Origin of the sequence: Bacteroides sp. MSK.20.12 (assembly GCF_019052435.1) — a bacterium.
GTDB lineage: Bacteria > Bacteroidota > Bacteroidia > Bacteroidales > Bacteroidaceae > Bacteroides > Bacteroides xylanisolvens.
Window position 1 is genome coordinate 1 of the sequence record NZ_JAHQVH010000055.1, and the last position, 42,513, is coordinate 42,513.

59 protein-coding genes and 2 tRNA genes are annotated in these 42,513 nt (G+C 48.8%); 20 read left to right on the forward strand and 41 right to left on the reverse strand.

Annotated features, from left to right (window positions below; translation table 11 throughout):
- Nucleotides 1-116: 116 nt before the first annotated feature.
- The 4 genes from KTR06_RS21400 to KTR06_RS21415 all read right to left on the reverse strand — a co-directional run bounded on the left by KTR06_RS21400 (nt 117) and on the right by KTR06_RS21415 (nt 2,658).
- Nucleotides 117-189, reverse strand: a tRNA-Lys gene (locus tag KTR06_RS21400).
- A 32-nt stretch (nt 190-221) separates the two neighbouring features.
- Nucleotides 222-294 (reverse strand) — tRNA-Lys (locus tag KTR06_RS21405).
- A gap of 89 nt (nt 295-383) precedes the next feature.
- Complete coding sequence (locus tag KTR06_RS21410) at nt 384-1,187, reverse strand: MBL fold metallo-hydrolase (protein WP_004316193.1); 804 nt, start codon at nt 1,185-1,187, stop codon at nt 384-386.
- Between the two features lie 82 nt (nt 1,188-1,269).
- The gene (locus KTR06_RS21415; protein ID WP_217290789.1) at nt 1,270-2,658 is read right to left on the reverse strand and encodes a peptide MFS transporter; all 1,389 of its coding nucleotides are present in this window, start codon (nt 2,656-2,658) and stop codon (nt 1,270-1,272) included.
- A 96-nt stretch (nt 2,659-2,754) separates the two neighbouring features.
- On the opposite strand from KTR06_RS21415, the gene KTR06_RS21420 reads away from it, so the two are divergent.
- Complete coding sequence (locus tag KTR06_RS21420) at nt 2,755-3,177, forward strand: BT0820 family HAD-type phosphatase (RefSeq protein WP_004316432.1); 423 nt, start codon at nt 2,755-2,757, stop codon at nt 3,175-3,177.
- 124 nt (nt 3,178-3,301) lie between these two features.
- Here KTR06_RS21420 and KTR06_RS21425 read toward each other — a convergent pair whose 3' ends face one another.
- Entirely contained in the window at nt 3,302-3,550 is a 249-nt protein-coding gene (locus tag KTR06_RS21425; RefSeq protein WP_015531160.1) for a hypothetical protein, read from the reverse strand.
- A gap of 409 nt (nt 3,551-3,959) precedes the next feature.
- On the opposite strand from KTR06_RS21425, the gene KTR06_RS21430 reads away from it, so the two are divergent.
- Genes KTR06_RS21430 through KTR06_RS21440 form a run of 3 tightly spaced genes read left to right on the forward strand, consistent with a single transcriptional unit; the run spans nt 3,960 to nt 6,898 of the window.
- Nucleotides 3,960-5,183, forward strand: coding sequence for a site-specific integrase (locus KTR06_RS21430; protein ID WP_004303751.1), 1,224 nt, complete (start codon nt 3,960-3,962; stop codon nt 5,181-5,183).
- 31 nt (nt 5,184-5,214) lie between these two features.
- Nucleotides 5,215-6,504, forward strand: a complete 1,290-nt coding sequence (locus KTR06_RS21435) for a site-specific integrase (protein ID WP_004295428.1) — start codon at nt 5,215-5,217, stop codon at nt 6,502-6,504.
- A 28-nt stretch (nt 6,505-6,532) separates the two neighbouring features.
- Entirely contained in the window at nt 6,533-6,898 is a 366-nt protein-coding gene (locus tag KTR06_RS21440) for a hypothetical protein (protein WP_004289443.1), read from the forward strand.
- 36 nt (nt 6,899-6,934) lie between these two features.
- On the opposite strand, the gene KTR06_RS21445 is transcribed toward KTR06_RS21440, so the two are convergent.
- Together KTR06_RS21445 and KTR06_RS21450 are read right to left on the reverse strand one after the other, a co-directional pair.
- Entirely contained in the window at nt 6,935-7,246 is a 312-nt protein-coding gene (locus KTR06_RS21445; protein ID WP_004295430.1) for a helix-turn-helix domain-containing protein, read from the reverse strand.
- A complete protein-coding gene (locus KTR06_RS21450; protein ID WP_004319131.1) occupies nt 7,243-7,536 on the reverse strand; it encodes a helix-turn-helix domain-containing protein in 294 nt (97 codons plus the stop codon). Before KTR06_RS21450 ends, KTR06_RS21445 begins: the two co-directional genes overlap by 4 nt.
- 543 nt (nt 7,537-8,079) lie before the next feature.
- Here KTR06_RS21450 and KTR06_RS21455 point away from each other — a divergent pair.
- From KTR06_RS21455 to KTR06_RS21495, 9 genes are read left to right on the forward strand one after another with little or no spacing between them, the layout of a single operon-like run.
- On the forward strand, nt 8,080-8,331 hold the full coding sequence (locus KTR06_RS21455; protein WP_017141503.1) for a hypothetical protein: 252 nt from the start codon (nt 8,080-8,082) through the stop codon (nt 8,329-8,331).
- A 12-nt stretch (nt 8,332-8,343) separates the two neighbouring features.
- Nucleotides 8,344-9,336, forward strand: coding sequence for a hypothetical protein (locus tag KTR06_RS21460; RefSeq protein ID WP_004295433.1), 993 nt, complete (start codon nt 8,344-8,346; stop codon nt 9,334-9,336).
- Between the two features lie 45 nt (nt 9,337-9,381).
- Nucleotides 9,382-9,792, forward strand: coding sequence for a PcfK-like family protein (locus KTR06_RS21465; protein WP_009132163.1), 411 nt, complete (start codon nt 9,382-9,384; stop codon nt 9,790-9,792).
- A 2-nt stretch (nt 9,793-9,794) separates the two neighbouring features.
- Nucleotides 9,795-11,078 (forward strand): PcfJ domain-containing protein, encoded by a 1,284-nt coding sequence (locus tag KTR06_RS21470; RefSeq protein WP_004303775.1) that lies wholly within the window; start codon nt 9,795-9,797, stop codon nt 11,076-11,078.
- Between the two features lie 40 nt (nt 11,079-11,118).
- The gene (locus KTR06_RS21475; protein WP_004295437.1) at nt 11,119-11,445 is read left to right on the forward strand and encodes a hypothetical protein; all 327 of its coding nucleotides are present in this window, start codon (nt 11,119-11,121) and stop codon (nt 11,443-11,445) included.
- A 41-nt stretch (nt 11,446-11,486) separates the two neighbouring features.
- Nucleotides 11,487-11,804: a hypothetical protein gene (locus KTR06_RS21480; protein ID WP_004295436.1), complete on the forward strand. Its 318-nt coding sequence runs from the start codon at nt 11,487-11,489 to the stop codon at nt 11,802-11,804.
- Between the two features lie 46 nt (nt 11,805-11,850).
- Nucleotides 11,851-12,117 (forward strand): hypothetical protein, encoded by a 267-nt coding sequence (locus KTR06_RS21485; protein WP_004295438.1) that lies wholly within the window; start codon nt 11,851-11,853, stop codon nt 12,115-12,117.
- A gap of 4 nt (nt 12,118-12,121) precedes the next feature.
- Nucleotides 12,122-12,301 (forward strand): hypothetical protein, encoded by a 180-nt coding sequence (locus KTR06_RS21490; protein ID WP_004295439.1) that lies wholly within the window; start codon nt 12,122-12,124, stop codon nt 12,299-12,301.
- Entirely contained in the window at nt 12,285-12,488 is a 204-nt protein-coding gene (locus KTR06_RS21495) for a hypothetical protein (RefSeq protein ID WP_004295440.1), read from the forward strand. The genes KTR06_RS21490 and KTR06_RS21495 overlap by 17 nt, the downstream gene beginning before the upstream one ends.
- 56 nt (nt 12,489-12,544) lie before the next feature.
- On the opposite strand, the gene KTR06_RS21500 is transcribed toward KTR06_RS21495, so the two are convergent.
- The 19 genes from KTR06_RS21500 to KTR06_RS21590 form a co-directional block, all read right to left on the reverse strand.
- On the reverse strand, nt 12,545-12,931 hold the full coding sequence (locus KTR06_RS21500; RefSeq protein ID WP_004295441.1) for a hypothetical protein: 387 nt from the start codon (nt 12,929-12,931) through the stop codon (nt 12,545-12,547).
- A complete protein-coding gene (locus KTR06_RS21505) occupies nt 12,909-13,106 on the reverse strand; it encodes a hypothetical protein (RefSeq protein WP_004295442.1) in 198 nt (65 codons plus the stop codon). Before KTR06_RS21505 ends, KTR06_RS21500 begins: the two co-directional genes overlap by 23 nt.
- A gap of 186 nt (nt 13,107-13,292) precedes the next feature.
- Complete coding sequence (locus KTR06_RS21510) at nt 13,293-15,245, reverse strand: DUF4116 domain-containing protein (protein WP_005681342.1); 1,953 nt, start codon at nt 15,243-15,245, stop codon at nt 13,293-13,295.
- 63 nt (nt 15,246-15,308) lie between these two features.
- Nucleotides 15,309-15,752 carry a DUF3872 domain-containing protein gene (locus tag KTR06_RS21515; RefSeq protein ID WP_004295445.1) on the reverse strand — a complete coding sequence of 148 codons (444 nt, stop codon included), beginning with the start codon at nt 15,750-15,752 and terminating at the stop codon, nt 15,309-15,311.
- A 13-nt stretch (nt 15,753-15,765) separates the two neighbouring features.
- Complete coding sequence (locus KTR06_RS21520) at nt 15,766-16,350, reverse strand: conjugal transfer protein TraO (protein ID WP_004319140.1); 585 nt, start codon at nt 16,348-16,350, stop codon at nt 15,766-15,768.
- Between the two features lies 1 nt (nt 16,351).
- Nucleotides 16,352-17,272, reverse strand: a complete 921-nt coding sequence (traN, locus tag KTR06_RS21525; RefSeq protein ID WP_004303795.1) for a conjugative transposon protein TraN — start codon at nt 17,270-17,272, stop codon at nt 16,352-16,354.
- 72 nt (nt 17,273-17,344) lie between these two features.
- A complete protein-coding gene (gene traM / locus KTR06_RS21530) occupies nt 17,345-18,625 on the reverse strand; it encodes a conjugative transposon protein TraM (protein WP_005681343.1) in 1,281 nt (426 codons plus the stop codon).
- The gene (locus KTR06_RS21535; RefSeq protein ID WP_004295449.1) at nt 18,600-18,899 is read right to left on the reverse strand and encodes a TraL conjugative transposon family protein; all 300 of its coding nucleotides are present in this window, start codon (nt 18,897-18,899) and stop codon (nt 18,600-18,602) included. The genes traM and KTR06_RS21535 overlap by 26 nt, the downstream gene beginning before the upstream one ends.
- Nucleotides 18,900-18,903: 4 nt before the next feature.
- On the reverse strand, nt 18,904-19,527 hold the full coding sequence (gene traK, locus KTR06_RS21540) for a conjugative transposon protein TraK (protein ID WP_004295450.1): 624 nt from the start codon (nt 19,525-19,527) through the stop codon (nt 18,904-18,906).
- Nucleotides 19,528-19,538: 11 nt separating this feature from the next.
- Entirely contained in the window at nt 19,539-20,618 is a 1,080-nt protein-coding gene (gene traJ, locus KTR06_RS21545; RefSeq protein WP_005681344.1) for a conjugative transposon protein TraJ, read from the reverse strand.
- A gap of 19 nt (nt 20,619-20,637) precedes the next feature.
- Nucleotides 20,638-21,258, reverse strand: coding sequence for a DUF4141 domain-containing protein (locus KTR06_RS21550; protein ID WP_004295452.1), 621 nt, complete (start codon nt 21,256-21,258; stop codon nt 20,638-20,640).
- Between the two features lie 35 nt (nt 21,259-21,293).
- Complete coding sequence (locus KTR06_RS21555; RefSeq protein WP_004295453.1) at nt 21,294-21,608, reverse strand: hypothetical protein; 315 nt, start codon at nt 21,606-21,608, stop codon at nt 21,294-21,296.
- Between the two features lie 14 nt (nt 21,609-21,622).
- The gene (locus tag KTR06_RS21560) at nt 21,623-24,118 is read right to left on the reverse strand and encodes a TraG family conjugative transposon ATPase (protein WP_032568655.1); all 2,496 of its coding nucleotides are present in this window, start codon (nt 24,116-24,118) and stop codon (nt 21,623-21,625) included.
- Complete coding sequence (locus KTR06_RS21565; protein WP_029427933.1) at nt 24,115-24,441, reverse strand: DUF4133 domain-containing protein; 327 nt, start codon at nt 24,439-24,441, stop codon at nt 24,115-24,117. Before KTR06_RS21565 ends, KTR06_RS21560 begins: the two co-directional genes overlap by 4 nt.
- A gap of 20 nt (nt 24,442-24,461) precedes the next feature.
- Nucleotides 24,462-24,764 carry a DUF4134 domain-containing protein gene (locus tag KTR06_RS21570; protein WP_004303800.1) on the reverse strand — a complete coding sequence of 101 codons (303 nt, stop codon included), beginning with the start codon at nt 24,762-24,764 and terminating at the stop codon, nt 24,462-24,464.
- A gap of 145 nt (nt 24,765-24,909) precedes the next feature.
- Nucleotides 24,910-25,650: a hypothetical protein gene (locus KTR06_RS21575; protein ID WP_004303801.1), complete on the reverse strand. Its 741-nt coding sequence runs from the start codon at nt 25,648-25,650 to the stop codon at nt 24,910-24,912.
- Complete coding sequence (locus tag KTR06_RS21580) at nt 25,647-26,066, reverse strand: DUF3408 domain-containing protein (protein ID WP_004295458.1); 420 nt, start codon at nt 26,064-26,066, stop codon at nt 25,647-25,649. Before KTR06_RS21580 ends, KTR06_RS21575 begins: the two co-directional genes overlap by 4 nt.
- 41 nt (nt 26,067-26,107) lie before the next feature.
- Nucleotides 26,108-26,530 (reverse strand): DUF3408 domain-containing protein, encoded by a 423-nt coding sequence (locus tag KTR06_RS21585; protein WP_004319163.1) that lies wholly within the window; start codon nt 26,528-26,530, stop codon nt 26,108-26,110.
- A gap of 6 nt (nt 26,531-26,536) precedes the next feature.
- On the reverse strand, nt 26,537-27,289 hold the full coding sequence (locus tag KTR06_RS21590) for a ParA family protein (RefSeq protein WP_004295460.1): 753 nt from the start codon (nt 27,287-27,289) through the stop codon (nt 26,537-26,539).
- Between the two features lie 70 nt (nt 27,290-27,359).
- Between KTR06_RS21590 and KTR06_RS21595 the strand changes: the two genes are divergently transcribed.
- From KTR06_RS21595 to KTR06_RS21625, 7 genes are all read left to right on the forward strand, one after another.
- Entirely contained in the window at nt 27,360-27,602 is a 243-nt protein-coding gene (locus KTR06_RS21595) for a hypothetical protein (RefSeq protein WP_004295461.1), read from the forward strand.
- Nucleotides 27,603-27,992: 390 nt separating this feature from the next.
- Nucleotides 27,993-28,415 carry a conjugal transfer protein MobA gene (mobA, locus tag KTR06_RS21600; RefSeq protein WP_004295462.1) on the forward strand — a complete coding sequence of 141 codons (423 nt, stop codon included), beginning with the start codon at nt 27,993-27,995 and terminating at the stop codon, nt 28,413-28,415.
- Nucleotides 28,409-29,554: a conjugal transfer protein MobB gene (gene mobB, locus KTR06_RS21605; RefSeq protein WP_004295463.1), complete on the forward strand. Its 1,146-nt coding sequence runs from the start codon at nt 28,409-28,411 to the stop codon at nt 29,552-29,554. Before mobA ends, mobB begins: the two co-directional genes overlap by 7 nt.
- Nucleotides 29,555-29,591: 37 nt before the next feature.
- The gene (gene mobC, locus KTR06_RS21610) at nt 29,592-31,601 is read left to right on the forward strand and encodes a conjugal transfer protein MobC (RefSeq protein WP_005681351.1); all 2,010 of its coding nucleotides are present in this window, start codon (nt 29,592-29,594) and stop codon (nt 31,599-31,601) included.
- 154 nt (nt 31,602-31,755) lie between these two features.
- On the forward strand, nt 31,756-32,037 hold the full coding sequence (locus KTR06_RS21615) for an Imm17 family immunity protein (RefSeq protein WP_004295465.1): 282 nt from the start codon (nt 31,756-31,758) through the stop codon (nt 32,035-32,037).
- Nucleotides 32,038-32,041: 4 nt separating this feature from the next.
- The gene (locus KTR06_RS21620; RefSeq protein ID WP_004295466.1) at nt 32,042-32,437 is read left to right on the forward strand and encodes a hypothetical protein; all 396 of its coding nucleotides are present in this window, start codon (nt 32,042-32,044) and stop codon (nt 32,435-32,437) included.
- Entirely contained in the window at nt 32,434-32,820 is a 387-nt protein-coding gene (locus KTR06_RS21625; protein ID WP_004295467.1) for a hypothetical protein, read from the forward strand. Before KTR06_RS21620 ends, KTR06_RS21625 begins: the two co-directional genes overlap by 4 nt.
- A 28-nt stretch (nt 32,821-32,848) precedes the next feature.
- On the opposite strand, the gene KTR06_RS21630 is transcribed toward KTR06_RS21625, so the two are convergent.
- The 15 genes from KTR06_RS21630 to KTR06_RS21700 form a co-directional block, all read right to left on the reverse strand.
- Nucleotides 32,849-33,439 carry a DUF4948 family protein gene (locus KTR06_RS21630; protein ID WP_004295468.1) on the reverse strand — a complete coding sequence of 197 codons (591 nt, stop codon included), beginning with the start codon at nt 33,437-33,439 and terminating at the stop codon, nt 32,849-32,851.
- A gap of 92 nt (nt 33,440-33,531) precedes the next feature.
- Nucleotides 33,532-34,077, reverse strand: a complete 546-nt coding sequence (locus tag KTR06_RS21635; protein ID WP_004295469.1) for an imm11 family protein — start codon at nt 34,075-34,077, stop codon at nt 33,532-33,534.
- Nucleotides 34,078-34,152: 75 nt separating this feature from the next.
- Complete coding sequence (locus tag KTR06_RS21640; RefSeq protein WP_004295470.1) at nt 34,153-34,758, reverse strand: hypothetical protein; 606 nt, start codon at nt 34,756-34,758, stop codon at nt 34,153-34,155.
- Between the two features lie 65 nt (nt 34,759-34,823).
- On the reverse strand, nt 34,824-35,444 hold the full coding sequence (locus KTR06_RS21645; RefSeq protein ID WP_004295471.1) for a hypothetical protein: 621 nt from the start codon (nt 35,442-35,444) through the stop codon (nt 34,824-34,826).
- A gap of 58 nt (nt 35,445-35,502) precedes the next feature.
- Entirely contained in the window at nt 35,503-36,258 is a 756-nt protein-coding gene (locus KTR06_RS21650) for a hypothetical protein (RefSeq protein WP_004295472.1), read from the reverse strand.
- 70 nt (nt 36,259-36,328) lie between these two features.
- A complete protein-coding gene (locus tag KTR06_RS21655) occupies nt 36,329-36,682 on the reverse strand; it encodes a hypothetical protein (RefSeq protein WP_008763881.1) in 354 nt (117 codons plus the stop codon).
- 319 nt (nt 36,683-37,001) lie between these two features.
- Nucleotides 37,002-37,343: a hypothetical protein gene (locus KTR06_RS21660; RefSeq protein ID WP_004295473.1), complete on the reverse strand. Its 342-nt coding sequence runs from the start codon at nt 37,341-37,343 to the stop codon at nt 37,002-37,004.
- 47 nt (nt 37,344-37,390) lie between these two features.
- Nucleotides 37,391-37,741, reverse strand: a complete 351-nt coding sequence (locus tag KTR06_RS21665; RefSeq protein ID WP_017141493.1) for a hypothetical protein — start codon at nt 37,739-37,741, stop codon at nt 37,391-37,393.
- Nucleotides 37,742-37,819: 78 nt separating this feature from the next.
- A complete protein-coding gene (locus KTR06_RS21670; protein WP_005681356.1) occupies nt 37,820-38,713 on the reverse strand; it encodes an immunity 22 family protein in 894 nt (297 codons plus the stop codon).
- A gap of 58 nt (nt 38,714-38,771) precedes the next feature.
- On the reverse strand, nt 38,772-39,383 hold the full coding sequence (locus KTR06_RS21675) for a hypothetical protein (protein WP_004319185.1): 612 nt from the start codon (nt 39,381-39,383) through the stop codon (nt 38,772-38,774).
- A 77-nt stretch (nt 39,384-39,460) separates the two neighbouring features.
- Entirely contained in the window at nt 39,461-40,060 is a 600-nt protein-coding gene (locus KTR06_RS21680; protein ID WP_146293867.1) for a DUF6707 family protein, read from the reverse strand.
- Between the two features lie 78 nt (nt 40,061-40,138).
- Entirely contained in the window at nt 40,139-40,690 is a 552-nt protein-coding gene (locus KTR06_RS21685; protein ID WP_044299313.1) for a hypothetical protein, read from the reverse strand.
- 73 nt (nt 40,691-40,763) lie between these two features.
- Nucleotides 40,764-41,189 carry a hypothetical protein gene (locus tag KTR06_RS21690; protein ID WP_005681360.1) on the reverse strand — a complete coding sequence of 142 codons (426 nt, stop codon included), beginning with the start codon at nt 41,187-41,189 and terminating at the stop codon, nt 40,764-40,766.
- Nucleotides 41,190-41,259: 70 nt separating this feature from the next.
- On the reverse strand, nt 41,260-41,847 hold the full coding sequence (locus tag KTR06_RS21695; protein ID WP_044192934.1) for a hypothetical protein: 588 nt from the start codon (nt 41,845-41,847) through the stop codon (nt 41,260-41,262).
- 81 nt (nt 41,848-41,928) lie between these two features.
- A partial coding sequence (locus KTR06_RS21700) for a hypothetical protein (protein ID WP_254306453.1) occupies nt 41,929-42,513 on the reverse strand: 585 nt, incomplete at its 5' end.

Genomic DNA, 42,513 nt, shown 5'->3' on the forward strand with positions numbered 1-42,513 from the left:
TCATGATGCAAAAATAAGAATTTTAACGCAATCCCCCAAGGTTTCAGACTGAGCCCTTATTATCATTCAAGTATTGATATACAAAAAAAGAGGCAACCTTAGTTACCTCTTTTTAGTACACCCTCAGGGACTCGAACCCTGGACCCATTGATTAAGAGTCAATTGCTCTACCAGCTGAGCTAAGAGTGCAACATATTATTTTTATTGCAACCTTGAATTTGTACACCCTCAGGGATTCGAACCCTGGACCCACTGATTAAGAGTCAGTTGCTCTACCAACTGAGCTAAGAGTGCTTAATTCCTCGTTTGCGGTTGCAAAAGTAGGTCTTTTATTTTATTTGACCAAACAATCATGCAGCTTTTTTACTATCTTTTTTTCGTCTTTATTCGAACACATAAAGCTCGGAAGGCGTATTTCGCTTTAAAGCAAGTAGTTGCACATCTTTACCTACAAGAATACCTTTGTTCTTTAATTTCCATTCCACCGTTTTATAAGCTAGCTCCGGATGATTATTGTCTTTACTCAAATGACACAACCAGATATAGCGCAAATGTTCAGTGATATTTTCCGCTAAAAACTCCGCAGTATCAGAGTTACTCATGTGTCCAGTCTTACTTGCAATCCGCTCCTTCAAATATTGAGGATAAGGCCCCATTTTGAGCATTTCCTCATCATAGTTAGCTTCAAGTATCAGATAATGGGCCTTACTGATATAATGGGCAGCTGTAGGAGTAATTTCTCCAAGGTCCGTTAAGAAAGAAAAGACTTTGCCGTCGATTTCAATGCAGTACCCCACATTGTCCGTTCCATCATGCGGCACTTCAAAAGATTCGATATGGAAATCCTCCAAAGTCATCGGCTCTTGCTTTTCCAGGTAACGAACTGACGAACTCAATTTCTCCGTCATACAATAGCTACGATTAATTCCAGCATGAATACGTGCGGTTGTATAAACAGGAATATTCAATTTTTCTCCCAGATTACCCACAGCTTTGATATGGTCAGCATGATCGTGCGTTATAAATACCGCACGAATACTATCCATCAAGATATTATAATCTTTCAGTGTTTTTTTGATAGTACGTATGCCGATTCCGGCATCTATCAGTATTCCATAGGTTTCAGTGCCCAGATAATAACAGTTCCCACTACTGCCACTCGCCAGGCTTATAAATTTTACTTTCATGTTTTATCCTCTTTATTAAAATGCAAAATGCCGTCAACTTTTACAGCAAAGTGACGGCAAATATACATAAAAAAGAATAGAATTACCGAGAAGATTCCTTCTTTTTGTCGATGGATTCGGTGATTTTCGCAAATAATAGTAGCGCTACAGCGGCAATCAGGCCAATAGCAGCAAAGTAATACCATATATAATGGGCATTTGCGCTAGCTGCCTCCCATGCTGCCCGTGTCTCGAACAAAGTAGGATCCGGACAGTATTTGGTGAGCAGAATTCCCGCCAGACCAAAACCAAAGATGGAAGAAAGAAAGGAATGTAAATGACTGAATCCTAAATACATTCCTTCTTCGCCTTTAGGAGCCTGCAAAGAGAAATACTCCAGATAACGCAGCGAAATAAAACATTCGGCAAGTGCCTGTACCACTATACCTGCAATCATCATCAGGGTAATATTGCTCATGCCTGTAATAAGATCATTACCCAGCAAATTTCCACATGCCATCAGCAACGCCGAAAAAGGAATCAAAAACATTCCCACATTCATCGAAGTAATCGCACTGCGTTTTGCCATCAATCGCGTGATAAAGCTAACGCAACAAACCACCACAAAGGGATTCACATTAGCAATCCAGCCCGGTTTCGCCGTCTCGCCGGCCAACCGGATCACATATTTAGGCATAGTGGCGTAAAGTTGCTGTTGCACCATCCAGAACCCTGTAACAATCAGAATAAGAATCAATAAACGCCAGTTGGTGATGATGCGCATAAATCCTTGCCCAATCTCACGGAGACTTTTTCCTTCACCAGCCGTGTGCGTTGATTTATAAAGGAGAATAACAGCAAGCAAAGCAATAATTGTCATCGCACCGGAGAAATAATTAATATAGATATACGCCTGCTCACCAATGACATTACGCAAAGGATCGATAATTGTTTTACCGGTAAAAGCGCCCACATTTACCATCATATAAAAGATGGAATAACCACGCGCACGCGTTGCCTCCGTTGTTTCTTTGGCCACAGATGCAGAAATGATGGACTTAATAAAAGACCCTCCCACCATAAGTACAAACAAGACCGGCACAATAATCCACCGGGTATAGCTATCGGGCAAACCATTAAATTGAGTAGTGACGCCATAACTAACCAGGCCGGCAGCTTCCAGCAAAGTGGGCAATACTCCCAATCCTAAATATCCAATGGATAATAAGGAAAATGCTATAATCATTGACTTCCGGAAACCGATCTTATCAGCATAAGCACCAGAAAAAATAGGAAGCAGATATAACCCGCCGGAAAAAAGCCCGGAAATCATACTTGCTTCAAAATCATTAAAACCTAAAATGGAAGATAGATAAATAGTGAGAACGATGAAAACGGCATAGTATGCCATACGCTCAAACAGTTCGACTGTGTTGCTGACCCAAAATGCTCTCGTAAAGCCTTTAGCAGCACGCTGAGGGGAATTGTTCATGTATTTATTAATTTATTAAAATGTTAATTTGAGACAAAGATACGTTTTTTTGGCTTACTGTCCGTATCTTTGTTCAAAATTAGGTAATTAAAAACTATGATTATAGCTGTTGATTTTGACGGAACGATTGTAGAACATCGTTATCCACGCATTGGTGAAGAAATTCCATTCGCTGTTGACACATTGAAGTTATTGCAACAAGAAAAGCATCGTTTAATACTATGGAGTGTGCGTGAAGGGGCACTTTTGGACGAAGCTGTCGAATGGTGCAAAGCCAGAGGTTTAGAATTTTATGCCGTTAATAAGGATTATCCTGAAGAGCAAAAAGGTCATCAGGGATTTTCACGAAAGTTGAAAGCTGATATGTTCATTGACGACCGGAACTTAGGCGGTTTGCCGGATTGGGGAGTCATTTATGCAATGATTAAAGAGAAAAAGACGTTTGCAGATGTCTATGGCCAAAACGGAGAAGAGGAAAAAACGCCATCAAAAAAGAAAAAAAGATGGCTGCCTTTCTAATAAATAGATAAATAGCAAGCCGACAGATATACAAAAAATAGATGATGCACTCTTATCCGACATGATTAAGAGTGCATTTCTATATGATGAAATAACTTATCTCCCAACATGGAACGGCCATTTACTACGATTCTTTGTTTTCCCACTTTTCCCTGAACTCCCATAATTGCTCAATAGTAGGATAAAAAGTCGGATTTTCCCAGTTTTTGGAAATCATAGCAATCAACGATTCCAAATACGATTTACCATCAATAATTGTAGTACATTGATTGACCTGATATCTTTCAGTTGGATAATTCTTTGTTTCGATCATCTTTTTTGCCCAGTTCAATAACTCCTGAACAGCTTCATTGTCATAAGTATGTTGCGCCATATCTTTAGAATTTTCTACAAAGATAACAAGAACTCGCAAAAAAACGGCAAAATTTGGATAAATAAAGTAAGTGTTTGGTATTGAGGAGAGTTAAGCCAAATTCTTCTATACCTTTCCAAATCGCTAAAATGCAGGATAATGAAAGGTTAAGAGAAAGATTTGCTACTTATCCGTTGCCTTTTTTAGCCCCGGATAATCCGGCAAAATAACGCTTAACCACCTGCGGTTTTACCGTTCACCATGCAAAGAACCCTATATTTTGCCCGTAAAGATAACCGTTTTTTTCCGTTTTTCATGGAAATACAGGTTATGTTACCGGCATCCGGGGTTTTATTCTTTGTTCCGCTATAATTTTCATAACTGTAAATAACTCTATATCAAGTAATTTTGCAACATAAAAAATAGAGTTATGAAACAGACGGATGTAACGGTTACGTTCTACCTCAAAAAGAGCGAAATGAATGACGAGGGACATTGCCCGGTCATGGCGAAACTTGTTGTCGGCAAATTTTCAGAAGCGGCTTTTAGTGCGAAAATGTCCGTACCCGCTGCACTGTGGGCATCCGGACGTGCCACGGGTAAAAGTAACGCCGCGCGGGAAATCAACCGGCAACTGGACGATTTGCGAGCTTCAGCCATTTCCATTTATGACGAACTGTCAGCCACCCGTGAGAATGTAACGGCTGAAGAAATAAGGAATCTGTTGTTGGGGACGGCTTTCGGGCAGGAAACCCTGTTGGGTTATTTCCGGACGTTCATCGAACATTTCGAAAAACGTGTCGGCGTGAACCGGGAAAAGGGAACAGCGCAATCTTACCGCTATGCTTGTAACTGTGTGGCCGCTTTCATCCAGGAGAAATACAAGTTGTCGGATGTTCCTTTCACGGCCCTGAACCGTTCATTCATCGACAACTATGACCTCTACCTACGCACGGAGCGCCGCTTTGCCCTGGGAACTATCGTGTTGCTTGTCACACGGTTGAACACGATTGTCGGGGAAGCCATCGCGGAAGGGATTATCACTGCCGACCCGTTCGCGGGTTATGAAGCCGAACATCCCGAGCGGGAACAGAAATACCTTACCGCAGCGGAGTTACAACGGCTGATGACCACACCCCTGCACGACCCGAAACTCTACCATATCCGCGACCTGTTCCTCTTCTCCTGCTACACGGGTATCCCTTACGGGGACATGTGCCGCCTGACGACGGAGGATCTGGAAGTGGCCGAGGACGGTGAGGTATGGATCAAGACCGCCCGCAAGAAGACGAAAATCGACTATGAAGTGCCATTGCTCGACATACCGTTGCTCATCCTCGACAAGTACCGGGATATGGCCCCGGAAGGAAAACTGCTGCCGATGTACAGCAACAACGAACTCAACCGGACACTGAAACGTATTGCCGCCATTTGCGGAATTGAACGGAAGCTCGTCTTTCACTGCGGACGCCATACCTACGCCACCGAGATCACGCTTTCGCATGGTGTCCCGCTTGAAACCGTCAGTAAAATGCTGGGGCATAGCCGCATTTCCACGACGCAGATTTACGCCAAAGTGACCGATGACAAGATCGACATGGATACCCGGTCTTTAGAGGAAAAGATTGCCGGCCGCTTCTCCGTAGCTATTTAATCTATCATTGACAATCAAATTCACAACGATTATGGAAACGAATAATAAAGAGATAAAACGTCGCAGCACGTTCTCCCTGCTGTTCTACATCAACCGCACGAAAGTCCGCAAGGACGGAACATGTAAATTGTTATGCAAGGTAAGCATCGACGCCAAGTCGGCCCCGATCAATATCAACGCGTTTGTCGATCCATCGCTTTGGAATCCGGAAACCAAAAGGGCGAACGGACGAAGCGAGAACGCCCGAACGGTAAACCTGGCAATAGAGAAACTGACCGAAAAAATCACCGGGCATTACCGTCATATTCGTAAAAGCCTCGGTTTCGTGACGGCCGAGCTGGTCAAAAACGCCGTGGAAGGAATCGGGCAGAAACCGTTCACCCTCCTTGCCTTGTTCCGCGAGCATAACGAGGAGTTCCGCAAGCGTGTCGGCGTGGATCGCAAGGAAGAAACCTATGAAAGTTACGAGAACTCCTATAATATTTTAGCCTCCTTCGTGAAAAAAAGGAAGGAAAAGGAGGATGTAGCGTTGCGGAGCCTTGACCGGGAGTTCTACGATGATTTTGAAATATTCCTACGTACAGATCGTGAAATGAAACCCAAGACAGTACACGAGCATCTTTACCGGTTGAAGAAAATGACCAAGCGGGCTGTCAGTCAGGGTACACTCCGGCGCGACCCTTACGGGAAGCTGCACCCGGAACTGCCCCGGCGCAAGAGCCGCCATTTGAAACTCGAAGACCTCAAAAAGCTGATGGAAACTCCCGTCGATAAACCCAACCTCCAGCGGGTGCGGGACTGGTTTCTCTTCGCTACCTTCACGGGGTTGTCCTACGCCGACCTGAAACGCTTGTCCGAAAAAGACATCACGCAGTCGGACGACGGAACGTACTGGATACACATCCGGCGCCAGAAGACCGAAACGCCCTCGGCCATCCGCCTGCTGAACGTGCCGTTGCAGATCATCGAGAAATACCGCCACGAGCGTAAAAGCGACAGGATTTTCAACCTCTATTGCCGGGGGTATCTCATCAAGCTCACCAGAGAACTGGGACGGACATACGGCTTCGACATGACCTTTCACAAGGCGAGGCACAATTTCGGGACACATATCACGCTCTCGTTGGGTGTGCCTATCGAAACTGTCAGCCGCATGATGGGACACAAGAGCATTTCCACCACGCAGATTTACGCCAAAGTGACCGACCGCAAGGTGGACGAGGACATGAAACGGCTGAAAGAACAGACCAAAGGCCGGAAAATAAATCTCTACGAGGAGGACGAACCGGAAACGGCAGATATTATAACGGTAAACGGTTGAACAGTATAACAAAAATTGATAAATTTGTATGACTATGACGACAAGAGAACCTATCAGCATTGAAAACGGGCGGGTGGAAATCCACGCGCCGGAGAACCGTGTATGGCTCACGCGCCACCAGATTGCCGACCTGTTCGGAGTCTTCGTTCCTGCCGTGGGGAGCAACATCCGCTCCATACTCAAAAGCGGCATACTCTGTGAGGAGAGGGTTTACCGCCGGGAGCGCAACCGTGACGGCGGTATTGTCGAGCTGTATTCGCTCGAAATGATCGCCGCGCTGGCTTTCCGCTTAAAATCCGGGAATGCCGAAGCCTTCCGACGGTGGCTTGTCCGAAGGGCCACGACGACCGCTGTCGTCTGGCAGCTCCCCGGCATGAACACGATATTGAACTGAAAAAGAAGAACGGCCAACGTTTTGGCCGTTCTTCTTTTATACCCATTCCTGTCCCCCGATACATTTCTTCCGGGAATCTTCCAGGAATTTCTGTATCTCGGATTCCATGTATAGTACCTTGCCCTGAATCAAATAATAGGGAATGATCCGCGCCGTGCGGTATTCCTGCAATGTACGCCTGCTGATTTTCAGCAGCCGGGACAATTCCTCGTCGGTGACGAACCGCTCTCCCTTGAGTGTCCGGCCTCCGGAGGATTCCAGTTTATCCAGTGCCTTGCCGGCCTTTTCCAAGCGCCGGAAGAGATCCGCCACACGCGGATCGTGCTTGTCGATGAAATAATGGCTCATAACGCGGCGGTATTAGGATAGTGCGACGATTGCAGCAGTTTCCCGACATCTTCCGGTTTGTAGAAGATTTTGTGACGGATGCGGCTGAAAGGCAGCAACCCTTTCTCCCGGTAGGTTTGCAGGGTACGTTTCGATATACCCAGCACGTCACAGACATCCTGGTTGTCCAGCCATTTTTTCAAACTCACGTCCTCTTGCCTGCGGCATAACGCCTCGGCTTTTCTTTCAATGGCTTCCACGTGCCCTGCCAGCGCGTCGAAAGCCTTCACGTCCATACTTATTATTTCCATGTTCTGTTTCATTTTTTGTTTCCCGGATGCCCAAAAGTACACAAATGAACAGTATCTTGTTATCAGCCAGTGGTATATGGACGTATCCGTCTTAAAAGTGGCAGCGAGTGGCGCCACGTCCGGCGGAAACGATCCTCCGCCGATACGGGATCGGCACGTTCCGATACGCCAATCGCCCGTGAAAGGAAATGTTCGCGGGCGATTTATCATTCCATGCAGGGTGAGCCGTGAACCGACTTTCGCGAGCGTTCACGGCATATCGTTTTCTCCCCGTTTCTCCCCCATAACCTTTTCCTCTCTTTTTTTTCATGCCGCGGAGCGCGGTATGGAAATCTGTTGTCAGTAGCAAAGGTAGTTACGGGGCTCACGCTGCTGCAAGATCGGGCCGCGGGGCGGTTTGCCGCAAAATCTTCCTCTTTCCCTGCGGGCGAGCGTATTTTCCGACAAAATCTTGCAGCAGCTATCCCCGACACCTTTTGATGCTACCGAAACAGATTCCATCCATACCGGCTCCGCTACGGCATAAAAAAAAAGTCAAAGGTTATGAGAAACGAAGAGAAAAATAAATGGAAACAGAAATCCTCCAACCTTCCACTTGGCATAAAGGCAAAGGTCGGGTTGGCGGTAAAGGTCGGGGCGGTGACTTTGGGCTTCCACGTGTGGGGTATCGACTTTATTTGGGTCGTTTTGGGCTTCACGTTCTGTTATGACATCCTGCGGGGCATTTTCTCCTGCCTTGTTTCTCTCGTGGCTCTAACCGGCTTTTTCTATTTCCTATTCACTCACATCTTCTAAATTTTTACAGGTATGACAAAGTACATTTCATTATTCGGAGCGACTACCACGGACACGCAGGTGCAGGTAGTCAAGGAAAACCAGGTAATCATCGGTATCGGTGCGGGTGCGAGCAGAAAGCGTTACGTCGTTTACAAGGTGGAACACACCGCCCGTGGCTACGTGTACCACATGGTCGATACCGAAACAAAGGAAATCAGCCAAACGGACATTTTGCGACCCCTCTCGCAAACATTCGGTATCGGCAGGTACTACGACGACGTGAACCCCGAGTTCATGGACGCTTTCGAGGTGGCTTTGCTCGTGAGGCAGGCGGAAGAGCAAGCCACGGCGCAGGCCATCGCCGCCGCCAAAGAGAAAGCCGAGCATGACCGCATAGCGGAAATAGGAGCGCAGAGGTTACGCCGCATCATGCCCGAAGGGGTGCAGGGCGTAATCATCGCCGAACTCAACGAAACGGAATACACTGACCCCTCTTACGAGTGTTCGACCACCCGAAGCGTGCGTACCGTCATTCTCGGCTTTTCGGCCACCTCCCGCAACGGCTTCGGGGAGTTGAGAAAGGCGGCGGCCAATTTCCCGCAAACGGCGCACCTCTCCGAATACGACCCCAAGAACGAACACCGCTATCCCGTTTTCACGCTCGGCAAAAGTCCGAAATACGGGTGGAGTGTCTGCAAACTGACCCACTACACCCGTGAAGGGTACATCGACAGGCTGGCATATATCGCAGGAAACGAGGAGAATATATGTCTGCCCGAGCCGAAAGACGAAAAACGGGCGGAACGCACTGAAACGAGCGTGCAAGGCGGGTTTATCATCGTGGACTATTCCGAGAAGGCGATAGCCGTATTCGGGGACACCAAGCCCGTCAAGGACGCCCTTCACGCACTCGGGGGACGCTTCAACGCACGGCTGACGCATGACGGGCAGAAGAAAGCGGGATGGATTTTCCAAAAGACCAAAGAGGACGAGGTGCGACGGCTTCTCGGAAAGGACGAATAAATGTTGAACACGGGGTGGCTCGCCGCCCCACAATACCAAAAAATCATGGCACAAGGAACAGATTATTTCAAACTGACGATACAGAACTATCTCGACGCACGGGCACGGGAGGACGAACTTTTCGCACCCCGATACGCCAACCCGAAAAAGAACATTGACGATTGCTGCACTTTCATCATCAACCAAGTACGGCAGAGCGGTTGCAACGGGTTTGCCGACGAGGAAATATACTCTATGGCACTCCACTATTACGACGAGGAGGACATCGACATCGGCAAACCCGTCAGTTGCAAGGTAGTGGTCAATCACACCGTCGAACTGACCGAGGAGGAAAAAGCCGAGGCACGGCGGAACGCCATACGGAAGGCCGAGAGCGAAGCCTACGCCAAGTTGGCGAAAGCCAAGTCCAAACCCAAGAAAATCGAAGATAACAAACTAATGCCCAGTCTATTTTAGTTATGAAACCGAGAACAAAATTCCAACAGAACGTCGTGGCGGCAAGCAAACACCTGCCGCCGCTTACCCCCGCACAAATCGAATGGGGGTACAAGAACTGCATCGAGCATATCGGACGCCGCACGCCGAAAGGACTTATCACCTGCACCGAGTGCGGCCACACGTGGCAGAGCGAAAACGGAGAACTCACGGACAATCTGTTAGGGTGCGAGTGTCCGCACTGCCACACCACGCTGAAAGTGGAAACCACCCTGCGCCGCAAGTTCAACGATTACGAGTATTTGTGCATCGTAACCCGCTGCAAGGGTTTTCAAGTCCTGCGCTTCGTCTATATCGAGTGTTGGGCGAAAGTGGGACAGACGCCCGTTTACACCCATATCGAAGCCGTACAGCGGTGGATTGCCCCCGACGGACGCTCCGCAACCTTCGCACGGCTGCGCCCGATGGGCTTCTTCGTTCACGGGTGGAGTTGGTCGAGCGCATTGGAACTGCGGGCGGAGAACGACGGGAAATACAACATCACGCCCACACGCATCTATCCCCGGCAACGGCTTATCCCCGAACTGCGCCGAAGCGGTTACGGCAAACAACTCCCCGATGTAACCCCTTTCGACCTTATCCACCTGCTGCTCTCGGAGAACAAGGCCGAAACGCTGCTTAAAGCGGGACAAACGGCACTCGTGCGATTTTTCGCCCGTTCCTCCCGCAATATCGCAGACTATTGGCCGGCCATCCGTATCGCCATCCGTAACGGGTACGCTATCGGGAAACCGACGGAATGGTGCGACTACATCGACCTGCTGCGATTTTTCGGGAAAGACCTGCATAACGCCCATTTCGTGTGTCCCGCAGACCTGCCCGCAGCGCATGACCTCTACATGGCTAAAAAACGGCGGCACATGCAAATGGAACGGCGGCAGGAGGAACGGCGCAAGGCGTTGGAACAGGAAGCCTCGTTTGTCAAAGCCAAAGGACGGTTTTTCGGAGTGGAGTTTTCCGACGGGGAAATCCGCATCAAGGTATTGGACAGCGTTGAAGCCATACGGCAGGAGGGCGAGGCCATGCACCACTGCGTGTTTACCAACGAATACTATCTGAAAGCCGACTCGCTCATACTCTCGGCTACAATCGACGGCAAACGTATCGAAACGATAGAGGTGTCCCTAAAACGCATGGAGGTCGTGCAGAGCCGTGGCGTGTGTAACAAGAATACCCCATACCACGGGCAAATACTGAAACTGATGAAGGGGAACATGTCCCTTATACGGAAACGAATGACAGCATAAAAATCGGGGCGGCGAAAGCCGCCCGCAAAAACAAAATAGAATGAACCAAATAGCATATAAATTCGTGTCGTGGGACGTTCCCGCACTCGAAAGCCTTGCAGGCTCAAAAGCGTACATATTACGCAAACGGCTCAATGACGGGGGAACGCTCACCCGTGAGGAGAAAGACTGGATTACCCGTGAGGTAAACCATAACACCTATTTCAAGGACTCCATTCCGCTTTTAGGGTATCGTTTCAACTTTGTCGATGTACTGAAAACATTCGTGGTAAAGCAGTACGGGCATTACACGGAATACAAGGGCGTGGACAAGACGAGCATACGCTCCATGTTGTACGGCAGAGTGGAAAGGATTGTCGAATTATAAAATCGGGGCGGCGAAAGCCGCCCTACAAAAAAAATATAACAATGAAAATCATCTATAAAAGCTACATGGCACGCCCGCTCAAACCCTTCGGGGAGTGGGATTGGGAAGTTCGGGAAGCAGTCAAGACGGCCCTTGCGCTCGTCGAGGGGAAAAACGGGTTCAAAACCCATTCCGAGATATGGCGAAGGTGCAACCTCGTCATTACCGTGGGACACAACATCTACACCACGAGTATCGAGATACGACCACCCGAGCAGGACGTGATACGCCGCAGGAGCAACTGGCATAACGGCTACGCCTACTACTGCAACGGCGTGTTCTGGGCGAACATGAGCAGGGTTAGAGTGGAACTTGTCTGATTAAAAAATTTCGGGGCGGCAAAAGCCGCCCGTAAAAAGCGAGAATATGAAAACGAATGAAGTAAACAAGGAAATCTCCTATGAAACGCTGCTCGTAACCTTCGGCGAGGGTATCGGGCGGCTCAACACCATGTTCGACGACCCGCAGGTGTGGGGCGTTGCCACGCTGAAGCAGTGGATCGACGGGTATGAAACTACGCGCTTCACCGAAATCGACGACCGAACGGCGGTTATCACATCCGAATACAACATGGACAGCGTGAAGGAATGGCTGCAAAAGAACACACCGATTATCAACCTGGAAAAACGATAAAATCATGCGCAAGTACAAATTATTCATCGGCTACCGGCTGCTGGGAGAGTTTTCCGGTATATGGGAAGCCAAAAATTTCGCCGCTGAAAGCGGCATGAGCGGAATTTTCTCGCTCGTGGGAGAAAATTACCGGGACAGTTGGTACGAACCCAAAAAACAGGACAAGAATGGAAACAAAGATTAAAGACATCACGGGAGCGGAAATAACCGTTACCGACTTAAAAGAGGCGGTACGCCAATGCCGGGAGTGCCTCGCAAGTCCTTACCTGATGCCCTCGGGGCATACCGTGGGGGAAAACCATGCCTACATGTTGCGGCAACTGCTCGCCCTGCAAAGGCGGAAACGGGAACACGGCAGGCAACGGCCGTGAAAATACGACGCGAAAAAAATCGGACGATAACAACCGTCCGATTTTTTTGTTTCCCGTCAATCGACCGCCGTATGGTCGCCCAGCTTCCCGTGCAGTTCACGCCCGATATGTCCGGCAATGCCACGGGGAGAAATTTCAGAGATTGAACCCCACCCGCCATGCGTGTATATGCACGTCTTGAGCGGTTCGGTACGGGAAAGGTAGAACAGATAGCCGTTGCGGAGCAGGATGCCCACGAACACCGAGCCGACCTCGATGTCGGCGATCTCGTCAAAACGTATCTTCCCGTCATTGTATAATACTGCCGTGCCATCCGCATCGGGAATGACGAACAGATCGTCTTCCATAACAATCCCGTGCAACTCGATTAGCGACCCCAGGCATTCACTCGCCGATACCCGGTCGTAATCACCCTTTACCTCATTTGTCGATTTCGTTTCCATATCGCTTTTCTTTAGGTTCAGACAAATACCATACGAAAAAGGCGTGAGAATACGTTAAATACCGGCATTGAGGTACAGCCAAGCACCCATCCACTCGATAGATAATTTCTCCCCACGCCGCTATCGCATACGCTTGACGCATATAGACACGACGATAAAGAAGAGAACTACCCATTATTTTGCGAGCGGATTAAAATTTGGCTGTTTTCAATGCCCCACCATAATGTGTTCCTTCCGTATGTAAATCGCCCGGCGGCACGCCGCCGGAGGATTCGATTGCAAATATAACGATTTCATCCGGGTATCGGCGACAACACGTGCGATTTTTAACAACCTTCCTGCCAAAGAACTACCCGCCGTCCTACAATTTCGGCCCCCGGGCGGGTTTGCGGGGCGCGACCTTCGGCTGCGCCTTCTTCTCCCTGGGCGGTTCGACGATCCGCAGTTTGAGTTTCTCCGTCTTACGGTCGTAACGCACCTCGCAGCAATCAATCTCACCCGCAACCGACGTCCACACGTTGTTCACACGCACCGCGCCGCCCGAGTAGAGGGTCTTGTATTGTTCGTATTCGAGCGGCTGCCGCAATTTCGCGTCCACCTGACGGTGGAACGAATAGATATTACGTCCCTTCGCTATCTCGTCGGGAACGTAAACCCGCAACTCTGGATGGGCGGCCTCGGCATAGAGGCACAGATCCGCCGTGCGAAGCTCCCTCGGAACCCACTGGATCATCCTCGGGTCGCCCCGCACGGCCGTATCGGCCACGAGCGGCGTGATGGCCGTCTGGGGAATGTCATACAGCACCCCCGCATCCTTGCGAACGGCCTCCAACGCCACCTCCTCCGTTACAAGCCGGCGGTTCAGGTGCAGGACACTCATCAACCGGTGTATCTTCTGCGGGTCGTCCTGCTCGCGGAACACCTGCAAGACCAGGGCGGGGTCGCTCAACGCGCTGATAACCGAGAAATCGGTTTTGTCCTTCCCGTAGGTACGCTCGAAAGCCTCCCGGCTCATCTCCGGCGTCCGGGCTTCGCGGGGGACGCCTTTCAGGTTTTGCGGGTTCTCCCGCACCAGGCTCATGTATAGATCCGGGCTTTTCATGCTCTCGGGCAGGTGGGCGATGGCATAGGGACTGCGCCGTATGGCCTCCATGCACAACTCCGGCGTTTTCCACTTCTCGGGGACATATTGCAGGTAGCTCCCGTCGTGCCCGACGGCCCGGCGGCACATCTCCTCGTTCTTGGCGTGGTCGGGAAGGTTGTAGAACAGCTCCGGCTCCAGGGCGAAAATTTCCCGGGCCACTTTCGGCGTGACGTGTGCCGGGTTCATGTGCTGCAAAAAATCGAAGGTCTTCTCGTAATTCGTGCAATAGAACCCCAACGCCTTCATGTGTATATCCTCGAAAGGGATATAGCGGAGGACACGCAGGTCGTCGGCACGGGCCAACGCCCGGTTGCAGACCTCCGGCGTGAGCTGTTCGGGGTTGAAAAAGCGGATGGCCAGGGGATCGCGCTCCAGCGCTATCTCGCACAGACGGTCGGTTTTCAGATGCTTCGGAACGTACTCCAGTGCCAGGTAGTTCGAGGACACGGCAGCCTCGCAGACCCGTTCCGTGCGTAATTCCTCCGGCACTTCATGGAGCAGGATGCCGTCCCCACTGACGGCACGCAGGCAGACTGCCTCCGTGCGCAGTTCCACCGGCACGAGCGAAAGGCAGGACGCGTCCATCCCCACGCCGTGAAGGGCCAGCTCCCCGGTCATGACCTCCGGGGCAATGGAGGCGAAAATCTCGAACTTGTCCACGAACGACATCCCGAATTTTTTCAGCCCTTCCAGGCATATATCGGGATACGGAATGTAAGGGAGTATCTTGTAATCGGCACTGTCCACCGCTTTCAACGCCGCACGGCATATTTGCGGCGTCCTCAATTCCCCGGGAACGGCCTCCAGCACCAGGCCGTTGCGCTTCACGGCCGCCATGCACAGTTCGGGGGTCTTCAACCCCTCCGGAACGTAATACAGCGCGTAGCTGTTGCTATCGACGGCGGCACGGCACATTTTCGGTGTCTTCAGACGGTCAGGGACGAATTTCAGTGTTTCGCCCCGGTAGCCGGCCGCGGCAAGACAAAGTTCCGGCGTTTTCATCGCTTCGGGAACGAACTCGATGTTGAAAGCCGATTTCTTGATGGCGAAACGGCAGACCTCCGCCGTTTTCCGATCCTCGGGCAGCGTCTCGAAAAGGTTCTCACGCCACGGGTTCTCGTACACCCCCGTATCGAGATAGGCTATATCTATTCTCTCTTGCTCTGTCATGGTTTTCAGTATTTATGGAAAGCGCCCGGGTGACGGGCGCTTCTCTTGGTTAGACATATTCCGTTATCGTTCCGTTTCCTCCGTCCCGTTCTCGCTCTGGAACGTGAAGGAGGTCTTCACGACCTGACCCGTGTTGTCCTCGACATAGACGTCGATGGTCTGCTGGTCATCGCTGCGCGATGTGTAATAGAGGCGGAACACCTCACGGTCGAGCGGATAGCGGTCGTTGGGCAGGAACACCGTACCGTCGTCCATCCTCAACTCACCGCGCCCGTCGGGCTGGAAATAGCGGATCGTGTAACGTGCGCCGTCATATCTCCCCTCCCGCACGAGCGTGCAGCGGATTTCAGCGGTTTCACCAACGGAGATTCGCTTCTGAACGGGCATCGTTTCCAGAGAGAACGTGTACGCCTGCTGTATATCCAGCCCGTTGTCGCAGGATGCGCATAAAAGACCCAGGGCGGCGATCCAGACCGCCAGGGCCAATATCTTTTTCATCTTTTTCATGTCGCTTGCAAGTTTAATGGATTATGAATTTCACGCCCAGGCCGAACTGCGCGTGGAAATGTCCCGTTGTAGTGCCCCATAGGATACGCTCACGCCCCGTCAGCGAGAGGATAATCCTGTCGGTCAGGTACGCATCGACCTCCAGCGTGACGGCCCCGCCATAGAGGAAACGGTCGCGGTGGCGGAGCGTAGAGCCGTCATAGAGCCGCCTTTCGCCCCGGTTCACACTCTCGTAACCGGCCAGCGCCGAGCCGCCGAGGTAGAAGAAAAAAGTCCTGGACGGGTCGGCGAGGAACTTGTAATAGTAACCTCCCTCGGCCGTGAACTGCGCCACCGGGATACGTTCCGACTTGTAGGGGTAATAACGGTTCAGGAACTCCGCGCCGAACACCCACTTGTCGGCATTCTTCGCGTAGCGGCTCATGGCCAGCCCGAACCAGTAGCCCGTTTCGCTGCGGCTGTCCCGGGTATAGAAGCCGTCGGCCATGCCTCCCCGTATTTCCAGCCCGCGCATGGCGGGCAGGGCACGCTGGGCGTGCGCCCCGTCCGAAAGGAGGAGGCATAACCCCAGCGTGAGAATGAATATCGCCCGTTTCATATCACTTTACCTTTAACTCGTTGATAACACGTGCGCGCACCAGGTCGGCATTCTCCACCGTGAAAGTCTGGTGTCGCCCGCCCTGCTGCTCGTGCAGTTCCACGACCAGCTGCTTGTCGTCGGCCAGCGTGAACTTCGGGAGCGTGAAGACCATGCGCTCGGTACGCTTGCCGCCGATGACCTGCACGTTGTTGTACGCACGCACGGGCCATACGACCTGCTCCTGGATGGCCGTGCGTTTGGCCACCTTCTTGTCCGTAATCTTGAACGTCAGGTAGTCCACGTTGAAAGGCACGTTGGAGGAGTTTTTCAGTTGGAGGTGGAAATAAAGCAGGTCGTTATGCACGTAGATACCTTTGAGGAGGTATTGTACCCCGAAACGCTTGCAACCGATATGCTTGATCTCGCGGCGGTCATTCTTGTAAATGGACTGCATGATCAGTTTGACCAGCAGCGGAGATTCGCATCCCAACTCCTGCAAATAGATGTCCAGCGCGTTATTGGGGCGGTTTACCGCCTCCCCGTCATGCAGGAAGTCCGCCATCTCGACCGACAGTTTCACCGGCTCGTCGGCATACTTGACATTGAAGCTGTAATAGGCCCCGTCCTCGGTAATGACCGAAAGGTTGCTCTCGCGCGAGAAATCACGCAGGGCCGCCTTTACACGCAGCACGTTTTCCGTGCCATCGGCTTTCGCCGCCAGAAGATCCGAAGACCCCAGATCGACGTAACGGATGGCCGAGGGGAAAATCACATGCACGGTCTTGCTGAACGTCACCTCCAGCGCGTAGGGCGGGATAACCCGGTTGAAAGTCAGCGGACGGGTAAGACCGTCGTACAAATCGCCCGTGGAGGGCTTTTCCTGCGCGTGGGCAGCGAACATGCACCCGATAAAAGCGAGTGCCAGAAGAATCTTTTTCATACTCGATAATTTTTTGATTGTTGATAAAAATGGATTTTTTCAGTGGTGTACGGAAGTACGTCGTTTGTACCCTTATTGAAGGGGCGGGAGCAGCAGGACGCTGTAACCGGCCTTGAGCGTGACCTTGACCGAGCGCATCTTCTTGCTCACGTATTGCGACACGCCCTGGATGGCGCTGCGCCCCAGGTCGGAGAGCAGTTGCGAACCGGCATCGTCCGTGATCGTGATACTGCTGCCCATGCCCGCGCCCATATTGGCGGCGATCTCCTTCACGGCATTGAGTTCTTCCGACCCCGGCACGGGAATACCCTCGTTGCCGTTCGTGTCATAGACCGACAGATCGACCGGAACGACCGCCCCGCCGTGCTGGACAGCGCTGACCTTGACCGTCAGCCGTTCGCCGTTGATCCTCGCCGCCCCCGTTACGGGCGTACCCGAGGGGATGAGCAGATCTCCCGCCATCATCGGTTCCAGCAGCCGGAAAGTAACCTCCCCGCCATCGGTGAGCGTCACGGTTTGCTGCACGGCGGCGCGGATACTGTTGCGCTCGGGCTCGCGAAGGTCGCTCCCCACCGTGTTGAAACCCCAGTTCCGGGGCTTGACGAACTCACGGGCGAAGACCGAATCGGGCAGCGGGGCGGCGAGCAGCGACACGATGTTACGGCGCACCTGGCGCACGGGCTGCACGGAAGCCTTGCCGGAAACGGAGGCTTTCTGACGCGGGGCTTCAGGGGCCTGACCGCCATTCATGTAGCGGGCGGCGATCTCGTAGGACTTCTCCAGCAGCGCCACCTGCTCCTCCTGGGCCGTTTTCTGCGCCTGCTGTTCTTCCAGGCGGCGTTCCAGTTCCTCGATGCGGGCCTGCATCTCGCGCTCTTCCCCCGTTTCACCGGCGGTGTCCTCGTAGAAACTGCCTAACTGGCGGTTGATGTCGGCATAGGCGGCACGGGAAGTCCGGAAAGCTCCCGACGAACCGCCGGCAGAGCCGGAAGACTTATCCGGCACGGCAGCGGGCATGACGGGCTCTTCCTCCTCGTCCTCCATCCCGAACGCGAAATCCTGCAAGGAGCGCATCTTTTCCCGCTCCCTGCGCCGCATCTCCTCCTGCACGTAGGCATCACGCTTGTCCGAGAGGATACCCTCCGATTCCGGGGTCGGCAGCTCCGTGTTGAAACCCGCCGAAGGCTCCTCCCGTTCTTTTTCGCCGGGGGAGAAGATCAGCCACATGCACCCGGCAAAGGCCAGGAAAAAGAGCGGGAAGACCACCATCTTCTTCCGCATCTGTATCTGCCGGGGCGTGAGTTCCTTTTTCCCCGCCTCCGGCTGTTTATTCTGTTTTTCGTTCGTCGTCATAATTGAAATCTTTTAGATGTTTTACACTGTCGGCCTCCTGCCGTTGTCTTAATTCCAGTTCCAGCCGCTCGATATGCCGTATCTGCATCCGTTCCCCGGCTCCCTTGCCGAAGCGGTAGATGGAAGACACGGTAAAGTAGAGCGACAAGACGGAAAAGAACAAGAGCAGCGTGAGGATCACGATAATCCGCTTATCGGGCGAGAGTGCCCCGCAAGCGCGGCGCAGGTGGTCTTCGACCCACTCCCCGAAAGCCTTTATTCTCTTCTTTGCCATAGCCTTATCTTTTTAATGTACGTAAATCGCGGTTCTCCAGAATCTCGAATTTCTCCATGATGAAACCCTGCGGGTTATTGTCCGAACGCCCCGAGTTGATCAGCTCGCAGCGCGTGACCAGCGAACGCTCGGTGATGTTGCTCTCGCGGACAATCATTTGCCGGGCATAGGTCATGGCCCGGTAGGGATAGGCGTTGAAGTCGCACACCACGGAGTCCACCTCGATACGCTGGCTGATGTTCCCCGACACCACACGGTTGTAGTAACCTTTCTCCTGCATGTCCTGGTAATAGGCGAAGGCGCTCTTATCGACCAGGAACAGCGCGCGGTTGATGTTGCTCTCGATGGCCGCACGGTCGGGCGAGAGGGTAAAGAACAACTCGTGAAAACGCCGGATATGTTCGCGCGCCTCCACGGGGCGGTTCTGGCTCAAATCCTGCGATAGCGCCAGCATCAGCGACTTGCCCCCGTCCAGGACGTAGATCTTCTCGCGCTGCTTTTCGGCGAAACGGAAGCTCGCGACCACGCTGAACACGGATACCAGCGCGCACAGGCAGAGGAACACGATACCGAAAAGCCGAATCTGCCTGAAACTTGTTTCGATGTTTTTTAATGACTTGAATTCCATTGTCCAAATTGTTATGAATGATTACTGTTACCTTGTGTTGCCAGGTTGCGCCCGTTGGGGGCACTGCCCGAAGCCGGGCCACCGCCGCCGTTACCGGAGGAGGAACCGCCACCGCCGCGACGCCCGAACGTGCGGCCGATCATGTTGCCGGCGATACCGCCAGCGACACCCGTGGCGAATGCCCCGGCCTTGTTGATACCGCCCATAGCCCCGCCGGCTCCGCCCGACTGGATCACCCACTCGGCAACGGTGGGGATCGTGAAATAGCCTATGATACCTATAATCAAAAAGATAATATAGACACCGCTGCCGCTGTCGGGAATGTAGTTGGGGTCTTGCAGGGCCAGGACGTCCGCCTGGAGCATCAACGTCTGGATCTTGGCCAGCACCGCGGAGAACAGGTCGGCGATGGGAAGCCAAAGGTACACGCTGATATAGCGGGAAATCCAACTCGCGAGCGTCGAGTGGAAGCCGTCGTAAATGGAGAGGGCGAACGACAAGGGCCCCAGAATCGACAGCACGACTAAAAAGAATGTCCGCAGCGTGTCGATGGTAAGCCCCGCGGCGTTGAACAACAACTCGAAGAAGTCCCGGACAAGCTGCCGGAAACCGGCCTTGATGTCGTACCACGTGCGTTCGGCCCACATGCTGATAATCTCGCCCAAATCCGTGATACCCATATCCGCAAGCCGTTGTTCATACACCTCGTCGTCCACTAACCAAGCCTTGCCCTCGCGCCTGCGGGCCTCGGCTTCCAAATCGTCCTTCTGTTGCTGGTATGCCTGCAAATCCAATGTCTGCCCCTCCAGTATGGCGTGCGTGCCCTGCACCACGGGCGACATCACAGCGTTGATCGTCCCCAGAACCACGGTGGGAAAGAACATCACGCACAAGCCGATGGCGAAAGGCCGCAGGAGCGGGAACACGTCGATAGGCTCCGCGCTGGCCAGTGCCTTCCATACCCGGTAAGCCACGTAAAAGAGCGCACCCAGGCCGGCGATACCTTTCGCCACCCCGATCATGTCGCCGCATAGCGGCATCATCTCCTGATACAGGTTCCGGAGAACCTGGTGTAAATTGTCGAAATCCATGACTGCCTCCGTTTTCAGGTTACCAATATCTGTCGTTCGGGTTCCCGTAAAGTGCCAGCACCCGGTGCGCGTCGCCCTTTTCGCGGCTGCGGATGAAGGACACGGAGATGGTCTTGCGCGTGTAATAGCGCGTGAGGTTGCGGTACTCCAGCATCTTCGTGTAAACCTGATCCACCACGTCCATCCGCTCCTTGTCCGAGAGCGAGAGGCCGTTGCCGCCGGTTATGACCGTCTTGAGTTCCGCCACCAGCGCACCGCCCTCCTCCAGCAGCCGGGCGTAACCCGCCGAGATCGCCGCCAGCTCGTCCACCGTGAAGTTCGGGTCTGAAACCATACGGTTGAATCCCGAGGTGTAGATTTCCGTGATCTCGCTGACCATTTCGAGCGTCAGCTTCACCTTCCGGGCATCCTTGATGATGTTATGCACCGATTTGAGGGCGTCGTAGTAAGCCTTGCTCTGGTTATAAATCTTGATACTCTCTTGCAGCGACTTGACCATGTTGGTCGCCGTGGTCGAGCTTTGAACCGCGCTCTTGATGTTCTGAACGAGGTTCGACGGGTCGATGACCGTCCACTGCGCTTTTGCCTGGTACGTGAAGCAAAGAAGCCCCACGAACAGCGTTAAAATCAATCGTTTCATCCTTTTCATTATTTAATTCGTGAATACTTGGGCGGTCATTCCGACGCCCGGTAATAATCCCCGTAGGCGGAGAGCTGGAGCACCTCGCGCCCCACATCGTAGGCCAGGGCGACATACCCGTAGAGGTCGAAGTAACGGATACCTCCCCAATACTTCCTCACGGGACGGGAGAAGCGTGTCCCGTCCTTGTAGGACACCTCCACGTAAAAACCGCCGCCCCGGCGTCCCGGGTTGCGGTAGATGCGAACCCGGGGAGAACCCGAGCGGCTTTCCCACTCGCCCGCCACCTCGTACAGCGCGAAGTCCAAACGCGCCGCCGTGGGGTCTGATCCGATACACTTGCGATACATGGCCTGCCCTCCCTTTAACGTTTGCCCTCGGCGAGCTGCCTGATCGCCAGTTCTATATCACCGCCCAGCTCGCCGGCAAGCCGCTGTACCTCCACTTTCTCCGTTTCCTCGGTCGTGTAGGCCAGGTACTCCGGGACGCTGACCTCCGTGGCATAGACCGCCGACTGAACGCCGCCCAGACCGATCCAGACCTCCTTGTATTTACGGGAAGGGTTGTTGGACTGGTTGATCGAGAGAATCTGCGCCTTCTCCTTGTCGGTCAGCCCCAACAAGGACTGAATCGCGTCGAAACGGTTCATGAACTTGCGCTGGTCGAGCAGGATCTTGCAGTCCGAGTTGTTGATGATCGCCTCCTTGACCACCGGGCTGGAAATGATGTCCTCGACCTCCTGCGTCACAACGATGGCCTCACCGTAGTATTTGCGGACGGTTTTATACATATAACGCAGATATTCAGCCATATTGGCCGTAGAGAGCGCCTTCCAGGCCTCCTCGACGATGAGCTGTTTGCGTACCCCCTTGAGCCGTCTCATCTTGTTTATGAAAGCCTCCATGATGATAATGGTGACCACGGGAAAAAGCTCCTTGTTTTCCTTGATGGAATCCACCTCGAAGACCACGAAGCGCTTCGAGAGCAGGTCGATGTTGGCCCGGGAGTTCAAAAGGAAGTCGTAGCGTCCGCCCTTGTAATATTGCCGCAGGGTGATGAGCATGTTGTCGATGTTGAAATCCTCGCGGCTGACCCGGATCTCCCGCTCCTCCAGCTCGCGGCGGTAGTCGTCCCGCAGGTACTCGTAGAAACTGTCAAAACACGGCACGATATTCCGGTCGGCGCGGATACGCTCGATATAGGCGTTCACGGCACTGCCCAGCTCGCCGCTCTCGGTCTTCGTGATCTTGTCGTCCTCGGTTTTCCAGAGTGTCAGCAGCAGCGTCTTGATGCTGTCCTTCTTCTCCACGTCGAAATAGTAGTCGTCGGTGTAGAACGGGTTGAAACTGATGGGATGTTCCTCGGTATAGGTAAAATACACGCCGTCCTCACCTTTGGTCTTACGCCGGATCAGCTCGCAAAGACCCTGGTAGCTGTTACCGGTATCCACCAGCACGACATGCGTGCCCTGCTCCCAGTATTGGCGGACTAAATGATTCATAAAGAACGACTTGCCTGACCCAGAGCCGCCTAACACGAATTTATTCCTATTCGTAATGATCCCTTTTTTCATCGGTTCGTCCGAGATGTCCAGGTGCAGGGGCCTGCCGCTTACGCGGTCGCACAGCTTGATGCCGAAAGGGCTGGACGAGGATTTATAGTTGGTTTCCTCCGTGAAGAAACAGACTGCGGGCTCGATGAACGTGTAGAACGATTCCTCGGCGGGGAAATCCCCCGCGTTGCCCGGCATACCCGCCCAGTAGAGCGTGGCGGCGTCCACGGTGTTGTGGCGCGGGCGGCACTCCATCAGAGCGAGCTGGCTGCCCACATCATTGCGGATATGCCGGAGCTCCTGCACGTCGTCCGACCAGGCCAGCACGTTGAAATGGGCCCGGACGGATTGAAGACCGAACGAGTGCGCCTCGTTGAGATACTGGTCGATCCACTCCTTGTTTATCTGGTTTCCGCGGGAGTAGCGGGAAAGGGACTGCATGTTACGCGCACGTTTCTCGAACATACGCAGGTTTTCGTCGCTGTCTTCCAGGAACACGTACTGGTTGTAAAGGTGGTCGCAGGAAAGCAGAAGCCCCACGGGGGCCGCGAACGACAGCAGGCAGTCCGAACGGTCGGTGGAAAGACGCTCGTAACGGGTATCCGTACCCACGCGCCCCGGCAGGTCTTCCGTGTCCGAGAGCGTGTGCAGGCACACCCGTTTGTTGCCCACGCGCAGAACCTCGGCCCCCAGCTCGATGTCCTGAAGAGAAGTCGTCTCCGAGAGCGAGAGGGAAAAGTACCGTTCCAGCAGGCCCGGACAATCCGCCGTACCCGTGATCTCGTCCCCCGTGAGGCGGACAAGGGTCAGGAAACCCGAATCGTTCAGAATACGCTCGAACTGTTCCGCCGCCTCCAGGAATTTTGTCGCCGATTCCCGGTTTACCTCTTTGGGAATGATGTTGCCCCGGCAGAGGGTCGAGAAGTCTGAACGCATGTGCATACGCTCCCTCGTCGTTTTCGTCAGGTAGAGGAAGCAGGCGTGGGTCAGGAACGGACGCTCGTTGAAATGCCGCTCGTAACTGCGGGAGAGGAAACTCATGTCCCCCTCGCCCGTGGCCGGGCGGTAACGCTCGCGGATGAACCAGTCCTGCTTGTGTACCACGCTGTATTCGGGCAAGACCTTCAGGGCCTTGCACCAGGCGGCGTGGATCGCCTCGTACTCGGCGGACGTGACGGTGAACAGCTCCGGGAGTTCGACCCGATAGGCGACCGTTATGTCCGCGTCCTTGCTGATGATACAACCGCCTTCCACGGCCAGGAGCGGGAACTTGCTTTCCAGCGTGGTGGCTTTCAAGATGTTTCTCATACGCGGCCCCCCTTTCTTTTCAGCAACCGGCGCAGGGACTTGCGGTTGAGCAGGTAGCGGGGATGCCGGCGCGCGGCGAACAGCTTCATCAGCCCGTGTTCCCCGTAACGGGCGTTCAGGCGGAAGGTAAGCCAGACCAGCACCGAAGCCGCCGCAACGCCGAAAGCGATACATACCCACTGATCGACCCCTGCCATGTAGAGGATGACGAACACCACGAAGACGGCCAGCAGGCCGCCCGCGAAGATGAAGAGGTACTGCGCCTTCAGGCCCCGGAACTCCACGCTCTTGCCGATTCCCTTGTTGATTCCATATTCCATAATTATTTGCATGACAGGTTGGACTACAAGAAGAAAGAGCGTAGGATCGTCGCGGCGACAATCAGGAAAATACACGCGCCGAACCAGCTCGCGGCGGTCTTCGACGTGTCGGGGTCGCCGCTCGAAAACTTGTTATAGACCTTGATCCCGCCGATAAGGCCGACCACAGCCCCAATCGCGTAGATGAGCTTCGTTCCGGGATCGAAGTAGCTGGTTACCATGTTGGTAGCCTCCGTAATGCCGGCGATGCCGTTGCCCTGCGCGAAAGCGGAGGAGATGGCGGCAAAGAGAAATGCCGCCGGAAGAAGAATCTTGTTCTTTCTCATAACTCGATAATGTTTGAATTGTGGCGCGGGGATGGATAGGCCCCGCACCGGGTTAAACTTCTTGATTCGGATTTTTTCAGTGGTTCGAGGATAGCCTCACGTGCTACCCGTAGTCTTTTTCTTTCATCGTGATGTCATTATGGGGTTAAACAAACTCACGGACGTCGAAACCCGTGGGAACCGAACCCTGCGGAGATGGGCTTTCCGCAGACCTCTCGGACATACGCCGGTGAAAGGCCGAGAGGTAGGTGTCGATCAGGGATTTTACCCTGTCGTTCCCGTCGGGGCGGCCCGAAACGATGACCTCGAACATGTCGGTCTGTTTCAGGCCCAGGAGGACACGTCCCGTTTCCTCCCTTTGCTCGTCTGTTGAAGGTGGATCATGTACCACGTGGCGGTAGGCTTCGCCCATCTGTTCAAAACTAACCCCCTGGGCAAGCGAGCGGCCCAAAAGGGGCAGCTCTTCGGTGTCGTCTTCATCCTCGTCATAATCCGGCTCCTCCGCGTCCGCATCCGGGAAAGATTCATCGTACAGCGGAAAGTCGATTTCCAGAGGTTCGTTAGGCTCCCCCTCGGGAGCGACACCGAACACTTCATCCAGGTCTTCCGGCGGAATCTGCCGGGGGTGTTCGGGTACATTCGTGGGCACAAATATATCGGCTTTTTCCGTAACTTTTTCAGTTTCAGATTCTACGGCAGCTTGTGGCCGGGAGTGGCGCGGGTCGAGGACAAAGCGGCTCCTGCCGATGATCTCCTGCCGGCAGGGCGTGTCTTCGGCAACGATCCCGTCTGCCGGTTCGTTACGTTCCATCCGCCGCAGGCGGAAAAACGCCCACAAGGCATACCCCACGGCAAAGAGGGGCAGCAGCCACAACGCCCCGTTCATCGCTCCTCCGCTTTGGGTTGCCGGGAGGCCACGGCCTCGCGTTCCTCGAAAAGCCGCTCGATGGTTTCCCGGTTATCGTCCAGGTGCGCCTTGAGAACCTTGTCCACGTAGGCCGTGATCGTCACGTCGCCACGACCGATGACACGGGTGATCTCGCGGATACGCTCGTGATACGACGGACGTATCTTCACGTGCTTGTTACCGGCGAAAGGCAGCCGCAGCAGGCAGATGTAACGGGCCAGGTACTCGGCCTCGGGGGTGGGGACAGTCCCCACGGCGACCTCCCCCGAAGGGCCGTCGGGGACGATAAGGGTTTTCATCCTGCGCCGGTAGCGGCACACGCGGAAGATGAAGGGCACGGCGACGCAAAGGACGGCCGCCAGGATAACAGATAAAATAATTGCTTTGTCTGACATGATGGATTGTTTTTAATAGGTTGTAAATATTGGGTTCATAACTAAAAAATATCGGAGTTCCGTTTCTTGTAGAGTTCCGAAATTTCCTCCTGATAGGTCGCGAAATGCTGCTCCAGCACATTGTCCAGGTAGCTATACAGCGAGAGTTCGTTCTTACCGATAACCTGCACTATCCGGGTTATACGCTCGTGAAACTCCTTGCGGATATACACCGTTTTGCCGCTTCGGGTATTGGAGGGGGCGTTCCGGATAAAAAGACGCTCGTAATCCTGGCCTTTCCCTCTTCGGCGGCGTCCCTCCTCTTTCGTAGCCGGCGAGGCGGCGGCCTCGCCGGACGGTTCCGATAGAGCCGATGCCTCCTCCTCTTTTTCCGGCGTGTAAGGATGTAATGGCCGGTTTCGGCTTTTGGCCTGGCTGATGATGAAGGAAGCGTCCAAACCGTCGTCATGTTCTTTTCCGCTCATAAGATCCTACTTTAACAGTTCGATCAATTCATCCACGAGTTTATCCAGGTTGCTGCCCCGGATCAAAGAACGGTCTGCCGGGAAGAGCGTGGAGCGGAAGACAGAGCGACGGCTGGCGTTCTGCTCACGACGAAAACGCTTGGTGTCAGGCAGGAAGGTCTTCAGAACAGGAAGACCCAGCTCTTTCATTACCGCCTCGTAAACCTGATATAACTCTGTCTTTTCACGTCCGTCCACCATGTTCCATAGCATATACAGCCCTTTCATCCGGGACTTCTCGCGGCCCATGATATGCTCCTTTACCACAACCGCGTAATTCAGGGTGCTTTCCATGACAACCCGGTCGGCACTGATCGGGGCGACGAGATAATCCATTCCGGCCAGGGAATGAATCAGATCCTCGTTATTGATCGTACCGGGAAGGTCGAAGAACACATAATCGAAATCACCTTGCGGCAGGAGGTAGTCGGCATCGGCCAACGCCTCTTTCGTGTTGCTTTCCACGACAGGATAGGCTTTCTTTTGAAGCCGGGTGAATTGTTCGTAAGCTAACCTCTTGTAATGTTCGTCTTCGAGGGCAAGCTTCAGGTCACGTTCCCGCATCTCCACGATGGAGTGTTGGGGATAATCGCAGTCGATGACCGCGACATTGAAACCCTTTACATAGTGCAGGTAAGAGGCTGCCAGCACCGTGAGGGTGGTTTTGCCCGCTCCGCCTTTCTGGGTGGAGAAGGCCACGAATTTCGTTTTCTCTTTCATTGTTCCATGCGTTTTTAGTTATACAATCGGGTAATCGTTCATCTCTTCACGTATCCGGACAAGTGACGGCATGAGATTTTATGCTGGTATGCCGGCACGCATATATGCTGGTGCGCTGGCAGGCTGTTACGCCGGTATGCCGGTGCATGGGCGCGTGTCCGATTTTATACTCATGCGCAACCGCATTTGCTTATCCGGACAAAGACCCGCTTTTTCCTCTGCACACGATGTTTTCTGCATCCGTCCACACGTGTGCGGACAGGGGGATGTGTCATTGCCCGTATCCGTTCTCACGTGCAAAGTAAACCCTTAAAAACACGGGTTGTATGCTCTTTTTCCGCTATGGCCGCGTGTGGCGTCAAAGTGGACGCAAGTGGCGTAATCGCTTATGGCACAAGTGATTGAATAGGTCGGTATCTTTGCCTCGTGAACGATCCCGACGCTAATGAAGCCGTCCTTGCCCCGTTTTACGGCGGCTCTTTCAATGTTCTGTCCGCGAGCGGGCAGAAGGTATTTGCAAAGGGCAAATAGCAAGCTGTGTTTTCTGCTGCACGATTCTCGTTTTGCAGCAGAAAACAGCTTGCCCGCAAGGGGGAGAAAGCACCTCCGGAGTCGGTGCTTTTCAGAAGGGCGGCAGGCCGCGAAGGGATCGGAATTTTCAGGAACCGGTGGGGCTCTGGCCTCTCCTTAAAATTTCGATGCGATGGAAAAGAACAGAAAGCCCCGAGGGGGCAAAGGGGGACGACCCGCGAAAAACGACCCGGCCGTTTACCGCTTTTCGGTAAACTTTTCAGCCGTGGAACATGCCCGTTTCCTCGACCTTTACGAGCAGTCCGGGCTATTGTCCAAAGCCGCTTTTATCAAAGCGAGAGTGTTCAACGAGGCGTTCCGGGTGGTAAAGACCGACCGGGGAACGCTCGAATACGTGGCGAAGCTGACCGCTTTCCACGCCCAATTCCGTGCCGTGGGAACGAATTACAACCAGGTGGTGAAGGAGCTGCACGCGCATTTTTCCGAGAAGAAAACACTCGCGCTGCTCTATAAACTGGAGAGAGCGACACGTGAACTGGCGGCCGTCGGGCAGCAGGTCGTGTCGCTCTCCGAAGAGTTCAAACAGCGATGGTAGCCAATATCACCACCGGAAAAGACGTGTACGGCGCGCTGGCGTACAACCAGGAGAAAGTCGATCGGGGCGACGGGAAAGTACTGCTGACCCACATCGTGAGGGAGCCGGCGGATGGGCGCTTCAACGTGGCCGCGACGGCAGAAGACCTCCTGCGCTGGATGCCCTCGCACTACCGGACGGAAAAACCCGTCGTGCACGTATCGCTCAACCCGGCTCCCGAAGACCGCCTTGACGACGGGCAGCTCGCGGAGATAGCCGGGGCCTACATGGAGCGCATGGGCTGGGGAGGACAACCTTATATCGTATTCAAGCATACCGACATCGGACGGGAGCATATCCATATCGTGTCGGTGCAGGTGGCCCAGGACGGGCGCAAGATAAACGACAGCAGGCGCAACGAACGCAGCGTGGCCGTTACCGAGGAACTGGAACGGGAGTACGGACTGCATCCCGCCAAAGGGAGAAGGCGGGAGAAAGGGCAAGGGATCGTCCCCGCCGATTACACGCGGGGCGACCTGAAACGCCAGGTGGCAGCGGTAATAAAACCGGCCGTGGCGACATACCGCTTCCAGACCCTCGGCGAGTTCCGGGCATTGCTGTCCTTATATAATATAGGTATAGAGGAAGTCCGGGGAGAGCGGAACGGAACCCCCTACCGGGGATTGCTCTACACGCTGCTGGACGAGAACGGGGACAAGGCAGTGGCCGCGCCGCTCAAATCCTCACTGTTCGGTAAAGAGGTCGGGTATGACGGGCTGGAACGGCACATGGAGCGTAGCGCCGAACGGTTCGGGAAGGACGACACGAGGAGGCAAATCCGTGGCCGGGTCGATAAAGCGCTTCGGGGAGAACCCACGGAGGAAGAACTGCGCGAACGCCTGCGGGGAGCCCGGGTGGATCTCTACATACGACGCAACGAAAACGGCCGCATCGTGGGTGTGACGTTCATTGACCACGAAACACGGACGGTCGTGAACGGATCACGGCTGGGAAAGGCATACTCGGCCAACGCCTTCGAGCTGCGCTTCGGCGGAAAACGGAATCCCGGGGAAAACACGAGGGGCTTGTCCCCGAAACAAGCGCCTGCCGGACGGGACGGGCAACGGAAGCGGAATACCTCACGACGGAGGAAAGTATAACATCTCAATTATCATTCATTTATTAAATCTTACGGTTATGCAACAGGAAGACGACCTTCGGGGTCTTGCTAAAACAATGGATTTCATGCGGGCATTGAGTATCTTGTTCGTGGTTATCAACATCTACTGGTTCTGCTACGGGCAGATACGGGAATGGGGAATCAATATCGGCGTGGTCGATAGGATTCTGCTGAACTTCGACCGCACCGCGGGGCTGTTCCGGAATATACTATGGACGAAACTTTTCGCCGTAGTGTTCCTCGCCCTTTCATGCCTCGGGACAAAAGGAGTAAAAGAGGAGAAAATTACCTGGCGGAAAATCACGGCATCGCTGGCCACGGGAGGCGTGCTGTTCTTCTTCAACTGGTGGCTGCTGGACTTGCCGCTGACGGCAGCGGCGAACGCGGCTTTCTACATACTGACCCTATCGGCCGGGTATATCTGCCTCTTGATGGGCGGCGTGTGGATGTCCCGCCTGCTGAAGAACAATCTCATGGATGACCCTTTCAATAACGAGAACGAATCATTCCAGCAGGAAACACGCCTGATCGAGAACGAGTACTCCATAAATCTGCCGACGAAATTTTACTATAACAAACAGTGGAACAACGGGTTCGCCAACGTTGTAAACCCGCAAAGGGCTTGCATCTGCATGGGAAGCCCGGGCAGCGGGAAGAGTTATTGTGTTGTAAACCAGTTTATTAAACAGCAAATCGAAAAGGGCTATACCCAATACATCTATGACTACAAGTTTCCCGATCTTTCGGAAATCGCTTACAACCACCTGCTGAATCACCAGAAAGGTTACAAGAAAATCCCGACTTTCTACGTCATAAATTTCGACGACCCGCGCCGCTCGCACCGCTGTAACCCCATTCACCCGGACTTCATGACCGATATTTCGGACGCCTACGAGAGCGCCTATACCATCATGCTCAACCTGAACCGAAGCTGGGTGCAGAAGCAGGGCGATTTTTTTGTGGAAAGCCCCATTATCCTTTTCGCGGCCGTGATCTGGTTCCTGCGCATCTACGACAACGGGCGGTATTGTACCTTCCCGCACGCCATCGAGTTCCTGAACAAGCGGTACGAGGATATTTTCCCGATTCTGACATCCTACCCGGAACTCGAAAACTACCTCAGCCCCTTTATGGATGCCTGGCTCGGAGGCGCTCAAGACCAGCTCCAGGGCCAGATAGCATCGGCCAAAATTCCGCTTTCCCGCATGATTTCGCCCCAGCTATATTGGGTCATGTCGGGCGATGACTTCACGCTCGACATCAATAACCCGAACGATCCCAAGATACTCTGCGTGGGGAACAATCCCGACAGGCAAAACATTTACGGAGCGGCTTTGGGATTGTATAATTCCCGGATTGTCAAGCTCATAAATAAGAAAGGCCAGCTCAAATCGGGCATCATCATCGACGAGCTGCCGACAATCTACTTCAAGGGACTCGACAACCTGATCGCCACGGCCAGAAGCAACAAGGTCGCCGTGCTGCTGTGCTTCCAGGATTTTTCACAGTTGAAGAGGGACTACGGGGACAAGGAGGCCGCCGTCGTGATGAACACGGTGGGCAACATCTTCTCCGGGCAGGTCGTAGGTGAAACGGCCAAGACACTCTCGGAACGGTTCGGTAAGGTATTGCAGAAGCGGCAGAGCATGACGTTGAGCCGCAGCGACAAATCGACATCCATATCCACGCAGCTGGACAGCCTGATCCCGGCCTCGAAGATCTCGACGCTCACGCAGGGAATGTTCGTCGGGGCTGTGGCGGACAATTTCGACGAACGTATCGAGCAGAAGATTTTCCACTGCGAGATTGTCGTGGACAACGAAAAAGTGAAAGCGGAAACGGCCCGGTACAAGAAGATACCACAAATTACCGATTTCACGGACGAGAACGGGACGGATCACATGAAACAGGTCGTGCAGGAAAACTACGAACGTATCAAGGCAGAGGCCGGCCGCATCGTCGCCGAGGAACTGGAACGTATCAAGAACGACCCGGTGCTTTGCAAGCTCCTGCCGGAACAGAACTAAATGAACACAAACACCCCCGCAAACACCCTCCGTTACCTTAACGGGGGCTGTTTCTTGGTTTTATAACCGCACAGCCGGTGTTTTGGAGCATAAAGTAGTGATTATGTGAACAGAAAACATTATTTTTGTGTTCGGAATCCTTTTAATTATAAGTATGACAGTTACCGATATATACGAAGCAATGAACAGCAAGGCGGAAGCGTTTTTCGAGTGGTTGCAGGCTCACCCGAAATACGGGTTGCTGTTTGGTGTCGGGTTGCTTGCCCTATGGCTTGCAGGGTTGCTGTTCCGTTGGAAATGGGCGTGTCATTGGCAGTTTAACAGCAAACTGTGGTTATTTGACGATTGCAAGCCTGAAACACGCCGCAGGGTTCAGATTGTGTTGGTCAGCGTTCTGATTATACTTATATTGGTTGGTTTCTTTGTATGGAGATAACGGTATGGAAAAGGACAATCGCAAATACCGGATCTGCTTCATCGACTATATGTGGTATGTAGCCGAGATATGGCACGAAAGGGAGCGTACCAATCTCAACGGACGTATGCTACTGTTTTGGTGCTGGCTCTTCGTCCTACTCATACCGCTTGGGGTTCCGCCGATATTGCGCCTTTTCGGCTGGATGATTGGTTTGGCCATAGTGATTCCTCTCTGCTTTCTTCCCGATTTATTCTGCAAGCTACGCTATACAGCCGGACGGCGTGAAGCGCTCCGTGAACATTACGGGAAGATGAAACATCCCGGCAGGAAGCTCGCCAAAATAGTTCTTATCGCTATCGCCCTGATCGTGGCAAATGTAGCGCTGATGTTCCACCTCGGATTTATACATTGGGCATGATGAAACGGCAGGAGAATAAGCAACGGTTCTATCTCTGGGACTACCTCTGGTGGATGGGGGAGAAATTGGAACAAGCAAGACGAACAGGCAGGGTCGATGGCGAAATGATGCTCTCGATTTATATCTTCGCTCTTTTGATATTCCCTATGATGACTGTTACTATCCGGCTTTTTCCAGGTGTGTCGGCATTGTTGCCATGTGTCGTTTTTAGCATTGTCACATTTGCCGTTATGTCGCTCGTCAGCAGGATTTACAAATGGCGAGGCAAAGCAGTGATGTCTCACTATGCCAAGTGCAGGTTTAACGAACTCCTTGCGGTTCTGTTATTTTTCCTTGCGATAGCCATTATCTGCTTTATGATGTATCTTCTTGACAAAAAGTGAAACAAGCTTTGATACGAACTCCGGGCCGTTATATCGAATGGTCTAACTCGATGTACCAGTTTCCCTTGATGGGTTTGTAAAGCGTGGTGTCGTTGTACGTCCTGCGGTAGATCTCGTTCAGGTCGCCATATTCGGTGATACGGATATTCCGACGGCTTCTCAATCCGGGATCGTAAACGAAACTCTTGGACGTTCCCGCATCCACGATGCCGTGGGAGTAGTACGGCATAACAAGGCTCACATATACCGAATCTGCCGTTCCCCATTCCCTGCGATCAACAAGGATAAAACCGCATCCAATCTCTGATAACAAGGAGTCGAGTAGGATTCGCTCCGGCTTCAACAGTCCATATACCGGAATGTCTTGTTCGTCATTCGTTTTATGGAATGTATCGCTTTGTTCTGTTGAATCAAGTATAATGACCTCTTCCGGAGAAAGCGGCGGGTAGTGAAAACTACCTTCTGAACTCTCTGCCATGATTTCGTACACCTTACGGAACGCCACCTCGTGCGTGGTGAAATGGCGTATCATTTCCTCGTCCGACGGCGGCATGGGAGGCTCTCCGCAGCTTGCGGCAAGCAGGATTACAAATAACAGGATTATGATTGGTGTTCTCATTTTCTAATGTTTAATAGGATGCAGATAATCACTGTTTAAGTGATTGATGTGCGTGTTATCAATACTTTAACTACAAACTTTAAAACAATCATTCATTTTATAATAATAGTTTCGTATCTATCAAAATGTATTCCTTGAAGATGATGTTTCAATACAAGGTTCTTAAATTCCTCCCCATAAAAAGTATAGCGACAATTTACATTCGGAAGTCTGAAAATAGTTTGCTCTTGGATTTTATTTTTATCCAACACAAATTTATTTATACAACTCACCCATCCTCTTTCTTTATCTAACCACACTATATCTGATTCTTTTTCAATCAAAGCATCTATTATATTGGTACAATGAAAAAAATAAAAACCTTTTGGCGACTTTATATCAAGAATTTCTCCATTTTTGATAAGAATATTTTCTAAAATACTTAATGCTTTGTCGCTAATAGTTAATAGAGGATTACAAAATTGTGATAAATCAAAATGTTTATGTCTATTACTTTTTTTCCATATATATTCCATCTCAGGAGGATTCCACTGCTTTAGTAAACCTTCAGCATGTCCCATACAATTTTGCCAATCTTCCACATTTGGAAAACGTAAATCGTTAAATCCTTCTAAACTACCTATTAAGTAAAAGTTCATATTGTCGTACTGTAATTGATAATGGTTTGACGGGGAACGGCGTTAGTCCGTTATCCCGGCTTGTTAATATTAAATTTATGTTTCCTGATAGATTGTTTCAGAATATAATTCTGTCGAAAGAATAATAGATTTTAATTCTCCATTAGACTTATAATCAAATGAATGTTGTAACGTATCCTGTTCAATATCATTTCTATCAAATTGTCTTATAACTATTTTTTGTAGGCGGTCATTTTCATAAAAATATGTTTCTTCTCTACTTCCACGAGAACCCTTTGAATACATTTTCTCTATTTTACCATTACTTCCATATAGATAATATCGGACATTCACAATACGTTTGCTATTATCATATGCAATAGTTTTCATGAGTTCCTTTTCATAAATGAAAAAGGTGTAATAGAATTGATTTTTAAGTTCCAAGCCCTCTCGGATTTCTATAATTTGATTTTTTACATCGAAATAATAAGTAAATAGGTTATTAGTTGTTTTGAGAGAAGTTACATTTCCAACTATTTTCCCTTGCTTAAACCTGTTTCTTTGATAAGAATAAGGGGATATTTCGTAGAACTCACCTTTGTAATTCTCTTCCCTTACAACATTCTTATCAATTTCTCTTTTCAATTCATCAAACATATTTCTCAATGAATTAAAATCATCTTTCAATTTATCAGGTATCATAGTGTTTCCTTTTAATATTAATGTTTGGTGGCTAACCGACCTTTCAGGGGTAGTTAAGCCGCTTGTTAGCAACCTCTTTTCGTTTTATAGATTATTTCAGAATATCCATTTGGAAATGATTTGGTAATACTTTCTAAAGCCCCATCGTCTTGATATTGGAATATATGAATTAAATCATTACCACTATTACCCTCAATATCATATTGTTTGACTTCAATATGTGTCAAAGCATTTTCTTTATAGATATAATTCTCTTCACGGCAACCATACCTACCACATAACTGTGACCGTTTCAGCTTTCCGCCCTCAAAAAAGTAATGGCATACATTCATCAAATGTTTTCCATTATCGTATAGAATACTTTTCACAAGATTGTCTGTATAATACAGGAAAGTGTGATAAAACTGATTTTCAATAGAACAACCAACCTTAACTTCTACGATTTGATTTTGGTTATTAAATCCGTAGATACAAAGATTTTTGGTGCTTTTTATTGTATCAGGACGCTTTACAGGTTTTCCTTGTTTGCAACCATTACGCTGATAGGAATATGGAGTAAGTTCATAAAACTCGCCCTTATACAACTCAGTCCTGACAACATCGTCTTCTATTTGTTGCCTTATGGTTTCAAAGTCATTTTTCAATGCTTCAAATTCAGTTCTTATAGTTTCTCCAATCATTTTCATCTTTTTGGGGTTGCTAATGTTCGGCAGCGTTCCGCTTATTCAATCGGTTTGCTGTTTGTTATCGGTCTATTTCTTCTGTTTCAATCTTGCCTCCAAGTTGTTCAATTTCTTTTCGATATTCATCCACAATTATAGAGTTCCCTATTCCAAGTAAAATTTTATCTCTTGAACAAAATTCCTTGATTTCACTTAGTGGAACAGAAAATTTCTTTTTTAAGTACAGCATAATTTTAGGCAATTCATTTCCCTTGTCTGCAAGATATATATTGTAAATCTTAGGACTAATGATTGTCAGATAATCATCTAATTCCGTATTCTCAAATTGCACAAACTCGGCAGTTGGTAATATTGCATAACGAAAACAATCCGATTTTGTATCACAAAACACAATGGAATAACCGCCTCTGTTAAGTTGCTTGTTCATAGCTTGGAACAACAAAGGCAAATAGTCACCTCGGCGAATTTTGTCCCAATCCAAAGAATCCTCAAACTTTTTAGTGTTCCATAAGAAACGTTCTATCCCATAATTCTTTAACATCATCGTAATGGAACGCTTAACCTGCCCTGAATATTCTTCACCACTCCAATCAATAACTGCCATTCTGTGAGAAACTATAGCAAAACAAAGCATAATATCTACTTCACTAAATTCATTGTCTTCAGAGCTTGTATCGTACCATCCCTTTTCAAACATTTTCCTATGTTGAAGGACAAAGGTTCTCTTATCTATATTGAACAACTGAATCATTTCTAAAAATTCATCATAGTGTTCTTTTAATAACACTTTAGCGAATAATTGAAGTTTACTATCCATATTTTAATTTTTAGACCGATAATGTTTGTTGGATAATCGACCTTTGGAAGATTAATCCGTATGCTATCGTTTATTTCAACTTAATTAGTTTTTCATATTGACAAGAAACATCAAGAAGTTTATCTACTAATTCATCTCCAAGCCAACAATCTATTAGATATTTGCCATAACTTGGTGTAAACGAGTAAATATCTTTATCAATCGCATTAATCATATTTTCCAATTCTTTTTGTACATTATGTAATGCACCATCAGGAAGAGAAGTCTTCCTACATTCAAAAGGTTGCGCTAATATTCTTTTTACATCATCAAGTATATTCACACAACAACTTTTTACTGTTTCTTTTCTACTTACCATATTAAACGATAATGTTTGGTGGCTAACCGACCTTTCAGGGGAGGTTAAGCCGCTTGTTACTAACATTTTATTGTGTCAATTCATTATTAGTTTTACAACAGACCAATGACATTTGCAACAATATATATTGTCGCTATGTTGTTCTATACCTTCTATATCTATCATTGGAAGTTGTAATTTCTTTCCTTTCATCACAATCTCAAACTCATTGAAATGCCAATCTTTAAGTTCTTGTTTTTCTATTGTGAAGCCACAACTCTGTAAAAGTGTTGTAAGCTCTATTATAGGATTGCATATTGATTTGTATTGACACATATTATTTTTTCCTTGTTAGTAATGTCCGGCAGATAAACCGCCTTCAATGTTTCATCTGTTTGTTAGCAACCTATTTTCTATCAATCTTTTGTAAAAGTTGATTGTAATACTTCTCTAACATTTTGATGTTATTTTTTCTGTCAATTTTTCCACTTTCATTATCTGTGTATGCAAACCACTTAAATAGCAATTCAACAAAAATATGTTTACCAATTTCTGTTAAAGAACTTTCCTTAATAATTGAAGGCATGATTAGGTTTCCTTCATTATCACATGGATTATCACACAAAAGCCCCTTTCCGTATGCGTAGTTTAATAAGTTCTGACAACAGACTTTTGCGTAGTCTTTATCTCTCTGACGGATTTGAGCTTCTATAAGTCCGTCAACATCAAAAATTATTTGGTCACTCATATTCTTTTTAGTTTGTAAAGTTGCTAATGGGATTCAGCTAACTGCATTTAGCAGTTAAGGTGATTGTTACCAACATTTATTTTTTCAATTCTCCCAATAAGCATATATTGGCTATGTGATATTAAATATTCTTCATTTTTTTCTTCGTATTCATTTTCTAAACACAAAGCACCACCTACAATAACATCACCATTAGTTTCTAAATCAAAATACTCTTTTTCATATCTGGGTTTTAAAATTATAATACAGCTTTTTTGTCCATTAAAATCTAAAAAACTGTCAGATTTGAAAAGAAGAAATGTAGGAGAAAGTTGCTTTACCACTATACCATGAAGAACATTACTACCATTATGATTGAAATCCCACGGTTCATCTACTGTTAGTTTGTACTTGACCATATTTATTAATTTTCTTTAGTTGGTAATGTCCAGTGGATAATCGACCTTTAAGGGAAATTTATCCGTTTGTTAGTCGCTTTATTCTGCAATATAAGTTTCCAAATATTGAATACCGTTGTAACTGTCTAATTCATCCACAAATTTTTTAGGTGTTTCATATGAATCATAATTTTTCTTCTTAATAAAGATTTTCTGATTCCTTTTGTTGTCCTTGAAACCATTGGGTATATAGCACACAATACAATTTGATGGCTTTATGTGGTATTCATCAATATCGGATTCAATATACCAGTCAAGGACAAGTTTGTTATCAATCATCATTCTAACAAGATTAAAAGGATTTTCGGGTTCATCCTTAATTTCCACAGTTAGAAATTCTGGATAGTAATACTTTATATTAACGTCTTTACAGAACTGACAGCGATGTTCCGGATTGGGACGTTTCTTTGTACGACCTTCTTCGTAATCTCGTATTTCTTTCATGTACTCATCTTGATTGAAATACTCCATAAATTCTTCCCGACTTTTAGCGGTTGTGCCAATCCAAATCATATATTCTAATCCAGCATTAGACCCTTGCATTCCTTCAGGCGACAGTTCAAACTCAAACGTACCAAGATAAGTCATGGTTGTGGTATTCTCTGCCTTTTTAGGAGATATACCCTCACGACAATTATAGCAGATAACAGCATTTGCCATTGTAATATTTTTATCAGCCATCGACAGACTTATCTTTTGGGTATCAGCAGGAATAAGGTTGAGTAATCCTGCCAAGCCGTCAGATGTGAATTTCATAATAAGAAAATCCTCATCATAGCTCATTACACCAAGCTCCTTACAGAACTGGCAACGAAGTTCCTTATTGTCTTCATCGTAATCTTTCCACCATTGACGGAAAGCCGATTGATCCATATATTTCTCAAAGTCAGCTTCGGAATCGAATTGACCGACCCATATCATTATCTTACTCATTTTCTTTTTTTATTTTTCAAGCGACTAATGTTCGGCGGATAATCTCTCTTACGGAGATTTATCCATTTGTTACCGATGTGCCATTTATTTCTATTTCTTTAAATTTTAAAAACTCATTTGCCTTATACAAATGAAGTAATTGCATTTTCATATTTTCATTGACAATGTTTTTATAAAAACCGTATTTATTCCACCCTTTTAAAAAGAACCCATCTACAGATGAAGGTATTTTAGACATATCTAACACAAGTGTACTCATGCATTCAAATTCTTCTCGTTTGGAATGAATATTGTCAACACAATCAATTACTTCATTAAAAATAATTGCCATATAATCAAGTGGGAAATCTCCATATACTGAAACCCTTTTTAAAGAAATTCCTTTTATGGAGGACAATTCGTTTATATTCAATATATCTTCTCTGACAAGAAACAAATGGCTGACTTCAGCAAATTCTGGCATTCTTATTTGCCCAAATCCAGATATACTTTTAGCGATTAGCCCCTTACCTTTGATAAGAGCTTTTATCTGATACCTTTCCGATGAAGATGAATCTATAATTCTTTGAAAATTAATTTCTTTATCTTCATATATAAACTCCCACGAATATGTAATACATTTCTTCCATATTCGATTTTCTCCATTCAAGTATATTTTATACCATTTCATATTGTCATTGTTAATCGGTAATGTCCGGTGGATAATCAATTTTTCGGAGAGATTTATCCGCTTGTTACCCACATAATTCATTTTTCTTTTGAAAGAATGGAAACATAGTTATTTATGTCCTGCTGTAATTCTTTCCAATGTGCTGATAGATTTGGATATAACCCTGTTGCGCCATATCCTATCATTTTGAAAAGGGCTGTAAAACGACATTCATTAGCGTAATGCGAATCTTCTTCAATATTCTTACGGCGCAATACATCAGGATAAGTAAACGTAAGATACAATTCGTCTGCGTCTTTTCTACTTTTTTCTGCGCTTTCGTCAGCAAGCGGTTGTGCATGAATATGATCGATTGATTTTATTCTTACATCAGCTTCTTCATATTTTCCTTGCGCTTTTAGGATAAACACCTCAAGTCCCCATAGGCATAGTATAAAAGTCCAGACGTTGAACACTCCTCTACCCGGAAAAGGAACATTATGCGTATAGCGAGAAACTGCGAGAGCTTCATCAATATGTCCATATATGAAAAGACGATAGCCAAGGCTGCATAAATTTCGGGCATCCTCGCCACTATTAAAAGAACATTTCTTTATTAATTTCTTACACAAACTCACCACCTTCTTTCTGGGGCAAGAGTTCATTATTGATTCAAACAATTCTTTTCCTGTTTCCATTTTCTTTATTCTTTTGTGGGTAATGGTTTGCAGCTTGCCGCCGTTAGGCGGAACAGGTGCATGTTACCGATATATTTTTTACGAACATTGCCAAAATCCTGCGATTATTTCATTGGTTGTACAGCGCTTATACAAATACAAAGCTCCATATCCGAAAGGATAACTGCCAATAGTAACATCTTCACTATATCCGTCCTCGTCTATTGATAAGAAAAAAGAAAAACCATGTTTCTCTAATTCTTTATAATAGCTTTCTTCATCTTGGATAAGGGAAGGTTCACCACCTATTTTTACAAGTATATTTTCACTATCCTTATCTTCTGAATATTCACTGATAGAACACATGTCTAAGCTGGCGTTTCGCTTTTCTGCACAATTGCCAATTTCGGAAAATTCATGTTCTATTACTTTGACTGCTATTGAGGGATATATGTTGTTGTCAATAAGAGTGTCATAATCTTGGTGAATGATGATAGAAAGCATGATGTTCTCCTTTTCAGGATGTACCAGTGTTGCATAGAATTTATAATCGCAAGGGATTTGTCCTTCTATACATTTAGGAGGATTGCCACCAATCCTGCCTTTTACATTCTTATCGAATGGAATACATTTGGCATATCGTTCGTTCATATTTTCTTTGTTTTTATTATTATCGGTAATGTTTGGCAGCTAACCGACCTTTAAGGGGAGGTTGAGCCGCTTGTTATTCTTTCAATTTGGATATGGAGTGTAATATTACAGCTCTTCTATTGGTTATACCGGTTTCTTCACATATACAAGCAATTCCATCAGACAATATTATGGCAAAGCCAAAATTCGACTGTATTCCTGCATTTATAGCCTCTGATATATCTGCCCATTTTTGATCCAGCTCAAAAAAACCGATGCAATATCCTTCTTTCTCTTTAGATAATTCACGAAGTCTATCTGTCAAATGGATTAAATCCGTAGAATTATAGACCTCGACAATCTTATTCTCATTTATAATATCCATCATATTATGACAAATTCGACTAATAGCTTTTACTCTTTTTTTGTTTGATGACAGTTCAAAAAAGAAACGGTCTTGATAACCAGACTTAATGAATTGCTTACAAAAAAAATCTTCTATGGTATTTCCTTTATTCATATCCAATTCTTTTGAAGAATAATGTCCGGCAGATAATCGACCGTTAGGGAGATTCATCCGCTTGTTATCGTCATAAATTGTACTTCATTAATAATGATTTAAATTCTTCATTTAACCTCTTTCCTCCAAATTGAGCAGCAACTTTTTGAATACTGTCTTTTTGCATTACAAATTCCAATTCAGTAGGCTTTAATTGAGAACAACACCAATCAAATACACGCAAATTGGGAATATCGGCAATGTTTTTTATATCAACTAAATTTTTACATTCCCAAATAAATAACCAATATAAACTATGTAAGTTCGATAAATTGGGGAATTTGCTAAACGGTTTTATGTTACAAATGATTAGTTCTTCTAAAGGAGAAAGATTGGCTATATAATCAAATGTTTGCTCTTCTTTTGTGGCAATACCATTAATACATAATCTCTTTAGATGTGTCAATTTGTTTAATGCTGTATAGTCATTGAATTTACACGAATACATCCTGATATCTTGCAATTCGGGCATATCCAAAATAAAATCCATTGAGTTGCCTTTAATATGCCACAACGATAACATGGTTGCATTTTTATACTTGTTCAATTTGATTTGAGGACAAGTAAGATATGCAACGTGAACACCATTCTGCTCAATTCTTTTTATTCCTTTCTCCATGTTCGTTTTTATTTTAATGACGATAATGGTTTGCAGCTTGCCGCCGTTAGGCGGAACAGGTGCATGTTACCGATATATTTTTTACGAACATTGCCAAAATCCTGCGATTATTTCATTGGTTGTACAGCGCTTATACAAATACAAAGCTCCATATCCGAAAGGATAACTGCCAATAGTAACATCTTCACTATATCCGTCCTCGTCTATTGATAAGAAAAAAGAAAAACCATGTTTCTCTAATTCTTTATAATAGCTTTCTTCATCTTGGATAAGGGAAGGTTCACCACCTATTTTTACAAGTATATTTTCACTATCCTTATCTTCTGAATATTCACTGATAGAACACATGTCTAAGCTGGCGTTTCGCTTTTCTGCACAATTGCCAATTTCGGAAAATTCATGTTCTATTACTTTGACTGCTATTGAGGGATATATGTTGTTGTCAATAAGAGTGTCATAATCTTGGTGAATGATGATAGAAAGCATGATGTTCTCCTTTTCAGGATGTACCAGTGTTGCATAGAATTTATAATCGCAAGGGATTTGTCCTTCTATACATTTAGGAGGATTGCCACCAATCCTGCCTTTTACATTCTTATCGAATGGAATACATTTGGCATATCGTTCGTTCATATTTTCTTTGTTTTTATTATTATCGGTAATGTT

What these genes read in the sequence shown, in the direction of transcription:
- KTR06_RS21410 (WP_004316193.1), bottom strand. Translation starts at nt 1,187, where the DNA reads ATGAAAGTAAAATTTATAAGCCTGGCGAGTGGCAGTAGTGGGAACTGT.
- KTR06_RS21415 (WP_217290789.1), bottom strand. Translation starts at nt 2,658, where the DNA reads ATGAACAATTCCCCTCAGCGTGCTGCTAAAGGCTTTACGAGAGCATTT.
- KTR06_RS21420 (WP_004316432.1), top strand. Translation starts at nt 2,755, where the DNA reads ATGATTATAGCTGTTGATTTTGACGGAACGATTGTAGAACATCGTTAT.
- KTR06_RS21425 (WP_015531160.1), bottom strand. Translation starts at nt 3,550, where the DNA reads ATGGCGCAACATACTTATGACAATGAAGCTGTTCAGGAGTTATTGAAC.
- KTR06_RS21430 (WP_004303751.1), top strand. Translation starts at nt 3,960, where the DNA reads ATGAAACAGACGGATGTAACGGTTACGTTCTACCTCAAAAAGAGCGAA.
- KTR06_RS21435 (WP_004295428.1), top strand. Translation starts at nt 5,215, where the DNA reads ATGGAAACGAATAATAAAGAGATAAAACGTCGCAGCACGTTCTCCCTG.
- KTR06_RS21440 (WP_004289443.1), top strand. Translation starts at nt 6,533, where the DNA reads ATGACTATGACGACAAGAGAACCTATCAGCATTGAAAACGGGCGGGTG.
- KTR06_RS21445 (WP_004295430.1), bottom strand. Translation starts at nt 7,246, where the DNA reads ATGAGCCATTATTTCATCGACAAGCACGATCCGCGTGTGGCGGATCTC.
- KTR06_RS21450 (WP_004319131.1), bottom strand. Translation starts at nt 7,536, where the DNA reads ATGGAAATAATAAGTATGGACGTGAAGGCTTTCGACGCGCTGGCAGGG.
- KTR06_RS21455 (WP_017141503.1), top strand. Translation starts at nt 8,080, where the DNA reads ATGAGAAACGAAGAGAAAAATAAATGGAAACAGAAATCCTCCAACCTT.
- KTR06_RS21460 (WP_004295433.1), top strand. Translation starts at nt 8,344, where the DNA reads ATGACAAAGTACATTTCATTATTCGGAGCGACTACCACGGACACGCAG.
- KTR06_RS21465 (WP_009132163.1), top strand. Translation starts at nt 9,382, where the DNA reads ATGGCACAAGGAACAGATTATTTCAAACTGACGATACAGAACTATCTC.
- KTR06_RS21470 (WP_004303775.1), top strand. Translation starts at nt 9,795, where the DNA reads ATGAAACCGAGAACAAAATTCCAACAGAACGTCGTGGCGGCAAGCAAA.
- KTR06_RS21475 (WP_004295437.1), top strand. Translation starts at nt 11,119, where the DNA reads ATGAACCAAATAGCATATAAATTCGTGTCGTGGGACGTTCCCGCACTC.
- KTR06_RS21480 (WP_004295436.1), top strand. Translation starts at nt 11,487, where the DNA reads ATGAAAATCATCTATAAAAGCTACATGGCACGCCCGCTCAAACCCTTC.
- KTR06_RS21485 (WP_004295438.1), top strand. Translation starts at nt 11,851, where the DNA reads ATGAAAACGAATGAAGTAAACAAGGAAATCTCCTATGAAACGCTGCTC.
- KTR06_RS21490 (WP_004295439.1), top strand. Translation starts at nt 12,122, where the DNA reads ATGCGCAAGTACAAATTATTCATCGGCTACCGGCTGCTGGGAGAGTTT.
- KTR06_RS21495 (WP_004295440.1), top strand. Translation starts at nt 12,285, where the DNA reads ATGGAAACAAAGATTAAAGACATCACGGGAGCGGAAATAACCGTTACC.
- KTR06_RS21500 (WP_004295441.1), bottom strand. Translation starts at nt 12,931, where the DNA reads ATGGAAACGAAATCGACAAATGAGGTAAAGGGTGATTACGACCGGGTA.
- KTR06_RS21505 (WP_004295442.1), bottom strand. Translation starts at nt 13,106, where the DNA reads ATGGGTAGTTCTCTTCTTTATCGTCGTGTCTATATGCGTCAAGCGTAT.
- KTR06_RS21510 (WP_005681342.1), bottom strand. Translation starts at nt 15,245, where the DNA reads ATGACAGAGCAAGAGAGAATAGATATAGCCTATCTCGATACGGGGGTG.
- KTR06_RS21515 (WP_004295445.1), bottom strand. Translation starts at nt 15,752, where the DNA reads ATGAAAAAGATGAAAAAGATATTGGCCCTGGCGGTCTGGATCGCCGCC.
- KTR06_RS21520 (WP_004319140.1), bottom strand. Translation starts at nt 16,350, where the DNA reads ATGAAACGGGCGATATTCATTCTCACGCTGGGGTTATGCCTCCTCCTT.
- traN (WP_004303795.1), bottom strand. Translation starts at nt 17,272, where the DNA reads ATGAAAAAGATTCTTCTGGCACTCGCTTTTATCGGGTGCATGTTCGCT.
- traM (WP_005681343.1), bottom strand. Translation starts at nt 18,625, where the DNA reads ATGACGACGAACGAAAAACAGAATAAACAGCCGGAGGCGGGGAAAAAG.
- KTR06_RS21535 (WP_004295449.1), bottom strand. Translation starts at nt 18,899, where the DNA reads ATGGCAAAGAAGAGAATAAAGGCTTTCGGGGAGTGGGTCGAAGACCAC.
- traK (WP_004295450.1), bottom strand. Translation starts at nt 19,527, where the DNA reads ATGGAATTCAAGTCATTAAAAAACATCGAAACAAGTTTCAGGCAGATT.
- traJ (WP_005681344.1), bottom strand. Translation starts at nt 20,618, where the DNA reads ATGGATTTCGACAATTTACACCAGGTTCTCCGGAACCTGTATCAGGAG.
- KTR06_RS21550 (WP_004295452.1), bottom strand. Translation starts at nt 21,258, where the DNA reads ATGAAACGATTGATTTTAACGCTGTTCGTGGGGCTTCTTTGCTTCACG.
- KTR06_RS21555 (WP_004295453.1), bottom strand. Translation starts at nt 21,608, where the DNA reads ATGTATCGCAAGTGTATCGGATCAGACCCCACGGCGGCGCGTTTGGAC.
- KTR06_RS21560 (WP_032568655.1), bottom strand. Translation starts at nt 24,118, where the DNA reads ATGAGAAACATCTTGAAAGCCACCACGCTGGAAAGCAAGTTCCCGCTC.
- KTR06_RS21570 (WP_004303800.1), bottom strand. Translation starts at nt 24,764, where the DNA reads ATGAGAAAGAACAAGATTCTTCTTCCGGCGGCATTTCTCTTTGCCGCC.
- KTR06_RS21575 (WP_004303801.1), bottom strand. Translation starts at nt 25,650, where the DNA reads ATGAACGGGGCGTTGTGGCTGCTGCCCCTCTTTGCCGTGGGGTATGCC.
- KTR06_RS21580 (WP_004295458.1), bottom strand. Translation starts at nt 26,066, where the DNA reads ATGTCAGACAAAGCAATTATTTTATCTGTTATCCTGGCGGCCGTCCTT.
- KTR06_RS21585 (WP_004319163.1), bottom strand. Translation starts at nt 26,530, where the DNA reads ATGAGCGGAAAAGAACATGACGACGGTTTGGACGCTTCCTTCATCATC.
- KTR06_RS21590 (WP_004295460.1), bottom strand. Translation starts at nt 27,289, where the DNA reads ATGAAAGAGAAAACGAAATTCGTGGCCTTCTCCACCCAGAAAGGCGGA.
- KTR06_RS21595 (WP_004295461.1), top strand. Translation starts at nt 27,360, where the DNA reads ATGAGATTTTATGCTGGTATGCCGGCACGCATATATGCTGGTGCGCTG.
- mobA (WP_004295462.1), top strand. Translation starts at nt 27,993, where the DNA reads ATGGAAAAGAACAGAAAGCCCCGAGGGGGCAAAGGGGGACGACCCGCG.
- mobB (WP_004295463.1), top strand. Translation starts at nt 28,409, where the DNA reads ATGGTAGCCAATATCACCACCGGAAAAGACGTGTACGGCGCGCTGGCG.
- mobC (WP_005681351.1), top strand. Translation starts at nt 29,592, where the DNA reads ATGCAACAGGAAGACGACCTTCGGGGTCTTGCTAAAACAATGGATTTC.
- KTR06_RS21615 (WP_004295465.1), top strand. Translation starts at nt 31,756, where the DNA reads ATGACAGTTACCGATATATACGAAGCAATGAACAGCAAGGCGGAAGCG.
- KTR06_RS21620 (WP_004295466.1), top strand. Translation starts at nt 32,042, where the DNA reads ATGGAAAAGGACAATCGCAAATACCGGATCTGCTTCATCGACTATATG.
- KTR06_RS21625 (WP_004295467.1), top strand. Translation starts at nt 32,434, where the DNA reads ATGATGAAACGGCAGGAGAATAAGCAACGGTTCTATCTCTGGGACTAC.
- KTR06_RS21630 (WP_004295468.1), bottom strand. Translation starts at nt 33,439, where the DNA reads ATGAGAACACCAATCATAATCCTGTTATTTGTAATCCTGCTTGCCGCA.
- KTR06_RS21635 (WP_004295469.1), bottom strand. Translation starts at nt 34,077, where the DNA reads ATGAACTTTTACTTAATAGGTAGTTTAGAAGGATTTAACGATTTACGT.
- KTR06_RS21640 (WP_004295470.1), bottom strand. Translation starts at nt 34,758, where the DNA reads ATGATACCTGATAAATTGAAAGATGATTTTAATTCATTGAGAAATATG.
- KTR06_RS21645 (WP_004295471.1), bottom strand. Translation starts at nt 35,444, where the DNA reads ATGAAAATGATTGGAGAAACTATAAGAACTGAATTTGAAGCATTGAAA.
- KTR06_RS21650 (WP_004295472.1), bottom strand. Translation starts at nt 36,258, where the DNA reads ATGGATAGTAAACTTCAATTATTCGCTAAAGTGTTATTAAAAGAACAC.
- KTR06_RS21655 (WP_008763881.1), bottom strand. Translation starts at nt 36,682, where the DNA reads ATGTTAGTAACAAGCGGCTTAACCTCCCCTGAAAGGTCGGTTAGCCAC.
- KTR06_RS21660 (WP_004295473.1), bottom strand. Translation starts at nt 37,343, where the DNA reads ATGAGTGACCAAATAATTTTTGATGTTGACGGACTTATAGAAGCTCAA.
- KTR06_RS21665 (WP_017141493.1), bottom strand. Translation starts at nt 37,741, where the DNA reads ATGGTCAAGTACAAACTAACAGTAGATGAACCGTGGGATTTCAATCAT.
- KTR06_RS21670 (WP_005681356.1), bottom strand. Translation starts at nt 38,713, where the DNA reads ATGAGTAAGATAATGATATGGGTCGGTCAATTCGATTCCGAAGCTGAC.
- KTR06_RS21675 (WP_004319185.1), bottom strand. Translation starts at nt 39,383, where the DNA reads ATGAAATGGTATAAAATATACTTGAATGGAGAAAATCGAATATGGAAG.
- KTR06_RS21680 (WP_146293867.1), bottom strand. Translation starts at nt 40,060, where the DNA reads ATGGAAACAGGAAAAGAATTGTTTGAATCAATAATGAACTCTTGCCCC.
- KTR06_RS21685 (WP_044299313.1), bottom strand. Translation starts at nt 40,690, where the DNA reads ATGAACGAACGATATGCCAAATGTATTCCATTCGATAAGAATGTAAAA.
- KTR06_RS21690 (WP_005681360.1), bottom strand. Translation starts at nt 41,189, where the DNA reads ATGAATAAAGGAAATACCATAGAAGATTTTTTTTGTAAGCAATTCATT.
- KTR06_RS21695 (WP_044192934.1), bottom strand. Translation starts at nt 41,847, where the DNA reads ATGGAGAAAGGAATAAAAAGAATTGAGCAGAATGGTGTTCACGTTGCA.